We start from the raw sequence: 52,670 nt of genomic DNA on the forward strand, positions 1-52,670 counted from the left end.
CTGTTCCTGGGGCGCGGTGCGCATTACCCGATCGCGCTGGAAGGGGCGCTCAAGCTCAAGGAGATTTCCTACATCCATGCCGAGGCCTATCCCGCCGGGGAGCTCAAGCATGGGCCGCTGGCCCTGGTCGACAGCGAGATGCCGGTGATTTCCGTGGCGCCCAACGACGAACTGCTCGAAAAGCTCAAGTCCAATCTGCAGGAGGTGCGGGCCCGTGGCGGCGAGCTGTTCGTGTTCGCCGACGAGCGTGTCCACCTGACGGAGTCCGAGGGCATCCGCGTGCTGCGCCTGCCGCACGTCGACGAGGCGCTGGCACCGATTCTCTACACGTTGCCGCTGCAGTTGCTGTCCTATCACGTCGCCGTGCTCAAGGGCACCGACGTCGACCAGCCGCGCAACCTGGCCAAGTCGGTCACCGTCGAGTAGCCATTGCGCCCGCTCCATCTGGGATTGCCGATGTGGGCCAATGCCGAGTGGCGTGGCGGATTGTATGCCCGCCACGCCCCGGCAGAGGCTTTCCTCGAGGACTATGCCCAAGTCTTCTCCAGTGTCGAGGGCAATACCACGTTCTATAGCGGTGCCCCGCGACAGGCAACAGTCGATGCCTGGGCGCGCCAGGCACCTGCCGATTTTCGTTTCTGCTTCAAGCTGCCCTCCGAGTTGACGCATGAGAGACGTCTGGTCGGCATCAAGGATGATCTCGAGATATTTCTGGAGCGCCTGGCACCGCTGCAAGATCGGCTCGGCCCGGTGATGATCCAGTTGCCACGGGATTTCGGCGCTGAAGAATTGCCGCAGCTCGAGGCATTATTGTGCGACTGGCCCCAGTCCATTCCCTGTGCCGTCGAAGTGCGTGCCAGTGAATTTTTCCACAAGGGGATGGCCGAGCAGCAGCTCAACCGCCTGTTGATAACTCATGGTGTGGATCGTGTGATGCTCGACGTCAGGCCACTGTTTTCCACCACGGCAGAGAACGATACGCGTCTCTATCGAGCCCAGCAGGAAAAGCCGAAACGTCCATTACACGTACTTTCCACGGCATCGAGCCCCATCATCCGCTTTATTGGCCACTTCGATTGGTCGATCAATGAGCGCTATTTTGAACCTTGGATTAACTGCCTTTCCCTGTGGATAAATCAGGGGAAAACCCCTTTTCTTTTTGTGCATACTCCCGACAACCGCCAGGCGCCACAGTTGGCCAGGCATCTTTATTCACGCCTGGCAGCGGCTTCGAGTCTACCGGATTTGAACGAATTCCCCGGCGAACGGCAGAACACACTTTTCTAATCTATTGTCACTATCGGCGTCGAGGCTGGCCATTAACGCAACATTCCGATAGTTTTGTCGGCTTCTTGCGTTTACTTGGCAATTCTTGCTGGAAGGAAAGGGCATTCCTTGTATTTTCCAGTGGCCGGTAGACGTGGTGCATCGTCACAGGCTGTGGTCCCCACCCGGACCAGCGTGAGACGGTGCGACGCGGCGGTGATCCTGCCTGCGGCAGGCAGCCCGACGGGCAATTCGGGGCAAGCCAACCCGCTTTCGTTGACTGAATGCGACCTCTGCCTTGCCTTCGCCCGCGATTTACCGATGACCTCGGGCTGCAGGATCCTGTCATGCCTTGTCCGTATCGCGCGATCCGCGACACGGAAGACGTGACCCAACAAAGACAAGCCGTCATTGCATCCGATCGATCGATGACGTCACGTACTCTCAGGGTGAACTCATGTCGAAACAGCTTCACGCGCACTGGTCCTCACGGCTGGCCTTCATTCTTGCGGTAACGGGGTCGGCGGTTGGCCTGGGCAACATCTGGAAATTCCCATACATGGTGGGGGAGAGTGGCGGGGCCGCCTTCGTGCTCATCTACCTGATCTGTATCGCCTTCATCGGCCTGCCGATTCTGGTCGCCGAATGGCTGATCGGTCGGCGCGGCCAGAAGAACCCGATAAATACCATGGCCGAGCAGGCCCGGCTCAACGGCCGCAGCGGGCTGTGGACCGTCGTCGGTATCAGTGGCGTGCTGGGCGCGTTCCTGATCCTGTCGTTCTACAGCGTGATCGGTGGCTGGTCGCTGTCCTACACGCTGGGCTCGGTAACCGGCAACTTCAGCGGCCAGGACGCCGATGGCATCGGTGCACTGTTCGAAGGCATGCTGGGCAACCCGGGCATGATGCTGGGGTGGCATTCCGTGTTCATGCTACTGGTCATCGGTATCGTCGCCCGCGGTGTCACCAAGGGCCTGGAAGGTGCAGTACGCACCATGATGCCGGCTCTGGCGGTGTTACTGCTGATCCTGGTCGGTTACGGCATGACCACCGGACATTTCGGCGAGGCGCTGGCCTACCTGTTCAATCCCGACTGGAGCAAGCTGACCGGCAGTACCGTCCTGGCCGCCCTGGGGCATGCCTTCTTCACCCTGTCGCTGGGTATGGGCATCATGATGGCCTACGGTTCCTACCTCGGTGAGGATGTCAGCCTGCTCAGGACGGCACGGACCGTGGTGATCATGGATACCGTCATCGCCCTAGGGGCCGGGTTGGCGATCTTCCCCATCGTGTTCGCCAACGGCCTGGACCTGGCCTCCGGCCCGGGGCTGATCTTCGTCACGTTGCCCCTGGCGTTCGGCAGCATGGCCGGCGGCACCATTCTGGGACTGATGTTCTTCCTACTGCTGACCTTTGCAGCACTGACCTCGGCCATTTCGTTGCTCGAGCCAGTGGTCGAGTTCGTCGAGGAGCGGTCTCCGCTGGGCCGTGTCGGATCCGCGCTGGTTGCGGGAGCGGGCGCCTGGGCGCTGGGGATTGCCGCGCTGCTGTCGTTCAACGTATGGAGCGATCCGCTGCTCTTCGGCCTCAACACCTTCGACCTGCTCGATACGCTGACCAGCAAGTTCATGCTGCCGCTGACCGGTCTCGGGGCGATTGTCTTCGCCGCCTGGTGTCTTGATCGCGACAGTGTCCACCGCGAACTGGGCCTCTCCGGGGCCGGTTCGACGATGTGGTCTCTCGCTGCCCGTTACATTGCGCCGCTCGGCGTGATCGTGGTTTTCGTCGGCAGTCTCTAGGGCGATGGCTCAGTGACGCCCCTTGTCTCGGGGCGTCTCGCCCGGGACATCGTCGCTCAGGTCGGCGATGTCCTTTTCCAGCCGCTTGATCTCGTTGTGACGTTCGATGCCTCGTCGGGCCCGCAGGTGGCGCACGGCGGCGTTTTTCTTGCGCGCTTCGTGCTCGGCCACTTGCAGTGACATGAAGATGTCGAGGAGTTCGTGTTTCACGGAGGCCAGGGGTTCGGCGTTACGCATGATCAACTCTCCTGTTCGGCGAAGAGGTGTCGTTGACGACACGTCATTACTTACTATAAACCAGTTGACAAAATCATTACGTTGACGACAAGACGTGCAAAATCTCCCCCTGCCCCCTCATTTTGGGCATACTGCAGTTGCGCCATGCCATTCTAAAGCTTCGGGAGCGAACCGTGAGCCGTGCCCTGTTCGATGAAATGAGACGCCGCATGGAGCACTTTCGTCGCTCCGAGCAGAAAGTGGCGCGCTTCGTACTGCGAAACCCTGAAGAAGTTATCCACATGCGGATCGTCGACCTGGCCACCGAAGCCAAGGTCAGCGAACCTACCGTGGTGCGCTTCTGCCGCGCCCTGGGCTGTAGCGGATTTCAGGATTTCAAGCTGCGCCTGGCCCAGATGCTGGCCACCGGTAGCCAGTTCGCCCAGTTCTCGATGAACGACAGCGACAGCGTGGCCGAGTTTTCCCATAACATCTTCGATTCCACCGTCGGCACGCTGCTGTCGGTGCGTGACCGGCTGGACATCGAGTCGCTGAGCAAGGCGATCAATGCCTTGGCCATGGCCAACCGCGTCGAGTTCTACGGCTTTGGCGCGTCCGGGGCCGTGGCCTTCGATGCGCAGCACAAGTTCTTCCGCCTGCAGATCTCGACCTCGGCCTATGCCGACCCGCACATGCAGAACATGTCCGCGGCGACATTGAAGGAAGGCGACGTGGTGGTGGCTATCTCGCAGACCGGACGCACCCGGGCGCTGGTCGACAGCGTGCGCATGGCGCGCGATGCCGAGGCGACCGTGATCGGCCTGTGCCCGAGTGGTTCGCCACTGGCCGCCGAGGTGACGTTGCCGCTGTATATTGACGTGCACGAGGACACCGAAATCTACACGCCGATGAGTTCACGCATTGCCCATCTGGTCCTCATCGATGTGCTGGCGGTGGGTGTGGCCAAGACCCGCGGGCCGCGGCTGGCCGAACAACTGAAGGCGGTGAAGCGAAGCTTGAACCCGTTGCGTTTCCCTGAGCCCGAGTAAAGCGTGCTGCACTTGCGCTCGGCCCGTCGGGCAATGAAACGGCGTCAGCGTCGAAGAGATGGGTTATGGTAAGCTGAGCGTCCATTTCGACACGCCGACAGCCGTTGCATGAACGACGTATCTCCTGGCGACGTTTCGTCGCTGCTCGACGATCTCAATCCTGCCCAGCGCGAGGCCGTCAGTGCACCGCTGGGCAACATGCTGGTACTGGCCGGCGCCGGTTCGGGCAAGACCCGGGTGCTGGTGCATCGTATCGCCTGGTTGATGCAGGTCGAGCGTCTCTCGCCCTATGCCATCCTCGCCGTGACCTTCACCAACAAGGCGGCCCGCGAGATGCGCACGCGTCTCGAGGCGCTGCTTGGCCTGTCGCTGCGCAATATCTGGGTCGGCACCTTCCACTCCATTGCCCATCGCCTGCTGCGTACCCACTGGCAGGATGCACGGTTGCCCCAGCACTTCCAGATCATCGATGGCGATGACCAGTTGCGACTGATCAAGCGCCTGCTCAAGGACCACAACATCGATGACGAGCGCTACCCGCCGCGCCAGGTGATGTACTTCATCTCCAGTTGCAAGGAGGAAGGATTGCGTCCGCATCAGGTCCAGACTCACGGCGACGCCTACATGGGCCAGATGGTCGAACTCTACGAGCGCTACCAGTTGACCTGCGAACGCGGCGGGCTGGTCGACTTCGGCGAGCTGCTGTTGCGCAGCCTCGAACTGCTGCGCGACAACCCGCGCCTGCTGGCGCACTATCGCGAGCGCTTCGCCCACCTGCTGGTCGATGAGTTCCAGGACACCAACACGCTGCAGTACGCCTGGCTCAAGCTGTTGGCCGGCGACAGTGCCGGGCTAACCGTGGTCGGCGACGACGACCAGTCAATCTACGGCTGGCGCGGGGCGCGGGTCGAGAACATCCGCCGCTTCGAGCAGGAATTCCCCAACACGCGCACGGTACGCCTGGAGCAGAACTATCGCTCGACCAGCGCCATTCTCGACGCCGCCAATACGCTGATAAGCCACAACGCGGGGCGCATGGGCAAGGAACTGTGGACGGCCGGCGCCAAGGGCGAGCCGATCTCGGTGTATGCCGGCTTCAACGACCTGGATGAGGCACGCTTCATCGTCGACACCATCAAGGAAAAGGTCGACGAGGGCTTCAACCGTCGCGAGATCGCCATCCTCTACCGCTCCAACGCCCAGTCACGGGTCATCGAGGAAACCCTGATCCGCCAGGGCATGCCGTACCGTATCTACGGCGGGCAGCGCTTCTACGAGCGCCTCGAGATCAAGAACGCACTGGCCTACCTGCGGCTGTTGCTCAACCGCGAGGACGATGCCTCGCTGGAGCGCGTGATCAACGTGCCGGCCCGCGGCATCGGCACGCGTACCGTGGAGATCCTGCGCGAGCGCGCCCGCGACCGGGGCATCTCGCTGTGGCAGGCGTTGCACGACAGCGTCAGCGACGGCACCTGCAAGGGCCGCGCGGGCAATGCCCTGACCGCCTTCGCCAACCTCATCGAACGGCTCGACAACGACACGGCCGGCATGTCGCTTCACGAGATCATCGATCACATCAACGAGATGTCGGGGCTGGTCGAGCATCACCGCAGCGAGAAGGGCGAAAAGGGCCAGGCACGGGTCGAGAACCTCGAGGAACTGGTCACGGCCGCGCGCGCCTTCACTCAGGGCGATGTCTTCGAATTGCCGGAAGCCGGCGAGGGCATGGCGGCCCTGGAGGCCTTCCTGGCCGAGGCGGCACTCAACGCCGGCGACCACGAGGCCGACGAATTCGAGGATGGCGTGCAACTGATGACGCTGCACTCCGCCAAGGGCCTGGAGTTCCCCGTGGTGTTCATCGCCGGCGTCGAGGAAGGCCTGTTTCCGCACAAGATGTCGATGGAGGAGCCCGGCCGTCTCGAGGAAGAGCGTCGGCTATGCTATGTCGGTGTGACCCGTGCCATGCACAAGCTCTACCTGACCTACGCCGAACTGCGCCGCCTGCATGGCAAGGAAACCTTTCAACGTGCGTCGCGCTTTCTGCGCGAGCTGCCCGAGGAACTGCTGGAGGAAGTCCGCCTGCGTGGCCAGGTCTCGCGACCGGTCACCGCGACGCGTCCCGGGCATGGCCTGTCACAGCAGAGTTCGGTCTCGGCGGGCGACGACCTGCCATCATTGTCGCTGGGCCAGCGGGTCAGCCATCCGCTGTTCGGTGAGGGTGTCATCCTCAATGCCGAAGGGCAGGGGGAACGCGCCCGGGTCCAGGTCAGCTTCGAGGGCGAGGGCGACAAGTGGTTGGTGCTGGGCTTCGCCAAGCTAACTCCACTCTGAGGCGACTGCCATGAGAAAATGGTTTCCCGAACTGCTCGATAGCTGGTCGCAGCTTTCCGGTTATCAACGATTCGAGCGTCTGGTGTCGCTTGTCCTGACCGTGGCCATCAGCGGCGTGGTGCTGGTGGCAATTTATTATCTGGTCCTGCACGTCTTCGACCTGCTGTTCGTCCAGACTCGCGATCCCTTCGATTACCGCGTGTTCCAAGCGGTCTTCGACATGATACTGACCGTGCTGATCGCCATGGAATTCAACAATTCCATCGTGCGAACCATGAGCGAGCGTGGCGGCTTCATCCATGTCGAGATCGTGGTGCTGATCGCGATCATGGCCGTAGTGCGCAAGTTCATGGTCATGGACCTCGATGCCATCGAGCCCATGAAGATATTCGGCCTTGCTGCGGGCGTGCTCGGCCTGGGAGTCTGCTACTGGCTGGTACGCCATGGCAACCGCCTGCGCGACGGCGATAAAAAATCGTCTTGAGCCGATTGCGGCGCCTTGCCGGTCAATTCAGCCTTCACGCATACTGTTCGGCTTGATTGCAGGTTCGGCGAGGCTGTCGCCGGGCGCTTTGGACACATGCTTTCCGTTTCGGAACATAATAAACGCTTGTCAGGAGTCACGTTCGCATGCAACGCCGCAAGTTTCTTTCCGTTCTCGGTGCCGGCGCGGTCGGTGCCGTCGCCGCTCCCTTCGTTTCCACGGCCCGTGCCCAAGACACCATTCGCTGGAAGATGGTCACCTCCTGGCCAAAGAACTTCCCTGGCCTGGGAACCGGCGCCAACGATTTCGCCAAGCGTATCGGTGAGCTGTCCGGCGGACGCATGCAGGTCGACGTGTATGGCGCCGGGGAACTGGTACCGGCGCTCGAGGTCTTCGATGCCGTTTCCAGCGGCACGGCGCAGATGGGCCATTCCGCATCCTACTACTGGCGCGGCAAGGTCCCGGCGGCGCAGTTCTTCACCGCCGTGCCGTTCGGCATGAACACCACCGAGACCAACTCCTGGCTGTACCAGGGCGACGGCATGAAGCTGTGGGACGAACTCTACGCCGAACATAACCTCAAGCCGCTCGCGGTGGGCAACACCGGGACGCAGATGGCCGGCTGGTTCAAGAAGGAAATCAACTCGCTGGAGGACATGCAGGGGCTCAAGATTCGCTTGCCGGGTCTGGCGGGCGAGGTCATGAACCGCATCGGCGCCACGGCGGTGAACATGCCGGGCTCGGAGATCTTCACCTCGATGCAGACCGGTGTGCTCGATGCCGCGGACTGGGTCGGCCCCTACAATGATCTGGCCTTCGGCCTGCATCAGGTCGCCGATTATTACTACACCACGGCGTGGAACGAGCCCAGTGCGATTCTCGAAGGCACCGTCAATCTGGATGCCTGGAACTCGCTGCCCGACGACCTCAAGGCGGTGGTGGCCGAGGCGGCACGTTCGGCGAACCTGGCGATGATCGATGAATTTACCTACCGCAACGCCGAAGCGCTCAAGGCACTGGTCGATGAGCACGGCGTCCAGCTCAAGCAGTTGCCGGACGATGTCGTCAAGGCACTGGCGGAGGCCTCACAGGCGGTTCTCGAGGAGCAGACCGGCAACGACCCCGCCTCGAAGAAGATCTACGATTCCTATCGCCAGTTCCAGCAGTTCGTGAAGGCCTATACCGATGTCGGTGAGTTCGCGTATCTGAAGAACCGCGAAATGGTGAGGTAAGGCAAGCGACGAGCGCCATGCCGGATGGCGGGGCGCTTATCGTGCCGGGACGGCGCGGATGCGCCCGTTGTCGTCCAGCGCCACCATCACGAAGCGTGCCTCGGTGACCTTGTAGAGTTCGTCGGGGCTGCGCTCGTGGGGCGGACGTATCCACACCTCGACATCGATCTTGATCGAGCTGCGGCCGATGTCGCGCACCGCCGTGAAGACATTGACCACGGACCCAACCCGTACCGGGCACAGGAAATCCATGGCCTCGATGGCGACCGTGGCGGTGCGCCCGTGCGCCAGCCGCCCGGCACAGAGTTCGGCCGCCTGGTCCATCTGGTTGACCAGCCATCCACCGGCAATGTCGCCATAGACATTGGTGTCCTGGCCGGTGGCCAGCAGCTTGAGCGTCAGGTCGCCCTGCGGGGCGGGTACGTCATCGAGGTCGGTCATGATCGGCTCGCTTCCCAACGGTTGTTATTGTCACACTGAAATGCGGCCATCTTAACCCTCGCCATGGTCATCGGCCATAGGTCGTCGTGGCGAACCATCTACGGAGGCAATCATGGTCGATCGTCGCTTGCCGGGCTTGTGGGTGCTGCTGGCTTGGCTGGTCGTGTCACTCCCGGCCCAGGCACAGCCCGAGCGCCTGGCGATCGTTGCTGGCAACCTGGACATTACCGGTTCGGATACCCTGGCCGAGCTGATGATAGCCTGGGGGGAACGCTTCGAGCGGCAGCATCCCGGGGTGCGTGTGCAATTGCAGGCCACCGGGTCGGCGACGGCGCCGCCGGCGCTGGTGGAGGGCACCAGCCGGGTTGGCGCGATGTCACGTCCCATGACGTCGAGCGAACGGGATGCCTTCATCGAACGCTATGGCTACGCGCCGTTGGTGGTGCCCGTCGCCATCGATGCCCTGGCCGTCTTCGTGCACCGCACGAATCCACTGGAGGCCATCAGCCTGGCACAACTGGATGCGTTGTTCTCGGACACGCATCGTTGCGGTGCGTCCCGGGCGCTGACGCGCTGGGGAGACCTGGGGTTGACGGGGCGCTGGCGGGATCGACGCTTCGATCTGCATGGCCGAACTGCAGCCTCGGGTACCTACGCCATCTTCAAGCGCGACGTGCTGTGCCATGGTGACTTTCGACCCCAGGTCAACAAGTACACGGGTTCCTCGGCCGTCGTGGCGGCCGTGGCGGAAAGCCCGGCCGGCATCGGCTATGCGGGCATGGGCTACGTGACCGGCGCCGTGAAGCCGCTGGCGCTGATCGATGCCCGGGGCGAACGTGTCTCGCCGACCATGGCGGCGGCCATCAGTGGCCGCTATCCACTGGCGCGTCCCCTCTATCTGTATGTCAACCTGCCGCCCGGCGAACGGCTACCGCCCCTGGAGCGGGCCTTCTTCGACCTGGTGCTGTCGGGCGAAGGACAAGCGCTGGTGCGCGAGGCGGGCTTCGTGCCACTGGCCGAGGAGACACGTGTCCAGGCCCGACATGCGCTGGGCCTGGACACATCACCGGAACCCATGTCATCCGACTGACATGAAATTGTCGTAAAGTGCTGCTCCATGCTTGAGTGACGGACCGCTGAGCCATGATCGATCATTCCACGCCTGCCCTGGGCCTGCGCCGTCGGCTGCGCCAGTCGCGCGACCGCCTGGCGACGCTGTTGATCAGCGCCGGCGGCATCGGCGTCATTGCCGCCGTGCTGGCGATCGGTGTGTTTCTGGCGCTGGAAGTGGCGCCATTGTTCACGTCGGCAAGCGTCGATGCCGAGACGTCACCGCTTGCCTTGAACCGCGAACAGGATGAGGTGGCCTGGATGCAGGTTGATGGCCCGGCGCAGATCACCTTGCTGGATTCGCACGGGACAGTCTGGCAAGGCTCCCCGTCGCAGACACTCGCGCCCGTGGCGAGGCTGGGGCAGGAACAGGCCATTGTCAGTACGGCACACACATCGCGGTGGCTGGCCCTGGGCCTGAGCCAAGGCGAGGTCATCCTGGTGCCGCGTGGCGACGATGCGCGCCCGAGATGGTCGCAGGCGAGCCGCTACGCCCTGTTTGCCGGACAGCCGGTCGACGAGCTGGTCATGCAGGGCAACGACGACGAACGCTGGCTGTTGGCCGGCCGCAGCGACACAGACGACGTCGCCATCATCATGAAGCGCGGTGCGACCGATACGGCACGACGCCATGCGCTGGCGGAACGCGCCTCGCACCTGGCGCTGGGGGGGGATCGTCTGGTGCTCGCCGACGATTCACAATTGTCGGTCTGGTCGTTGGCCGCATCCGAGCCACGGTCGTTGGGGCAACTGACCGCGGTGAGCGCGGATCGACAAATCACTGCGATGACCTACCTGGTCGGTGGCGAGACCCTGCTGGTCGGCGACAGCGGCGGGGGGATACGTCGCTGGCTGAATACGCATGGCGAGGCGGCACCGCTGGTTGCTGCCGAACCTTACCGCGGCATGGACAATGCGCCGGTCATCGGGTTGCTGGCGTTTCCCGAGCGTCGCCTGGCCCTGGCCATCGGTGCCGATGGCGGACTGGCGCTCTATCAGGCCTTGGCCGGTCAGCGCTGGCGAGGCAAGACGCCGGACGGCCTTCCGCGAGCGGTGGATTTTACCGCCGATGGTCGCGCGCTGTGGTGGCTCGGCGACATGGGCCTGACCCGGTTAGCCATCACCGCCGAACATGCCGAGGTGAGCTGGGAAACGCTCTGGACGCCGGTGCTCTACGAAGGCCATGACGAAGCGCTGCATCGTTGGCAGGTCGCGACCGGCGGCGTCGAGAGCGAAACCCGCTTCGGACTGGCGCCATTGGCCTGGGGCACGCTCAAGGCAGCGGCCTGGGCGCTCGTCTTCGCGATTCCGCTGGCCCTGGGCGCCGCCGTGCACAGTGCCGTCTACATGTCGGCGCACTTGCGCACACGCATCAAGCCGACGCTCGAGTTGATGGAGGCGTTGCCCGGCGTGGTCATCGGGTTCGTGGCCGGGTTGGTGTTGGCCCCCTACGTCGAGCGGCACCTGGCCGGGGCCTTGGCTCTGGCCGTGATCCTGCCGCTGGGCATGCTGCTGGCGGGAGCGCTCTGGGCACGTCTGCCGCATGGCCTGCGTGCTCGATTGCCGCTGGGTTGGGCGGGGATCTGGCTGATGCCCTGGCTGGCGCTGCTGGTGTGGCTGGCCATGTACAGCGCACCGAGCCTGGAGGCGCTGGTGTTCGGTGGCGACCTGCGAGCCTGGCTGGAAACCCGGCTGGGGCTCGATTACGCCAGTCGCAACGCCATGATCGTGGGCCTGGCGATGGGCTTCGCGGTGGTGCCCACGATCTATGCCCTGGCCGAGGATGCCTTGGCCGGGGTGCCGCGCAGCCTGGGCGAAGGTGCCCAGGCATTGGGCGCGACCCGCTGGCAGGCGCTGTGGCGCGTGCTGCTGCCGGCGGCGAGCCCGGGCATCTTCTCGGCAGTGATGATCGGTGCCGGGCGTGCCGTCGGTGAAACCATGATCGTGCTGATGGCGACGGGCAACACGGCACTGATGTCATGGAATCCCTTCGAGGGCCTGCGTTCGGCGGCAGCCAACCTGGCCATCGAACTGCCCGAGGCAGCGGTGGGCAGTACCCATTATCGGCTGTTGTTCCTGAGTGCCCTGCTGCTGTTCGTGTTCACTTTCTGCGTCAATACGCTGGCCGAGGTGGTGCGCCTGCGTCTCAAGCGTCGTTACCGTCATCTGGGGAGTGGGACATGACGTCATGGCGCCGGCAGGGTGAAGGAGGCTGGCCATGGCTGGCGGCGGGCAGCGTGGCGTTGTCGCTGCTGGCGCTGCTGGCACTGCTGGTGTTGCTTGGCAGTCGGGGGCTGGCGCATTTCTGGCCGGCGCCGGTCGAGGTCGTCACGCTGGAATCCGGGGAGCGCTTTGCCGGGCAACGGGTGCGCCAGGAACGTATCGCCGGCGATCCCCAGGTTGACGTGCTCTACCGCACCGGCAACCGCGACCTCGACGGCAGCTACTGGCGCTGGGTGGGTGCCGGTGCCATCGACACTCGCCGGTATCCCGACGACCTGCTGGTACTGGAGCGCGAGCACTGGGGAGAATTTCTGGGACGGCTGGTGGCGCTCCGTGCGGCAGGCGACGCGGTGCCGTTGCCTGCGGCAAGCGATGAGGCCTGGCATGTCCTGCGCGAAAGACTGACGCGGGTGGAGGCGCTACGCGAACAACGCCGACAGTTGAGCGAAGACGTGATCGCCCCCTTGGCGAGGCGTCTGGCGGCGCTGCGTAGTTCAGAAGCGCTGGACCCGGCACGGCAGCAGACACTGACCGAGCAGTGGGAGGCGGCCCGCCAACGGCTGGATGCGCTCGATACCGCCCTGGCACGGGATGCGTTGATTCTCGAGAGCGTCGATGGCCAGCGGCTGGAACAGCCATTGGCCGGGGTGCTGGCGGCCTGGCGGCCCAATGCCATGTCCTGGGTCGACAGACTGCTGCACTGGGGGCGCGGCGTGGGTCGGTTTCTCAGCGAGGGACCGCGCGCCGGCAGTCTCGAAGGCGGCGTATGGCCGGCCATCTTCGGCACGGTGATGATGGTGCTGCTGATGTCGCTGATCGTCACGCCCTTTGGGGTGCTGGCCGCCGTCTACCTCAACGAGGTGGCCCGCCAGGGGCCGCTGATCCGCCTGGTGCGCATCGCCGTGCGCAATCTGGCCGGCGTGCCGTCGATCGTCTACGGCGTGTTCGGCCTCGGGGTGTTCGTCTATGGCATCGGTGGCCAGCTCGACAGCTGGTTCTTCAGCGAGCGGCTGCCGTCGCCGACCTTCGGCACCGGCGGCCTGCTGTGGGCATCGCTGACCCTGGCCCTGCTGACCCTGCCGGTGGTCATCGTCGCCACCGAGGAGGGCCTGGCACGGATTCCCGACCAGCAGCGTGAAGGCGCGCTGGCGCTGGGTGCCACCCGCTACGAGATGCTGCGCCGGGTCGTGCTGCCCATGGCCGTACCGGCCATGCTCACCGGTGTGATCCTGGCGGTGGCGCGTGCCGCCGGCGAGGTGGCGCCGCTGATGCTGGTAGGCGTGGCACGGCTGGCGCCCCAGCTACCGCTGGACGGTGAGTTCCCCTTCCTGCATCTTGATAGCAAGTTCATGCACCTTGGCTACCATATCTACAACATCGGCTTTCAGGGCGGCGATGTCGAGCGGGCCCTGCCGCTGGTGTATGCCAGTGCGCTGCTGCTGGTCGTGGTCATCGTGGTGCTTAACCTAACTGCAATATTTCTGCGTCATCATCTGCGGGCACGTCATCGTGCTCCGGAGCGTTAAGAGGTTATTCGACGTTGTCAGCCACCTTGCCATCCCGAGTGACATCGGCATCAGCGGCAGTGACGGACTTTGCCAGCACGGCCAGCTGCTTCGAGATCGAGGGGCTGTGCCTGGCCTACGATGGCAAACAGGCATTGCGCAATCTGACGCTGCGCATCCCGCGCCAGCGGGTAACGGCGTTCATCGGCCCCTCAGGCTGCGGCAAGTCGACCCTGCTGCGTGTGCTCAACCGTCTGCACGATCTCAACGAGGACGTCAGTCGGCAGGGGCGGGTGAGCCTGGAAGGCCAGGATATCCATGCCCCGCAGGTCGACGTGGCGGAATTGCGTCGGCGGGTGGGCATGGTGTTCCAGACGCCCAACCCCTTTCCGATGTCGATCTACGACAACGTGGCCTTCGGTGTCCGTCTGCAGGGCATCAAGCGCAAGCGCGTGCTCGACGAAATCGTCGAGTGGGCACTCGACTCGGCGGCATTGTGGGACGAGGTCAAGGATCGCCTGCACGGGTCGGCCTGGGCCTTGTCCGGCGGCCAGCAGCAGCGTCTGGTGATCGCCCGGACCCTGGCGGTACAGCCCGACGTGCTGCTGCTCGACGAGCCGGCATCGGCGCTCGATCCGATATCGACCCTCAAGATCGAGGAATTGATTCGTTCGCTCAAGTCGCGGCTGACCCTGGTCCTGGTCACGCACAACATGCAGCAGGCGGCGCGGGTCTCGGACTACACGGCCTTCCTGCAGGATGGCGAACTCGTCGAATATGCCGCCACCGACAACCTGTTCACCAACCCCCGGCTACGGCGTACCGAAAACTACATCACGGGCCGCATGAGCTAATCCTGCGGTCGAGGAGTCAGACATGGACATCACCAGCGATACTCACAGCCAGCACATTTCCAAGCAGTTCAACCATGAACTCGAGGAACTCAAGACCCACCTGATGGCCATGGGCGGCCTGGTCGAGAAGCAGGTCCAGGATGCCATCGAGGCCCTGCTCGAAGGCGACAGCCGGCTGGCCGAGCGCGTGCGCGACAACGACCAGGCCGTCAACGACATGCAGCTCAAGATCGACGAGGAAGCGACTCGCGTGCTGGCCCGTCGCCAGCCGGCGGCGTCCGACCTGCGTCTGGTGCTGGCGGTAATCCGCGCCACCTCGGATCTCGAGCGCATCGGTGACGAGGCCAGCAAGATCGCCCGCAACGCCCTGGCCCTGGTGGAAGCCGGACGCAATGCGCGCGGCTTCGTCGAGGTTCGCCACATCAGCGAGCACGTCCGGCGCATGGTGCGCGACGCACTGACTGCCTTCGCGCGTTTCGATATCGAGCTGGCCGTCAAGGTGGCGCAAGAGGACGACACCGTCGACAGCGAATACACTACCGCCATGCGCTCGCTGATGACCTTCATGATGGAAGACCCGCGCTCGATCAGTTCGATCCTCAGCGTGATGTGGATCCTGCGGGCGCTGGAACGCATCGGTGACCACGCCGACAACCTGGCCGAATATGTCATTTACCTGGTCAAGGGGCTCGATGTGCGCCATACGGCGAGCGACAAGCTTGACGATCAGGTCGGCAAGCATAAGAGTTAGGCCTTTTCGCAACGGAAAAGGCTCATATGCTCAACGCGTTTGGCGCCCTGGCGCAGGGAACCCGGCTGGTATTGTCGAAGGGCCTGCGCCGCTACGTCTTCATGCCGGTGCTCGTCAACCTGATCCTGTACGCAGGTACCATCGTCTATCTGCTCAACAATTTCGGTGGCTGGATCGACTACTGGATGCTCAAGGTGCCGGGCTGGCTGGAATGGCTGGAATGGTTGATCTGGCCATTGCTTGTACTGAGCCTGGTCGTGGTGGTGTTCTTCACCTTCACCCTGGTCTCCAACCTGATCGCGGCGCCGTTCTACGGTTTCCTTGCCGAGAAGGTCGAGTTGCGTGTCACCGGGCAGCCGCCCAGCGATGACCGCGGCTTCACGCGCACGGCCATCGACTCGCTGGGCCGAGAGCTGGTCAAGCTGGGGTACATCCTGCCGCGCATGGCGCTGCTGTTCGCGCTCGGTTTCGTGCCCGGCCTCAACCTGATCATGCCGTTTCTGTGGGCGGCGTTCTCCGCCTGGATGATGGCGATCACCTATCTCGATTATCCGATGGACAACAACCGGGTCAGTTTCAAGGACATGCGCCGGCGTCTTCGCGCCCGCTGGTGGCCGACACTGACCTTTGGCGGCTGGGTGCTGGCGGCAACCTGGATACCGCTGGCCAACCTCATCTTCCTGCCCGGGGCGGTCGCCGGCTCGGTGCTGATGTGGCAGCAACATTACCGGCAACTGCCGGTCGTCCGGTAACGTGCGGGCGTTTGTATCGAGAATGGTTTTCATCTAGCATGCATGGGCATTCGCCGATCGGGCCGTGCCCATGCTGCCTTCACTCTCGGCCCTGTTTCAGGGGCCCCTTGCCGTCTTCCATGACCGGGTCCTGCTGACACCACAGGCCCAGGGCGATGTCGTGCCGGTGCAGCAGCTGTTTACCCCCCGCGGACTCGATGGCGTGCTGGACCGCTACGCCGGGGCGTTCACGACGCCGGTCTATCGCCGTCCCGATCGTCGGGCACTGGTGTCACAATGGTCCAAGTATTTCCTGGCTCAGGTGGTCTATGTGCCGGTAGCGGCCAATCTGTTGCTCGACCGGCGCCTGCCGGTGGCATTCGACACGCTGGGTGTCCAACTCGATGAACTGGGGCTGGTGGAACGTCTGGTGATCCCTCACGAGGGCGAGCACGTCTCGGTGCCCAAGGGGGATGTCGAGGCGCGCCTGCGCCCGCTGATGGAGGGACTGCTGTGGCCGGTCATTGCCAGCATGACGGCGCATACCGGGATCGGCAGCAAGGCGCTGTGGAGCAATGTGGGCCATTACTACGCCTACCTGATCGGCCTGCTCCAGGACCTTCCCGCCCCGCCACCCTCGGTCGATGACGGAGCGCGCCTGATGGGCCTGTCCTGTTTCGCCGATGGCGAGCGCAACCCTCTCTATCGCCCGGTGCGTCACGTCGAGAACACCGAGGGTCAAGTCGAGTCGTTGCGGCGTGTCTGCTGCATACGTTACAAGCTGCCCGGTCTCGACTACTGCGGTAACTGCCCGCTGCCGGCGGCCTGTGCCATGCGCCGTGAGCCGGCCTGAGTCGCTTCGTCATCCTGCACGACCAGCCGTTCGGCCGGAAACACGCAGCGGAACAGCGCGCCTTCGCCGGGGCGGGAGTCGATCTCCAGTTGGGCGTCGTGACGCAGCAGCACGTGCTTGACGATGGCCAGGCCCAGCCCGGTGCCGCCGGTTTCCGCGCTACGCCCCTTGTCGACGCGGTAGAAGCGCTCGGTGAGGCGTGGGATGTGTATCGGATCGATGCCTTCACCGTCGTCCTCGACTTCCAGCGCCGCGCCATTGCGGTAGGGGCGCCAGCGTAGCGTGATCGTGCTGTCCGGCGGCGTGTAGCGCACCGCATTGAATACGAGGTTGGAAATAGCGCTGCGAATTTCCTGGGCGACACCGGACAGGCGGGCGCTTTCCTGAATTTCGACACGCAGCACATGCCGGTCGCCGGACAACGATTCGGCATCCTGGCGTACGCTGTCGAGCAGCCCGGGAATGTCGATGGGCTCGGCCTGCTCGACCTGATGATCGGTTTCCAGACGCGATAGCAGCAGCAGGTCGGTGACCAGGTTCTGCATACGTGTGGTCTGCTGCTGCATCTGTCCAATGCCGCGTTGCCAGCGAGGCGGCAACTGGTCCGCGTACTCGCCGTAGGTTTCCAGATAGCCGGCCAGTACGGTCAGCGGGGTGCGCAACTCATGGGATACGTTGGCGACGAAGTCGCGACGCATCTGCTCCAGGCGGTGCAGGCGTGTGATGTCGCGGGCCATCACCAGCCGTTCGTTGTCACCGAACAGCGTGATCTGAAACTGCAGGACCAGGTCGTCGCGAATCGGGGAAGGCAGTGTCAGTGGCTCACGGTAATCGCGGGCGTTGAAGTACGCGATGAAACGCGGGTCGCGCAGCAGGTTGGTAACGTGCTGGCCACGGTCGTGGCGGGTCTGAAGGCCGAGCATGCGCTCGGCGGCGGAATTCCACCATTCCATGTCGCCGCGACTGTCGAGCATGACCACGCTGTCGCGCATGGCTTCCGAGGAGTCCTGCACGCGGCGGATGATGTCGCGCAGGCGTTCCTGGGTCTGGCGCTGGCCCTTCTGGTAGCGATACAGGCGGTCGAACAGATCGCCCCACACCCCCGTTCCTGCCGGCGGTTCCTGCCCCGGGTGCAGGGCCAGCCACACGTAGAGCTGGCGCAAATGGCGCAGGTGAATGAAGACGAACAGGCCCAGGCCGGCAGCCAGCCCCCAGCCCGGTTCGCCCAGCACCCAGCCCAACAGACCCAGGCCGCCGACCAGGTAGGCCAGCCGCCAGAGTTCATTGGTCCAGTAGTACATCGCGAGCCTCAGAGGGTGTTTACAAGATGGGCGAACGAAGGCACGGCAAGGCGAAATTGAGCGAAAAAGCGCAGTTTACGAGAGGTAAATGAGCATTTTGAGAACAATTTCAACGCAGTATTGCCGAGTGCAGCCATTTTGTAGATACCCTCTCAGACCCTGGCCGAGAAGCGATAGCCAGTACCGCGTACGGTCTGGATCATCTGCTGGTGAGGGTCGCCCAGCGCCTTGCGCAGGCGGCGGATATGCACGTCGACGGTGCGTTCCTCGACATAGACGTTGCCGCCCCATACCTGGTCGAGCAACTGCCCCCGGGTATAGGCGCGCTCCTGGTGTGTCATGAAGAACTGCAGCAGGCGATATTCGGTAGGCCCGATTTCCAGTGCCTGGCCATGGGAGGAAACGCGATGGCTGGCAGGGTCGAGCAGCAGGCCCTCGACTTCCACCGCCTCTTCCACGCCGCGTGGCGTGGTGCGACGCAGTACCGCCTTGAGTCGTGCCACCAGCTCGCGTGGCGAGAATGGCTTGGTGATGTAATCGTCGGCGCCGGCCTCGAGCCCCTGAATCTTGTTGTCTTCCTCACCCTTGGCGGTAAGCATGATGATCGGCAACTCGGCGGTGGTTTCCTCGCGCTTGAGGCGCCGGGCGAGTTCGATGCCGCTGGTACCGGGCATCATCCAGTCCAGCAACAGCAGATCGGGTTTCTCGTCGACCACCATGGCATGCGCGGTCTGGGCATTGTCCGCCTCGAGCACGCGATAGTCGGCCATCTCCAGGGCCACGGCGATCATTTCCCGGATGGAGGCTTCGTCATCGACGATCAGAACGGTCTTCGAAGTCATTCACCTGGCCTCGAGCAGTAAACGGATGCTTTCCTTGAGTATCCGCAATGACAGGACAGTGACGATTACACCGCGACGATATGACAACAATATGACACAGCTAGAAGACCGTCGGCCACAGATCCAGCACCAGACCGGCGCATAGCGTCAGCCCGGCCCAGTGATTGTTGAGGAAGGCGCGGAAACAGCGCTCCCGCGAGCGGTCGCGGATCAGCCAGTGCTGATAGGCGAAAATCGCCGCCATGCCGGCCAGCCCCACCCAGTAGAAGCCGCCCAGGCGCAGTTCGCCGCCGACGATCATCAGTAGCAGCACGGTCACGCCCTGCAGCAGGGCTATCATCAGCCAGTCGAGACGGCCAAACAGCACGGCGGTGGACTTGATGCCGATCTTCAGGTCATCGTCGCGATCGACCATGGCGTATTCGGTATCGTAGGCCACCGTCCAGGCCACGTTGGCGAAAAACAACAGCCAGGCCTCCATGGGCACCGACTCGGTCACCGCCCCGAACGCCATGGGAATCGCCCAGGAAAACGCCGCGCCCAGGAACAGCTGGGGCAGGTGGGTGTAACGCTTCATGAATGGGTAGATGGCGGCCAGCACCACGCCGCCGAAGGAGAGCATCACGGTGAACAGGTTGGTGAAGCAGACCAGCACGAAGGCGGCCGCGACCAGCCCGACGAACAGGCCCTTGGCCTCGCGTTCACTGATGCGCCCGGTGGCCAGCGGACGGTCCTTGGTGCGCTTGACGTGGCCGTCGAAATGGCGGTCGGCGTAATCGTTGATCACGCAGCCCGCAGCACGCATCAGGTAGACGCCGACAACGAAGATCAACAGGGTATCGCGTGCCGGCACTCCCCCGGAGGCGATCCACAGCGCCCACAGGGTGGGCCACATCAGCAGCCATGTCCCGATCGGCCGGTCGAGGCGGGTCAGGTGCAGGAAGTCGGGCAGCCGCGCGAGTCCGCGGGGTTGCGTGGCTTGGGCTTGGGTCATGAAGGCCTCCGGAAACGGTCGCGGCCAGTCTAGCGTGAAGGCAGGCCCAATTCATCCGCCATGCGTGCAGTGAAGAACTCCTGGACCAGCACCCGGAAGCGCCCATGGCGAAACTCCGAGCGTCGTCCCCACAGGCTGGGCAGGGTGCAGGGACTCGCCGCGGTCACGCTGATCGGGCCGCGCTCCAGGTCCGGCTGACGGAACAGCCAGGACCCCAGTGACCGATCGCCAAGCTGGCCCAGACGCTGGCCGTGGAGAGCATCGAGGGGAGCCACCGAGCGCGCCATGACCCAGGGGCGCTCACCGGCACACAGGGCCACTTCACGGCACCAGACGTAGTGCGATGGAGAGACGGCCAGGGCCAGCGCCTCGTCGCGGCGTGGCCGAGTCAGGCACTGTGCCAGCAGGCGAACCCGAAAGTCACCGTCGGCGGCCTCGATCAGGCGCGCCGTCAAGGAGTCGGTCGAGGCGACCCAGTGCCACCAGTCGGGACTCATGGCAGGCCGCCAGGCGGCGGCAGGACGCCAGGCAAGCGAAGGCGATGACGTGAAGGCGTGATGCTGCACCATGGGCTCCCGGGCCAAACGACGGGCGGTAGTGTAACATGCCGTTCCAGCACCCCATGAGCCACTTCCAGGAGCGTCATGAGCGCACCCTTGACCATCCTCGGTACCGGCATGGCCGGCCTGGGCCTGGCCCGTCAGTTGCGCAGCCGCGATCCCGAGCGTCCGATCACCCTGATCACCGCCGACAGCGGTGACGAATATTCCAAGCCACTGCTGTCCACTGGCTTCGCCAAGCGCATGCCGCCCGAGCGGCTGGCGACCCGCTCGGCCCTGGCGGTCGCCGCCCAGCTCAATGCCGTGGTACGCACCCACACCCGGGTGGATGCGATAGACACTGCGGCACGCGAGCTGGTGATCGGTGCCGAGCGCCTCGCCTATGGCGAGCTGGTGCTGGCCACCGGCGCCGCTCCCCGGCCGCCGTTCACGATTCCCAAGACACTCGCCTCGCGGGTGTTCACCATCAATGATCTCGACGATTACCGGCGTTTCCATGCCGCGCTCGCTGCCCTGGAGCGTCCCGCCCGGGTCGCCATCGTCGGCGCTGGCCTGGTGGGCTGCGAATTCGCCAACGACCTGCGTGCCGGCGGGCATGCAGTGGCGGTGATCGCGCCCGAGAGCACGCCCCTGCAGCGCTTGTTGCCCGAGCCGCTGGGCAAGGTACTGGGCGACAGCCTGGCCGAGATCGGCATCGAGTGGCAACTCGGGCGCAGCCTGCAGACGCTGGCGGAGGACGGCGGCGACGTTCGGCTGGTACTGGACGATGGCCATGGCCTGGATGCCGATCTGGTACTGGTGGCCACCGGCCTGACCCCCCGCACCGCGCTGGCGGCCGCGGCGGGACTCGAGACCAGCACCGCAGGCGTCCATGTCGACCGCTACCTGCAGACCTCCGTGGCAGGCGTTCGTGCGTTGGGCGACGTGGCCTGCGTCGATGGCGTCAACGCCATGTATGTCCAGCCATTGCAGGCCAGTGCCAAGGCACTGGCGGCGACCCTGAGCGGCACGCCGACCCCGGTCAGCTACGGTGCGTGGCCGATCCTGGTCAAGACACCGGCCTGTCCGGTGGTGTCCCTGCCACCCGGCAAGACACCGGCTCGTTGGCGAATCGAGGGCGAGGGGCAGGCCATGAGTGCCCTTGCCGAGGATGAAGACGGACGTTTGATTGGTTTTGCGTTGACAGGCGACAGCGTGCGGAGGAAAGTCGAACTGGCGCGAGCCGCGCCGGCATTGCTAGTCTAGTGTCGTCTCAACCTTCGTGAGCGTCCTCATGCTGCGAAGGCTTAGCTTTATCCCTTTTGTCGAAGAACAAGAATGGGCGGGCTATTTCCGCCATTGCTACAGCCAAATCAGGAGGCTCCTTTTATGCGTAAGCCAGAACTCGCCGCGGCGATTGCCGAGCGTGCCGATCTTTCCAAGGACAAGGCCAGCCAGGTGCTCAACGTCATTCTCGACGAGATCACCGGTTCCGTGGCCAAGGGCCAGGATGTGTCGTTGATCGGTTTCGGTTCGTTCACCGTACGTGAGCGTGCGGCACGTACCGGCAAGAACCCCCAGACCGGCGAGTCGCTGACCATTCCCGCCAGCAAGACCGTGGCCTTCAAGGCCGGCAAGGCGCTCAAGGATGCGGTAGCCAAGTAAGGTCGATCGATGGCGCCGGAGAGTCAGTCGGATGGCCTCGACTCCCGGCGCATGCCGGCACCCCATCGCCGGCTTTCCTGCCCCTGCCATCCTGCTTACCGATCACGAATCGACCGCGTGGCATGCCAACTGGCAACGGGGCGATTCCGTCAAGCTTGGAGGCTGCATGAAACTTCGCCTGATGCTGTGGATGCTTGGCCTGATGCTGAAGCGTGCCCGGCGCGGCAACCGGCGCTTTCGTGACGCGTTGAACGACCTCCAGCGAATGGATTGGGGGATCGCCACCGAGGATCTGAGCATTGCCCGCCACTACCGCATGACGCCAGCCGCGATCCGCACGGCCCCCGGCCTGCCGGTGGACCTCGATCTGGAACTGCGCTTTCGCGACAGTGAATCGGCCCTGGAAATCCTGCGGCGCCCGACCCAGCGTGCCTTTCTCGAAGGCCTGATGGATGGCCGGGTACGCCTGGTCGGCGACTCCCGCGACCTGACGCGCCTGCAACGGCTGCTCTCGGCCATGCGTTGACGAGTTGCAGCGACGCGGCATTCCAGTCACGCCAAGTGCTGGTTATTATACGAAAGTCGTAGTCGCTCTGACCGGATGTTTGCCTTCGCTTGCCACAAGGGTCGTATTCTCTACGCATGTTGCCTCGCCTGCTTGACCAGCCGCTGAGACGTCTCTGGACACTCGATACCTTCGCCTACAGCCTGCGGGTATTCCTTGCCCTGTCAGGTGCCATGCTGGCCAACTGGCATCTGGGTGATGTCACTCTGCTGATCCCGCTGTTTCTGGGCATCATTGCCAGTGCCCTGGCCGAGACCGACGACAATTGGCAGGGGCGCCTCAAGGCGCTGGTCGTGACCCTGGCCTGCTTCAGCATCGCTTCGCTGTCGGTGGAACTGCTGTTTGGCAATCCTTGGGCCTTTGCCGTGGGGCTGGCGGTTTCCGCCTTCGGCATGACCATGCTCGGTGCGGTGGGCCAGCGCTACGGCACCATTGCCTACGCCACGCTGATCCTGGCGATCTACACCATGATTGCCATTGAGCGTCACGGTGGCGTGGCCTTCGATGACCTATGGCGCGAACCGCTGCTGCTGGTCACCGGCGCCGCCTGGTACGGGACGATCTCGGTCATTTGGAGCGCCCTGTTCTCGCGCCAGCCGCTCAAGCTGAGCATGGCGCTGCTGTTTCGCGAGCTGGGCAAGTACCTGCAACTCAAGGCGACACTGTTCGAGCCGGTGCGCGGCGTCGATGTCGAGGCCCGTCGGCTGGCGCTGGCCGAACAGAACGGCAAGGTGGTCAATGCCCTCAACCAAGCCAAGGAAATGATCTTTCGGCGCCTGGAGGGGCAGCGCAGCGCGCACAAGCTCAACCGCTACCTGCGGCTGTACTTCATTGCCCAGGACATTCACGAGCGGGCCAGTTCCTCGCATTACCCCTATGGCAAGCTGGCCGAAACGTTCTTCCATCACGATGTGCTGTTCCGCTGCCAGCGCCTGCTCGAGCAGCAGGGCCATGCCTGCCGATCCCTGGCACGGGCGCTGCTGATGCGCCAGGCATTCGATCATGGCCAGAGCGAGCAGGCACTCAACGACCTGCATGCCTCGCTCGAGTACCTGCGTGATCAGCGTCGCCCGGAGTGGCAAGGGCTGCTGCACTCCCTTGACGCCTTGGCCGACAACCTGGCGACCCTGGAGCAGCAGCTCTCCCGGGCCCAGAACCCCGACGTGCGCCCCGAACAGGAAGACAACAGCCTGTATGACCGTTCGCCGCAGGGGCTGCGTGACATTCGCGACCGCCTGCAGTCCCACCTGACTCCGTCATCGCCGATCTTCCGTCATGCCGTGCGCCTGGCGGTGACCCTGGTGATCGGTTATGGCGTGCTGCTGCTCGTGCACCCCAAGCAGGGCTACTGGATCCTGCTGACCAGCCTGTTCGTGTGCCGCCCCAATTTCGGCGCCACACGGCGCTTCCTGTGGCAGCGTGTGCTGGGCACGGTGATCGGCTTGATCGCCGGCTGGGCGTTGATCACGCTGTTCCCGAGCCAGTTGGTGCAATTGCTGATCGCCGTGGCGGCGGGGGTGGTGTTCTTTGCCAACCGGGCCCGGCACTACGTGATCGCCACGGCCGCCATCACACTGCTGGTGCTGTGCTGTTTCAACCAGGTGGGCAACGGCTTCGGCCTGATCTGGCCACGCCTGTTCGATACGCTGGTGGGCGGGCTGATCGCCGGCCTGACGGTGATGCTGGTCCTGCCCGACTGGCAGGGGCGGCGCCTGCATCGCCAGGGGGCGGCGACACTCGAGGCCAGCGGTCGCTATCTGCGCGAGATCCTCAGCCAGTATACCGATGGCAAACAGGACGATCTCGACTATCGCCTGGCACGGCGCAATGCCCATAATGCCGATGCCGCCCTGTCGACCTTGCTGGCCAACGTGCGTCTCGAGCCGGGACATTTCCGCAAGGATGCCGAGGTGGGCTTTCGCTTCCTGGGCAACGCCCATACCCTGCTCAGCTACCTGTCGGCACTCGGCGCCCATCGCGGCGAAACCCGGGCGCTGGCCGACGATGCCGAGCTGCGGGCCATGGCGGAAGCCATTGTCGTCGACATCGAGACGATAGCCGAGCGGCTGAGAGCGCGCAGCGTGATGCCGCCACTCGAGGCGGCCGAGGGGCGTGCCACGGCGCTGGAGGCCATGGCAGCCGACGAATCCAGCGACGAGCGCCGCCTGTTGCAGGCGCAGCTGGCCCTGATCAGCCGGCAGTTGTTGCCGTTGCGCGATACTGCCGCGCGTCTGGCGGCCCAGGAGGTCAACATCAGCCCGGTCGCTCTGCTACCGCAAGCGCAATCCAGTCATGCCAAGCCTCAAACCTGACCGTAACGGCCCGCTTCTTCACCCAGCCAGCGGCGGATCAAGCCCTCGCTGGCATCCGGTGCTTCCTCCAGCAACGCCCGTGCCAGCGGACTGACGCGATCGAGCAGGTCACGGTCACGCTCCAGGTCGGCGATCTTCATCTGTGCCAGGCCGGTCTGGCGGGTACCCAGCACCTCGCCGGGGCCGCGCAACTCGAGATCCTTCTCGGCGATGCGGAAACCGTCGGTGGTCTCGCGCATCACACCCAGGCGCTCGCGGGAATGCGCCGAGAGCGGCGGATGATAGAGCAGCACGCAGAAACTTTCGGTACCGCCGCGTCCGACCCGGCCACGCAACTGGTGGAGCTGCGACAGGCCCAGGCGCTCGGGATTCTCGATGATCATCAGGCTGGCGTTGGGCACGTCGACACCGACCTCGATCACCGTGGTGGCGACCAGCAGGTCGAGTTCGCCGCGCTTGAAGGCGTCCATGACCTCGGCCTTCTCGGCCGCCTTCATGCGGCCGTGGACCAGGCCGATGGCGAGTTCCGGCAAGGCCTCGGTCAGGGCGTCGCGGGTCGCCTCGGCGGCCTGGCACTGCAGCGCCTCGGATTCTTCGATCAACGTGCATACCCAGTAGGCCTGGCGCCCGTCGGCGCAGGCGTTGCGGATGCGCGAGACCACCTCGGGGCGGCGCTCGTCGGGCACCGCGACGGTTTGCACCGGCGTACGTCCCGGTGGCAACTCGTCGATCACCGACAGGTCGAGATCGGCATAGGCGCTCATCGCCAGGGTGCGCGGTATCGGCGTGGCGGTCATGATCAACTGGTGCGGGGTGAGCCCGCCGGCCTCGCCCTTCTGGCGCAGCGCCAGGCGCTGGTGCACGCCAAAGCGGTGCTGCTCGTCGACGATGGCCAAGCCCAGGCGCTTGAAGTGCACATCGCCCTGGAACAGGGCATGGGTGCCGACCACCACCTGGGCGCGCCCGTCGGCGATGGCTGCCTTGGTGTCCAGGCGTGCCTTGCCCTTGAGCTTGCCGGCCAGCCAGGCCACGTCGATGCCCAGGGGGGTAAACCAGTCACGAAAGTTGCGGAAGTGCTGCTCGGCGAGGATCTCGGTGGGTGCCATTATCGCTGCCTGGCAATCGCCGGCGATGGCCTGCAGTGCCGCCATCGCCGCGACCACGGTCTTGCCCGAGCCGACATCGCCCTGCACCAGGCGCAGCATGGGAACCGGCGTTTCCAGGTCGCGGGCAATCTCGTCGAGCACACGGCGTTGGGCGCCGGTCAGCGAGAACGGCAACTGGGTGACAAAGCGTGCCTGTAGCCCACGCCCCGAGGGCAGCGCCGGCGCGCCGTCGGTCTGGATGCGCAGGCGCACCTGGCGCAGGCTCAGCTGATGGGCCAGCAGCTCCTCGAGGGCCAGACGGCGTTGGGCAGGGTGTGATCCGGCCACTAACCTGTCTATATCGGCGTCCGGCGGCGGCTCGTGCAGGTAGCGCAGGCATTCGTGCAGGCCGGGCAGGCGGAAGCGTTCACGCAGTGGCTCGGGAATACCGTCCGGCAGCGTTTCCGGGGCGTCGACGAGCGCTTTCAGTGCCTGACGGATCAAGCCGCGCAGGCGTGGCTGGGTCAAGCCTTCGGTGGTTGGATAGATCGGCGTGAGGTGCTCGTCGACGGGTGCCTCGCCCTGGCCGAGCAGGCGATATTCGGGATGGTAGAGCTCGAGCCCGGTGGCACCTGCGCGGGCCTCGCCGAAGCAGCGTACATGGACGCCACGCACGAATTGCTTGTGCTGCGCCGGCGAGAAGTGGAAGAAGCGCAGGCTGAGGATGCCCGAGCCATCCTTGAGGCGCACCAGCAGGCTGCGCCGGCGTCCCTTGACGATGTCGGCGGCGGACACTTCGCCGTCGACCACGGCTTCCTGACCGGCGCGCAGTGTGGCGATCGGCGTGATGCGGGTACGATCCTGATAGCGTAGAGGCAGATGGAACAGCAGGTCGGCGACCCGCTCGATACGCAAACGGGCCAGCTTGGCGGCCAGCGCCTCGCCGACGCCGGCAAGGCCGGTGACCGGCTGTGAGAGCAGCGCGTCGGTCATGCCGGGAGGGGAGATGACTGTTCCTGGCGGCATTGTTCGATGGCGTTGATCAGGGCGTCGATGGCCTTGGGGCGCGGGAAGCTGGCCCGCCAGGCGATCGCCACGGCCCGGCTCGGCGCCTGGGGCGTGAACGGGCGGCTCTCGAGCAGGCCGGATTCGTAGTGGCCGGTACCGATCGCCGAGTGCGGCAGCACGGTGATGCCGAGCTTGGAAGCGACCATGTGGCGGATGGTTTCCAGCGAGCCGCCCTCGGCGGTCAGCGTATTGGTCGGGCTGTTGAGATGCGCGCTAATGGCCGGACAGGCTTCGAGGATCTGGTCCCGAAAGCAATGACCCTCACCGAGCAGCAGCAGGCGCTCATGCAGCAGATCCTCCTTGTCGATGGTGGCCTTGGCCGTCCACGGATGGCCGCTGGGCAGCAGCACCTCGAAAGGTTCCTCGTAGAGCGCTCGAGTGACCACATCGGCCTCGGTGAAGGGCAGCGCCACGATGATCGCATCGAGTTCACCACTGCGCAGCTTGCGGCGCAGCTCGGCGGTGAAGTTCTCCTCGATGTATAGCGGCATGCGCGGTGCCGACTGGGCCAGTTCGGGAATCAGGTGCGGGAACAGGTACGGGCCAATGGTATAGATGGCACCGATACGCAGCGGGCTGGACAACTGATCCTTGCCCTCGTTGGCCAGTTCACGGATCACGCTGGCCTGCTCGAGCACGCGCTGGGCCTGTTCGACCACCTTCTCTCCCAGCGGGGTCACCTGGACGGTCGACTTGGAACGCTCGAACAACGCGACACCGAGCTCCTCCTCGAGTTTCTTGACCGCCACGGACAGAGTCGGCTGCGAAACGAAGCAACGCTCGGCGGCTCGTCCGAAATGACGTTCCTGTGCCAAGGTTACGATGTACCTGAGTTCTGTTAGAGTCATGATTGGGCCCGCAAGGGCTTCCTGTCACAAGTATGGATATATGATCGTTTTACCAAGGAGCCAGGTAAAGGTGAAGAATACGACATTGATCCTCGGCTGCGGCGACATCGGAACGTCGCTCGGTCGACAGCTCGTCGACGCCGGCCATCGCGTAGTGGGCGTACGTCGCAATCCGCAATCCCTCGCCGGTACCGGCATCGAGCCGTTGGCGCTGGATTTTACCGATCCCGCCGGGCTGGCTGCCTTGCCCGACGCGGATATCGTCGTTTACGTGGCCAGTGCCGATCGCTTCGACGAGCAGGCCTACCAGTCCGCCTATGTCGATGGCCTGAAGGCGGTGCTCGACGAGTTGAGCGGGCGCAAGCGCAAGCCCACCCGGGTGTTCTTCGTGTCGTCGACCAGTGTCTATGCCCAGAAGGATGGCGAGATCGTCGACGAGAACGCCGAAACCAAGCCGCGCGGCTTTTCGGGCCTGCTGATGCGCAAGGCCGAGCAGGCGCTGATCAAGCATGCGCTGCCGGGCACCGCCGTGCGCTTTTCGGGCATCTACGGCCCGGGGCGCGACCGGCTGATTCGCCAGGTCCGCGAGGGTCGCATGGCAGCGTCCACCCCGCCAATGTACTCCAACCGCATCCATCGCGACGACTGTGTCGGTATCCTGGCGCACTTCATCGACATGGCGCTGAACGACAAGCCGCTGGACGATCTGTACCTGGCCAGCGACTGCGAACCGGTCCCGCTGCATGACGTGATGGGCTGGCTGGCCAAGCGTCTCGAGGTCGAGACCATCGAGACCATCCAGTCGCCGCTACGGCGGCGTTCCAGCAAGCGTTGCGACAACACCCGCCTGTGCAAGACCGGCTATCGTTTCCGCTACCCCACCTACCGTGAAGGCTACGCCCATGTGCTGGCCTGCGAAACACCGCCGGAGCCGGAAAAGGCCTGATGGCAACGGCAGGTGGATGACACCTGCCGGCTTTACCCGAGGCCAGGCTTACAGCGGGTGACGATAGCCCAATGTGACCATGTCCAGGCCATTGTTGGGTTTCTTGATGTCGGCGTTGGAATAGTGAGTAAAGGCCAGCGCCACTTCGCCCCGGCCTACGTGGAGTCCGGCCGCGATGCGATCCTCGAACTGGAACGCAGTGGAAAGGTTGCGCCCCTCGTAGCGGGTATCCAGGAACAGGGCGCCCCCCACCCCTGCCTCGACGAAGGGCTGCGTGGCCGTGTCGGCGAAGGTATAGCGAAAGGCTGGCGTGACGATCAGTGCAGCGTTGTCGTCACTCTCGTCGCCGGGCAGCAACAGCACGCCACCCGCCAGGCGCAGGGATAGCCCCGGCTGCCATTGGGCGAGACTGTATTCGCGGTCGAGTTCGAGTTTCAGGGAGGTCTGGGACTCGTTGTTCTTGCCTACCGCCACGTAGAGATCCGCTTCGGCGAGAGCCGGCATGGCCAGCGAGGCACCCAGCAGAAGACTGCCCAGCAGGGCACGAGAACTGACGGGGTTGTGCATGATTCCGTTCCTTTCTTCTTGGTATTCCTGACGCTACGTTGCCACGATGGCAGGCAGACAGCAGGGCGACAAGCGCTCATTGGTCGGGTGCGTGCGTCTGTGCCAGGGTGACGTAGCGCCGCCCCGTTCCCTCGATGACCGAATGGACCAGGGCGGCACGGCGGTACGGCCAGGCAAGTGGCAGGCTCCCGGTGGCAATGGCCTCGGGGGCACGCCGACGAGCCTGACGGAGTAGCGTCACGTGGGGGCGAAATTCACGGCGTGGTGGTGTGTAGCCCAGCGTGGCCAGGGACACCCAGAGTTCGGCCTGGAAACGCAGCAGCCCGTCGGGCATCGCTTCGCTGCCCGCCCACACGATGCCGCCACGCGGAAAGTGACCGAGTCGATCGAGCGTCCAGGTGCCTTCGGGACCGCTCAGCCGCTGCGTCAGCGCAACAAGCTCGTCGACCCGTGGGGTCGGGACATCACCCAGAAAGGCCAGGGTAAGGTGCAACTTGTCGTCTGTCGTGCGGCGGCCACCACAGCACTGCCGTGCCCGCTCGCCCAGTTCGGCGAGACGGGCACGTACCCCGGGATCGGGCCACAGGGCGAAGAACAGGCGCTGGTTCATGGCCTCGGCGAGGTCAGTCGCCCAGCACCATTACTCCCTCGGCCTCGAACTGGCTGCCCTTGGGCAGGGCCTTGACGCCGACCGCAGCACGCGCCGGATACGGCGCCTGGAAGAACTCTTCCATGACCTGGTTGACGATGGCGAAGTCGCCGAGGTCGGTCAGGTAGAGGTTGAGCTTGACGATGTCCTGCAGCGAGCCGGAGGCCTCCTCGCAGACTGCGCTCAGGTTGGTGAAGACCTGGCGGGCCTGGGCGGCGATATCGCCCTCGACGAGTTCCATGGTCTGCGGGTTGAGAGGAATCTGGCCCGACAGGTAAATGGTATTGCCGGCCTTGATGGCCTGGGAGTAGGGACCGATGGCGGCGGGGGCCTTCTCGGTGTGGATAACGGCCTTGTTGCTCATGGATGGCTCCTTGCGTTGTCGTTGTCCCGGCCGGGCCGGGTTGGTGTATCAATGAAAAACACTCGCCCTGCCGTGAGACTCACGGCAGGGCGAGACAAGGCTTCAGTTGCGGACGCGGTGGATCTTGCCGACGTGGGGCAGGTTGCGAATCCGCTTGATGATCCGGGCCAGGTGCACGCGATCGCGCACCGCCAGGGTCAGGTTGACGATCGACAGGCGAACGTCGCGTTCCTCGATGCCGATACGCTCGATGTTGGCATCGGCATCGGTCACCAGGCTCGCCAGTTCGGCGACCAGGCCACGGCGTGTTTCCATCTCGATGCGTAACCCCACCGGGAAGTCGCCGCTGATCTCGGGCGACCACTCCAAGGAGAAAAGCTTGTCGGGGTCGTCGCGCTTCAGCTCGTCCAGATTGCGGCAGTCGAGTCGGTGCACGACGATGCCCTTGCCCACCGACAGATGGCCGATCACCGGATCGCCCGGCAGCGGATGGCAGCAACGGGCGAAACTGATCACCATGCCCTCGGTACCGCTGATCACCACCGGGCCTTCCATCGGCCCGCCAATGTCGCTGGACAGCGTATCATCGGCCGGGCTCTCGGTCAGGCGCCGGGCCACGGCATAGGCCATGCGCGTACCCAGGCCGATGGACTCCAGTAGATCGTCGGCATGCTTGAGTTCGAATTCCTCGAGCACGCGCGGCAGTCGTCCGTCGGGCAGCTCCTCGAGACTGGTCTCGTAGTCCGCCAGCGCCTTGTTGAGCAGTCGCCGGCCAAGCTGGATCGACTCGGTGCGCTGCTGGTTCTTGAGCGCGTGCCGGATCGCCGAGCGCGCCTTGGCGGTGACCACGAAGCTCAGCCAGGCCAGGTTGGGGCGTGCCCCGGGTGCGGTGATGATTTCCAGGGTCTGGCCGCTTTCCAGGCGCGTCGACAGCGGCGCCAGGTGGCGGTCGATACGGCAGGCAATGCAGCCGTTGCCGATGTCGGTATGCACCGTGTAGGCAAAGTCCACCGCCGTGGCCCCCTGCGGCAGTTCCATGATGTCGCCCTTGGGCGTGAACACATAGATGTCGTCGGGGAACAGGTCGTTCTTGACGTGCTCGATGAACTCCAGCGGATTGCCGGCATGGCGCTGCATCTCGAGCAGGCCGCGCACCCATTCGCGGGCGCGGGCGTGGCTGCCGGCAGCAATGGGGCGCTCGGTCTGGCCGGCCTTGTACAGCCAATGGGCGGCAATCCCGTTGTTGGCCATCGCTTCCATCTCGCGGGTGCGGATCTGCACCTCGATGGGCATGCCGTTGGCACCGAACAGCGTGGTGTGCAGGCTCTGGTAGCCATTGGCCTTGGGGATGGCGATGTAATCCTTGAAGCGCCCCGGTACCGGCTTGTAGAGATTGTGCACCGCGCCGAGGATACGGTAGCAGGTATCGACATCGTCGGTGATGATGCGGAAGCCGAACACGTCCATGATCTCGGCGAACGGCTTGCGCTGGTCGCGCATCTTGCGATAGATCGACAGCAGGTGCTTCTGGCGGCCGATCACCGTGCCGGGCAGCCCATCGTCGTCGAGGCAATTCTGCAGGCTGGTCTGCACCTGGCGAATCATCGTGCGGCGGTTGCCGCGCGCCTTGGAAACGGCACGCTTGATGCGCTCGGCGCGCATCGGGTGGATGGCCTGGAACGACAGGTCCTCTAGCTCGACGCGAATGGTGTTGATACCCAGGCGACCGGCGATGCGCGCGTAGATCTCCAGTGTCTCGCGGGCGATGCGGCGCTTCTTGTCGGGCCTCAGCGCGCCAAGCGTACGCATGTTGTGCAGCCGGTCGGCGAGCTTGACGATGATCACGCGGATGTCCTGCGACATCGCCATGACCATCTTCTGAAAGTTCTCGGCCTGGGCGACCGCCTTGTCCTCGAAGGTGATCTGGGTCAGCTTCGAGACGCCATCGACCAGCTCTGCTACCGGCTCGCCGAACTGCTTGGTCAGGGCGGCCTTGGAGACGCCGGTGTCCTCGATCACGTCGTGCAGCATGGCGGCCATCAGGCTCTGATGGTCCATGTGCATGTTGGCGAGGATGTTGGAGACGGCGAGCGGGTGGGTGACGTAGGGTTCGCCGGAGCGACGGCGCTGGCCGTCGTGGGCTTGCTCGGCGTAATAGAAGGCGCGCTTGACCTGCTGGATCTCGTCTTGGGGAAGGTAGCCGGCCAAGCGGTCGGCAAGGTCATCAATGGTGAACATTCGGCGCGCCTATCCAGAAACCTCGGACCGTATCATCACGTATCCTGCAACCGACCGGCGCGCGCCGCAACCCCGACACGCAGCCGGGGACGGCAGGCAACCGTTGTCATGTCGGCTACGCACGCGTGCGGCTTACGCCTCGTTGTCCGCCGCGGGAGAGGGTTCCGGGCGTGAACGCACCGGCGCTTCGATAGGCTCGTCGAGTACGTTCTCGTCGATCTTGCCGGCAGCGATCTCGCGCAGGGCCATGACCGTGGGCTTGTCGTTTTCCCACGCCAGCAGCGCATCGCGTGAGCCGCGCGCCAGCTGACGTGCACGCTGGGTCGAAATCATCACCAGCTTGAAGCGGTTTTCGACGTGATCAAGGCAATCTTCAACGGTAACTCGCGCCATGGGAATATCCTGATTTGCTGTACAAGCGTAAAACGGCAACGTGATCGGCACCCGTCCGAGAGGACCGGTGTGCATGATCGCGGGGGTAGGACACGGCAGTCTACTCGACGCCTTCGATGCGTGACAAGAGTGCTTGAATGAGCGGACCCTGGCGTTCGCGCACACGCTCGAGCCGCGAACGCTCTGCGATCACCAGCCCGGTCAACTGGGCCAGTGCCTCCTCGAAGTCGTCGTTGACGACCACGTAGTCGTACTCGTCGAAGTGCGACATCTCACTGATCGCGTCACGCATGCGCCGGTCGATCACCGAGGCGTCATCGGTGCCACGCGACGACAGGCGCTCGCGCAGGGCCTCGCGCGACGGTGGCAGGATGAACACCGAGACCACGCCGCTCATCTGTTCGCGCACCTGGCGTGCACCCTGCCAGTCGATTTCGAGGATCACGTCGGTACCCGCAGCGAGCAGGGCCTGGACCGCCGGGCGCGAGGTGCCGTAGTGATTGTCGAAGACCTGGGCATGCTCGAAGAAATCGCCACGTTCGATCATGCGCTTGAAAGTGGCCTCGTCGACGAAGTGGTAGTTGATACCATCGGCCTCGCCGGAGCGCATGGCACGGGTGGTGTGGGATACCGAGACCTGAATGTCGTCGAGGCGCTCGAGCAGGGCGCGCACCAGGCTGGTCTTGCCGGCGCCGGAGGGCGCGGAAACGATGTAGAGAGTACCGTGGGACATGAGCGGGTGTCCGATTGAGACGCTGCGAAGTAAACGCGCATTATCGCATATTGTCGCGCTCGCCCTACACTGTCGCGACCGACTCTTGTCTACTCATGCACAAGGACGCGCCATGCCATCGTTTACGACGCCACCCAGGGCCCCTGCGTCAGGGTGGCTCTTCCTGGGGGTCGCCTTCGCTTTCCTGCTCACCATGCTGGGCACCACGTTGCCGACGCCGTTGTACCCGGTCTATCAGCAGCGCTTCGGCTTTTCCCAGCTGATGATCACGGTGATCTTCGCTGCCTACGCTGTCGGCGTAATAGCAGCGCTGATTACCACCGGGCGCTGGTCGGACCAGGTCGGACGCCGACCCCTGCTGCTCGGCGGGCTGCTCGCCTCGGCGATCAGCGACGTGATCTTTCTCAACAGCGATGGCCTGGCCATGCTGCTGGCCGGGCGCGTGATCTCGGGCGTCTCGGCGGGCATCTTCACCGGCACCGCCACGGTAGCGGTCATCGAGCTCGCCCCCGATGCCTGGAAGCGCACGGCGACCTTCGTGGCGACGGCGGCCAACATGGGTGGCCTGGGGCTGGGCCCGGTAGTGGCCGGCCTGCTTGGCGAGTACGCGCCCTGGCCGCTGCACCTGGCCTTCGCCGTGCACCTGGGCCTGCTGGCGCTCGCCCTGGTCGCAGTGTGGCTGGCCCGCGAGACGGTCGAGCGTCCCGCCCATCCGCGGCTGCGGCTCCAGCGCCTGACCATTCCCCCGGAGGTGCGTGGCGCTTTCCTGCCGGCGGCCATTGCCGGGTTTGCCGGCTTCGCGGTGCTCGGCTTCTTCACCGCCACGGCGCCGGCGTTCATGAACGAGGTGCTGGGCCACGATAACCGCGCGCTGGTGGGCTTCGTCGCCGGGGTGGTGTTCTTCGCCTCGACCTTGGGTCAGCTGATGGTGAATCGCTTTCCCCAGCCGTGGCGACTGCCGATCGGCTGCGCGGTGGTCATCCTCGGCGTTGGCCTGGTCGGGGCCGGTATCGGCCTGGCCTCGTTGGGCGTATTCCTGGGCGGGGCGGTGATCGTCGGCCTGGGCCAGGGCATCGGCTTTCGTGCCGGGTTGGGCATGGTCACCGCGGCGAGCCCGCCGGACCAGCGCGGCACGGTGACCTCGACGTTCTTCTTCGTCGCCTACGTGGCGCTCTCGATTCCGGTGGTGGGTATCGGTCTGACCGCCCGTGCCATCGGCCTGGCGGCGACCGGCATGGGATTTGCCGTGCTGGTGGGGCTACTCTCGGCCCTGGCGCTGGTATTATTGGTGAGACGCCAGGCGCTGGCGCCTTCCGCTTAACCCCAGCCTACGGAGCCCACTATGACAGCCCCCGCCACCACGCTACGCATCCGCCGCCCCGACGACTGGCACCTGCACCTGCGCGACGGCGACCTGATGGCGACGGTGCTGCCCTACACCAGTGGGCTCTACGCCCGGGCCATCGTCATGCCCAACCTGGTGCCACCGGTCACCACGGTGGACGCGGCCCGCGACTACCGGGCACGCATCCTGGCGGCGTTGCCGGCAGGGCACGACTTCACGCCGCTGATGACCTGCTATCTCAACGAGAGCGTGACCGCCGAAACGCTCGAGACCGGCCATGCCGAGGGCGTGTTCACCGCCGCCAAGCTCTACCCGGCGAATGCCACCACCAACTCGGCGCATGGCGTACGCGACGTCAAGGCGGTCTATCCACTGTTCGAGACCATGCAGCGCCTGGGGATGCCGCTGCTGATTCATGGCGAGGTGACCCACGCCGAAGTGGATATCTTCGACCGCGAGAAGGCCTTTATCGACGAGGTCATGGAGCCGATCCGTCGCCAGTTCCCCGAGCTCAAGGTCGTCTTCGAGCACATCACCACGGCCGAGGCCGCCCAGTACGTGTGCGAGGGCAACGAGACCCTCGCCGCGACCATCACCCCCCAGCATCTGGCGCACAACCGCAACGACATGCTGGTCGGCGGCATTCGTCCGCACTTCTACTGCCTGCCGATCCTCAAGCGCGGTACCCACCAGCAGGCGCTGCGCAATGCCATTGCCAGCGGCCACCCACGGCTGTTCCTGGGCACCGACTCGGCGCCCCATGTAATTGCCGCAAAGGAAACGAGCTGTGGCTGTGCGGGGGTGTTCAACGCACCGTCCGCGCTCGAGGTGTATGCCAGTGTGTTCGAGGAGGAAAACGCCCTCGAGCACTTCGAGGCGTTCTGTTCGCTCAACGGCCCGCGCTTCTATGGCCTCGAGCCCAACGAGGACACCGTCGAACTGGTTCGCGAACCGCGTCAGGTGCCGGACATCATCGGCGACGAGCATCGCCTGGTCCCGTTCCGTGCCGGCGAAACGCTGCCCTGGTCGGTCAGGACCGCGTAAGACGCGGCAGGTGAGCGATATCGGCCAGGCCGAGCGGGCGCATTTCCCATTGTGCCCGCGTGTCGGGAGCGACCCATAACGGCTGGGCATTGGCCGTACGCGGGCCCTCCGGCGAGCCACAGGCCATGAAGCGGACTACCCGGATCAGCCCCGAGTGCCCCACCACCAGGGGGGGCGCCGCTTCGTGTGCCAGGATGGTGTTGAGGGTATCGACGACGCGTGCCGCAAACGTTTCCCAGGACTCGCCCCCGTCGGGCTCGAGCAGGTAGGGCATCGGGCGGGGAATGGGCTGGTTTTCGAGGTGGCCCCAATGTCGCTCCTTCAAGCCATCGATCAGCTGATGGGGCATTCGCCCGGTCGCCAGTTCAGCCGTACGCCGGGCCCGCTCCAGCGGGCTGCTGACGATCAGCGGCCAGTCGATGTCGCCGAGCAGGGCAAAGGCCAGGCGTGCCTCGTCCTCGCCCTGAGGCGTCAGTGGCACGTCCTGGCTGCCGGCGATGCGCCCTTCGCGGTTCCAGACGCTCTGGCCGTGGCGCAGGAAGACGAAGGGGCGGCGGATGAGTTCGGGCATGGGCGCCTCGCGCTTGCAGATGAGTCCTGCCTGTCTTGGCATGAAGTTTTTCAATCACGCGATAGGCAAAAGTTCTTTTATACTTTCGTCTTATTCTGAGAATATCCTCGCTTTTTCCGGTGCGCAACGGAATTTCTGCCTGACGGGCCGACCGGATCATCGTTTCGTGTCGTCGGCTCATGGGTCGAGCGCGCCTAAGCATTTCTTTACCTAAAGGGACGTTACATGAACGCTGTCACTCGTGTCATGCGTGCCGCAGCCGCCCATCCCCGCCTGGCTGAACTGGCGCTGGCGCTGGGCGCCTTCGGGATCGGCACCGGCGAGTTCGTGATCATGGGACTCATGAACCGGGTGGCCACCGACCTGCAGGTGGCGGTGCCTGACGTCGGCTATGCGATCAGCAGCTATGCGCTGGGCGTGGTCGTAGGGGCACCGATCATTTCCGCGTTGGCCGCACGCGTGCCCAAGCGGGCGCTGCTGATCGGCCTGATGCTGATGTTCGCGCTGGGCAACATTGCCAGTGCCTTCGCCCCGGGGTTCTGGTCTTTCGTGGCGCTGCGCTTCATCGCCGGACTACCGCACGGCGCTTACCTGGGCGTGGCCGCGCTGGTCGCCGCGGCGGCGGTGCCCATCGAGCAGCGTGCCCGGGCCGTCAGTCGGGTCATCCTCGGGCTCACCGTGGCGATCCTGGCCGGCGCCCCGTTGGCCACCTGGGCCGGCAATCTACTGGGTTGGGAAATCGCCTTTGCCGGCGTGGGTATCATTGCCCTGCTGACGGCGCTGTTGATCGTGCTGTGGGTGCCCTCGCAGCCCGCCGACACCCAGGCCAGTCCCAAGCGCGAGCTGACCGCAATGATCAAGCAGCGCGTGCTGTTCACCCTGGGCGTGGCCTGTATCGGCTTCGGCGGTATGTTCGCGGTGTTCAGCTACGTGGTACCCACACTCACCGAGCAGGCCGGTATGCGCGAATCGCTGGGACCGCTGGTGCTGGCGATCTTCGGTATCGGCACCATCATCGGCAACCTGGTCGGGGCGCGGGCTGCCGACAGGAACCTGCTGCGTGCCATCCCGGTCATCCTCGTGTGGTGCGTCATCGTCCAGGGCGGGTTCTATTTCGCCGCCAACTCGGTGTGGCTGGGCACCCTGTTTGTGGGCCTGGTGGGGACCGGCATGGCCCTGGGACCAGCGCTGCAGACCCGGCTGATGGACGTGGCGGAAGACGCCCAGACCATGGCCGCCTCGCTCAACCACGCAGCGTTCAACTGCGCCAACGCGCTCGGCGCCTGGCTGGCCGGCGTCACGATCAAGCTCGGCTTCGCCTGGTCGACCACCGGCCTGGTCGGGGCGGTCCTCGCTGTGGGTGGCCTGGTGATCTTCCTGGTAGGGCTGCGCATCGAGCGTGCCAAGGCGACAGTGGCTGCCTAAGCTACTCTGCCATGAACGCGAAGCGCTCGCGCAATCTCTCCCAAGTCTCGCGGCTGTTGGCCAGCAGCAGCCGGCCCTGATGGATCGTCGGCTGGTAAGCCCGCCCATCGAGCAGCGCCGAATAGCCGCCGGCCTCCTGATGCACGAGCACCCCCGCCGCATGATCCCACGGCATCAGCGCACCGATCAGGCTGAACTCGCCGAAACCGCTGGCCAGGGTGCGATACTCGTGGCAGGCACAGCCGATGCTCATCATGCGGCTGAAGTCGGGAAAGGTCGTAGCCAGCCGATACTGCAGCTCCTTGGGAAACAGGCGCAGTGACGTGAAGCCGGTCATATCCGCAAGATGCTCACGCGCCGACACCTGTAGCTGCCGCTGGGTACCGTCCGGGCGCACGTAGAATGCCCCCTGGCCGCGATGGGCCATGATCCAGTCGTCCATCACCGGATCGTAGAGCAGACCGAACACCGTCTCGCCCCGGCTGGCCACGGCCAGGATCACACCGAACTGCGTCAGGTTCCTGGCAAAGTTCCAGGTGCCATCGATAGGGTCGATGATCACCGCCATCTCGGCCTCGGCAATACCTTCGAGCAGCGACGCATCCTCAGACGTCGCCTCCTCGCCGACGATCGTCGCCTCGGGAAAGCGCTCGGCGATTTCGCGCTGGATGAAGGCCTCGGCGCGCTGATCGGCGACGGTCACCAGATCTTCCTGCGAGGTCTTGGTCTGGATCGTCTCGGGATCGAGATTACGAAAGCGTGGCAGGATCTCCGCCCTGGCGGCGCGGCGCACGATGTCGATGAGTTCGCTGGCGGTGGCTGAGTCAATGGTCATGATGTCCCTCCCTGGCGATGGCAAGCCTCAACCAGCATAACGGCAATGGGAGCGCTCGGGTAATTTGCGCGAGCTCAGGCCGCTTGGTGCAGAGGTGGCGTCACCCGATGCAGCGCCAGCAACAGACCCATGCCGGCAATCATTACCACGGTCGTCACCAGCAAGGCACCATGATAGCTGCCGGTAAAGGCGACGCTGTAACCGGTCATGGCCGGCGCCACCACCTGCGCCGCGCCATAGCTCAGGGTAAGGCGCGACATGGCGCGTGCCGGGTTGGCCGGGTAGCGGCTGCCGATCAACGTCAGCGTCAGGCTGACGATGCCGACGAAGGTGCCGCCGAAAAGTACGGCGCTGAGCAGGTTGATAAGGGTATCTGCGGTCACCACCGGCAGCACGAACGAGACCGTCTGCAGCCCGTAGGCCACCATCAATGCCATGACCGACCCCAGGTTTCTAGCCACTCGGTCCCAGAGGAAGCTCGACGGCACGGCGGCCAGCCCGGTGATCACCCACACCCAACTGCCTTCGCCCGCCAGCAAGGGCAGTTTTTCCAGGATGGCGACAATGAAGGTGGCACCGACGACGTAGCCGAACCCGCCGCAGAAATAGATCGCAATCATCAAGGCCAGCCAGCGTCTTGATCGCCCTTGGGGCGCTGCGGGACCATGCTTGGCGGACACGGGCGGCGGCGCAGGCATCCAGCGCCACGCCGGTATGAAGAACACGAGACCCAGCAGGCCCAGGCCGATCCACTGTTCGGCCCAGTTCGTCCACTCGACCATGCTCGCCAGCGCCAGGCCGGACACCACGATGCCCAACCCCAGGCCGGTGAAATGCAGCCCCAGTTCCTGCCTATGGTTGTGACGAGTCAGCCAGTTGAGCACCAGGCCCGAAGCTAGCAGCAGCCCGGCGATACTCGAGACACCCGCAACGAAACGCAGAGCGGCCCAGAGCACGACGTTGTCGGTCAGCCCCATACCCAGCGTGGTGGCCACGCCCAGCACCAGGCACACGCGATACAGCGTGAACTTGACCGACAGCCGGCCGATGCAAGAGGCCAGCAGCGCACCGCTCATGTAGCCCAGGTAATTGATCGTCGCCAGCCAACCCCCGGCCACATCAGTCAGCCCGGCGCCATCGCGCATGATGGGCAGCAGGGGCGTATAGGCAAAACGGGCCAGCCCGACCGTCAGGATCAGTGCACTGATCCCGGCAATGATGACCTTGTAACGTGCCAGGTTGGATGTGGTAGGGAGGGGCGACTCCGTGACTGCCATGCGGGCCTCGGTGAGCTGGACTGGCTCAAGGGATAGCCTTATTCGATATTCTGGATCTGCTCGCGCATCTGCTCGATCAGCACTTTCAGCTCTACCGCACAGCGGGTGCTTTCGGCGACGACAGACTTGGACGACAGCGTGTTGGCCTCGCGGTTGAGTTCCTGCATCAGGAAATCGAGGCGGCGGCCGACCGGGCCTTTCTGCTTGAGCTGGCGCTCGACTTCGGTGACATGGGTCTCGAGGCGGTCGAGTTCTTCGTCGACGTCGGCCTTCTGGGCGAGCAGGGCGATCTCGGCTTCCAGGCGCTGGGGTTCGAGTTCAGCTTTGAGCGCTTCCAGGCGCTCGAGCAGTTGGCTGCGCTGACGGGTGAGGATATCCGGCAGCAGGGCGCGGACCTCGGCGACCTGGATGCGTACGCCGTCGAGGCGCTGGCGGATCAGCTCGGCCAGGCGTTCACCCTCGCGGGCACGGCCGGCGATCAGGTCGTCCAGCGCCACGTCGAACAGCGCCATGGCCTCGCGCTGGATGAGTTCCAGGTCGGTACCGTGGCTTTCCACCACGCCGGGGTGATCGAGCAGCTCCAGGGCGTTGGGCATGGCCGCATCGGGCAGTTCGGCGCGTACCTCGTGCAGGGCGCGGGCCAGCTCGGCCAGGCGCGTGCGGTTGACGCTCAGCGATTCGCCGCTGGCTGCCGGCTCGAAGCGCAGGTGGCATTCCACCTTGCCGCGTGCCAGGCGGTTGCGCAGTGCCTCGCGAAAGGCCGGTTCCAGATCGCGCAGGCTGTCGGGCAGGCGAAAGTGCGGTTCCAGGTAGCGCTGGTTCACCGAGCGCAGTTCCAGTTGCAGGCTGCCCCAGTCGGCGTCGCGGGTTTGCCGGGTAAAGGCGGTCATGCTGTGGGTCATGCAGTGTTCCTCGAACCGGGGCGCTGTCGCTCGCCGATCGTTCAGCCAACGCTTACGCTGAGAGAGCGCCCAATGATAAAAACTCCAGTGTAACGGATTTGTCGCCTGACGAGCGCCAGTGGTCGGCATGCCATGTTCGCCCGCGTGAGGGCGCCGGAGTGTGTAGAATGGCGCTCTTTCAATGAAGCGATTGCGAGAGGTGATATGCCCACGGACTTCAAGCGCCCCAGTGGCCGGCAGCCCGAACAACTGCGCGAGATTACGCTGACCCGCGAGTATACCCGCCATGCGGAAGGCTCTGTGCTGGTGGCGTTCGGCGACACCAAGGTGTTGTGCAATGCCAGTGTCGAGCCCGGTGTGCCGCGCTGGCTGCGTGGCAAGGGGCAGGGCTGGATCACCGCCGAGTACGGCATGTTGCCGCGTGCGACGCACACCCGTGGCGGTCGCGAGGCGACCCGCGGCAAGCAGGGCGGCCGTACCCTGGAAATCCAGCGTCTGATCGGCCGTTCGCTGCGCGCGGCGGTGGATCTCAAGAAGCTGGGCGAATTCACCATCACCGTCGATTGCGACGTGATCCAGGCCGATGGCGGCACGCGGACCGCGTCGATCACCGGCGGCTGCGTGGCGCTGGTCGACGCCATCCGCTACCTGCAGCGCAAGAAGCTGATCAAGACCGATCCTTTTCGGGAACTGGTCAGTTCGGTGTCGGTAGGTGTGTTCAAGCAGACGCCGGTGGTCGACCTGGATTATCCAGAGGACAGCGGCGCGGACACTGACATGAACGTGGTGATGACCGAGAGCGGCGGGCTGATCGAAGTGCAGGGCACCGCCGAGGCGCTGGCGTTCTCCCGATCCGAACTCGACGCGATGCTCGACCTGGCCGAGAAGGCCGGCGCGGAACTGTTCGCCCATCAGCGTGAGGCTCTGGGCCTGCGCGATTAAGGGCCTTGGCCTTCAGACACAGAAACGACAACGCCGGCTCGGGCCGGCGTTGTGCGTTGTGCGACGATGAACCTGATTCTTGTCGATCGAGGTTTGTCGTTATAGGTCGAGATCGTATTCGACGATCAGCGGTGCGTACTCGGAGAAGGTCGCTTCACGATCGATCCAGGCGTCGACCACATGGCGACGGAAATTGGGGCCGACGATCTGGTAGTCGATGCGCCAGCCTTCCTGGCGGCTGCGCGGCACGTCCTGGTCGAGCTTCGGCCACCAGGTGTACTCCCCGGCGTCGCGATTGATCTCGCGGAAGGTATCGATGAAGCCGGTCGGGCCGAACATCTGGTCCATCCAGGCACGCTCTTCCGGCTTGAAGCCGGGCGTGGTCTGGTTGTCGGCCCAGTTGGCCAGGTCCACCGTCTTGTGAGCGATGTGCCAGGTGCCGCAGATGATGTACTCGCGGCGCTTGCGAGCCATCTTGCTCAGGTATTCCTGATACTGCGCCATGAAGCTCTGCTTGGCGGCGTAGTCGCTGCCGTCGGGCATCAGGAAGCTGGCGATGCTGAAACGGTCATAGTCGGCCTGCAGGAAGCGCGCTTCGTTGTCGCACTCCGGGAAGCCCAGGCCGTACATGATGGCCTTGGGAATCTTGCGGCAATACAGGCCGACGCCCGAGAAGTTGTCCTGCTCGGCATCGAGGAAGTAGCCCTCGTAGCCTTCGGGGTAGAGGATGCTATCGTCGAGGTCGAAGCTCTTGGCCTTCAGGTTCTGCACGCAGACGACGTCGGCATCCTGGTCGGCCAGCCAGTCGAGAAAGCCCCGCTCGACGGCTTCGCGAATCCCGTTAACATTGATGCTGGCGATTTTCATACATGGTCCCTTTTTCGTCGCGCGTGTATCATACCCGAGCTTTCGACGTTTGGGTAAATGGCCCTGACTAATAAATATGATAGGGAGGCTCTGTGGCCGGTCACATGCAAGCATATCAGCGTGAGTTCATCGAATTTGCCATCGAGCAGGGCGTGCTCAAGTTCGGCGAATTCACCCTGAAATCCGGTCGCGTGAGTCCCTATTTCTTCAATGCCGGCCTGTTCCGCAGTGGTGCTGCCCTGGCGCGCCTGGGACGCTTCTACGCCCGGGCGATCATCGACAGCGGCATCCAGGCCGACGTGCTGTTCGGTCCAGCCTATAAGGGAATCTCGCTGGCCGCGAGTACCGCCGTGGCGCTGGCCGATCAGCATGGCCGCGACATGCCCTTTGCCTTCAACCGCAAGGAGGCCAAGACGCACGGTGAAGGCGGCAATATCGTCGGTGCCGAACTCAAAGGCAAGGTGCTGATCATCGACGACGTGATCACCGCTGGGACCGCCATCGGCGAGGTCATGCAACTGATCGACGCTGCCGGGGCCCAGGCCGCCGGGGTAGTGATCGCGCTCGACCGCCAGGAGCGCGGCCAGGCTGGCGATGAGATCAAGCCCCAGAGCGCCATTCAGGAAGTCGAGGCCCGCTACGGCATGCCGGTGGTCAGTATCGTCACACTCGATCAGGTACTTGAGTACCTCGAGACCCAGGCTGGCGACGAACTCAAGCCCTACGCGCCGGCCATCCGCGATTATCGCGAACGTTATGGCGTTGCCAAGGCGTAGACGTACCCCAAGAGAATGTCCGTAATGAATGCAATCACCTTTCTGGCCGGTGTGGCCACCCTGGCCCTGACGACCTCAATGGCGCAGGCGTCTGGCCTGGACGTGAACATCAACAACGAGGCAGCCCGGTTTGCGGCCAGCGGCGAAGTTTCGCCGGGGATCGAACTGGGCGGCAGCCTGCTCAGCAGCGACGACAACGGTGGTCTCACGGCTGCCGGTATCCAACTGATGGGTACCGAATCCACCCGTACCTACGAAGTGGGTGCAGGGCCGCGCCTGAGCCACTATGACAGCGACCATGGCCAGGGCGGTGGCCTGGGGTTGGGCGGCTTCGGTTACGTTTATCTGCCCGCCGTGCCCAAGCTGTCGGTAGGTGGCTACGGTGTCTATACGCCGGGGGCACTGACCTACCAGGATTTCGATCATGGCTCGGAACTGGGTGCCCGGGCACGCTATCGCGTGGCGCATAACGTACAGGCCTATGTCGGCTATCGCCGGGTCGGGGCCGAGTTCGATGATGGTGATAACGAGACATTGGATAGCGGGCCGCTGGTCGGGGTGAACCTGCTGTTCTGATGCTTGTCCATTAGCCACTTCGATCGGGCCCCTGCCGGGGCCCGATTGCGTTTGACGGAGTCCGCCATGCTTGATGTCGTGCTGTACCAACCCGAAATCCCGCCCAATACCGGCAACCTGATTCGCCTGTGCGCCAACACCGGGTTTCGCCTGCACCTGATCGAGCCACTGGGCTTTACCCTCGACGACAAGCGCCTGCGGCGCGCCGGGCTCGACTATCACGAATGGGCACGGGTCACGGTGCATGCCGACTGGGCGAGCTTCGTACGCGATGTCGCGCCCGAGCGGGTCTTCGCCGTTTCCACCCGCGGACGGACCGGGTACCATGAGCCGGCGTATCGGCCTGGCGATGCGCTGGTGTTCGGTCCGGAAACCCGCGGCCTGCCACAGGCCATGCTCGATGCGCTGCCGCCCGAACAACGCCTGCGCATCCCCATGCTACCCGACAGCCGCAGCCTCAATCTTTCCAACGCCTGTGCCATCCTCGTTTTCGAAGCGTGGCGCCAATTGGGATTTGTTGGGGCCGGCCATCCGGGGGCAAGCCAGCCAGATGCTCAAGACGTGTCCACTCCCCTCGCCCCCAAGCCGGGCACTGAGTAACGCTTATGTCGATCCAGCAACGCCTCGCCAAGCTCAATCCGCGCCAGCAGGAAGCGGTGCGCTACATCGATGGCCCATGCCTGGTACTGGCCGGCGCCGGCTCGGGCAAGACCAGCGTGATCACCACCAAGATCGCCTACCTGGTTCAGGAATGCGGCATGAGCGCACGCAGGATTGCCGCGGTGACCTTCACCAACAAGGCGGCCCGCGAGATGAAGGAGCGCGTGGGCAGCATGCTCAAGGGCAAGGAAGGCCATGGCCTGACGGTATCGACCTTCCACACGTTGGGCCTGACCATCATTCGCGGCGAACTCAAGACGTTGGGCTACAAGGCGGGCTTCTCGCTGTTCGACCCCGAGGACGCCAAGGCGCTGCTGCGTGACCTGATGCAGAAAGATGCCCAGGTCGATGCCGACCAGATCAACCGCGTGCAGGGGCAGATCTCGACCTGGAAGAACGACTTGGTGCTGCCCGGCCAGGCGCTGTCGCATGCCGCCGATGAAGACGAGCAGTACGCGGCGCGTCTATATGAAGCCTACAACCGCCATCTCAAGGCCTACAATGCCGTCGACTTCGACGACCTGATCCTGCTGCCGGTGGTGCTCCTGCAGCGTGACCCCGAGGCGCTGGCGCGCTGGCGGCGCAAGTTCCATTACATGCTGGTCGACGAGTATCAGGACACCAACGTCAGCCAGTACCTGCTGGTACGCCTGCTGATGGCCGAGCGCGAGACTTTCACCGTGGTCGGCGACGACGACCAGTCGATCTACGCCTGGCGCGGCGCGCGGCCGGAAAACCTGGTTACCCTGGGCGAGGACTTTCCGCGCCTGCGGGTCATCAAGCTGGAGCAGAATTATCGTTCCACCGGGGTGATCCTGCGTGCCGCCAACACCCTGATCGCCAACAACCCGCACGTCTACGAGAAGACCCTATGGTCCGACATGGGGCCGGGCGATCCGATTCGCATCGTCGTCAATCGTCACGAGGAAGCGGAGGCCGAGCGCGTGGCCAGCGAGATCCTTACCCGGCGTATCAAGGAGCGTGCCGAATGGCGTGACTTCGCGGTCCTCTACCGCGGCAACTTCCAGGCTCGGCTGCTCGAACTCAAGCTGCAGCACTATCAGATTCCCTACAAGCTGTCCGGTGGCACCTCGTTCTTCTCACGTAACGAGATCAAGGACGCGATGGCCTACCTGCGCCTGTTGATCAACCCGGGCGACGACAATGCCTTTCTGCGCATCGTCAACGTGCCGCGCCGCGAGATCGGTCCGGGCACGCTGGAAAAGCTCGCCAACTACGCCACCGAGCGCAGCATCTCGATGTTCGCGGCCTGTCATGAGCTGGGCCTGGAACAAGTATTGCCGACCCGCGCCGTGGAACGCCTCTCGCGCTTCACTCACTTCGTCGACGGAGTGCGCAAGCGCATGGATCAGGGCGATGCCATCGCCGCCATCCGCGAGATGATGCGCGACATGGACTACGAAGCCTGGCTGCACCAGAACGCCAGTGCCCCGACCGTAGCCGAGCGGCGCATGGCCAATGTCTGGACGCTGATCGATCAACTCGAGAAATCGATGGAGCGGGAGGAGGGCGAGGAGACCGATGATGTGCAATCGGCCATTTCACGGCTGGTGCTGCGCGATATCCTTGAGCAGCAGGCCGAGGAGGACGATTCCGACCGTGTGCAATTGCTGACCATGCATGCCTCCAAGGGCTTGGAGTTCCCGCATGTGTACCTGATGGGGCTGGAAGAGGAGTTGTTGCCGCACCGCAACTCCATCGAAGCTGGCACGGTGGAGGAGGAGCGCCGCCTGGCTTACGTGGGAATCACCCGCGCCCGCCAGACGCTGACGCTGACCCTGGCGCGCCAGCGCAAGGCTTATGGCGAGCTGATGGACTGCGTGCCCAGCCGTTTCCTCGACGAACTTCCAGCGGAAGATCTCGAATGGGAAGGGCGTGCCGACAAGGAAGATCCCGACAAGAAACAGGCGCGCGGCAAGGATGCCATCGCCGGGCTACGTTCGCTGCTCGGTTGAGCCGAGCGAGAGCCCGGCCATGCAATGCAAACGGGGCGCCAGAGGCGCCCCGTTGTGCTGAAAGGCTGAACGCGCCGGACGTTACTGCACGCTAGAGACCAGGTGATCGACCGCTGCCTGAACTTCAGCGTCGGACAGGCCGGGGTTGCCTCCCTTGGGCGGCATGGCATTGAAGCCATTGATAGCATGGTCGTAGAGCGTTTCCATGCCCTTCTCCAGGCGCGGCGCCCAGGCTGTATCGTCGCCCAGCTTGGGTGCGCCGGCAGCGCCTGTGTCGTGGCAGGCCATGCAGATCTGGCCATAGATGGCTGCTCCGTCGATGTCGCTGGCGCCACCGGATGCGGCGGCGACCTGCTGTTCGCCTTCGGCCGGGGCCGCGCCTGCCTGCGCAGCGGGTGCAGCTTCGCCTTCACTGTCACCCGTATCGATAGCGACATCCTCACCACGAACCGGCTCGGTCAGGTAATTGACGGCATCCTTCACTTCACGATCGGTCAGGTTGGGGTTGCCGCCCTTGGCCGGCATGGCATTGAAGCCGTTGATGGCATGGTCATAGAGGGTATCCATGCCTTTCTCGAGGCGCGAGGTCCAGTCGGCGGCTTCGCCGCGCACCGGTGCACCGGCGGCGCCAGTGGCATGACAGGCGGCACATACGCTGGTATAGACATCCTCGCCGGACTGACCACCGCCAGAGGGGCTGGCCTGGGCAACCGCCGCCGCGCCACACTCGTCGCCCTGCAAGCAGAGCTGGCCGACCGGCTTGAGTCGTTCGGCGATGGCTTCACGGGACATGTCGCCTTCTTGTGCCGAGGCCGTCATACCGGCAACCAGACCCAGGGCGGCCAGAGCCCCCATGAACAGTTTCTTGTATGTCACTCTTACCACCTCGCACGGTCCTGTCATCGATATTCTTCTCTTGGCCCGAAGGCGCCGACAGTATAACGACAACCCACAAAGCAAGAAAATGCGACAAACCGCGCCATTCAAGGGCTTGGCCTTGGCGCCAAGACCCTGACTCCGCATGGCGACTGGACAGCGGGAGTGGTTAGCGAGTACGATAATGCGCGTTGCCTGCGCGGTCATGTCGCAGGCGGGCCGGTTTGCCGGCAGTGTCCGCCCTTAGCTCAGCTGGATAGAGCGTTGCCCTCCGGAGGCAAAGGTCATAGGTTCGAATCCTATAGGGCGGGCCAGTCATATCAAGGGCTTGCGAGCAATCGCTGGCCCTTTTTAATGCGCGCTCATCTGACTGTAACCACATACGCTGTAGATTCAAGCCCGTCGGCAGCCTGGAAAAACAATGGCGCCTAGCCAAACGCTACGGCGTGAAGAAGCAGGTAATAGTTGACCTGCTAAGCCCGCATCTTGCTGCCTGCCTCGAGCGTCGTTGTTAACGGCGCCATCACGAAGTGGCGATCCCACTGGCGCTAATTATCGACGAGTCTTGCCGTGAACGACACTGGCCTAGGAGGGGAAAGCATAAATTACGGCTGAGTTCCGCTTTGCTGCCGACTGCCTGGTTGGTGAAGTATGGCTATACAACATGATTATGATTTAACTATTTATCGGCGTATGTCTGACTTACTCAGGTTGAATAAACTTTCAATTAAAACGCCTGTTCGTAATGTCAAAAATAAATACTCCCACAAACGTGTTTTTAACGAACTTGAAATGAACCTTCTGTTATTTTGCGGCTTGATGAATAGAAGGCAGGAGGCCTTTGCATGTTCAACCGTTCACGGAAAGTCACTTGTCCCCATTGCCAAGGCGATAACTTTTGGAAAGGGGATCCTGCTCCAACCGATCAGCTGGTATGCCGGTACTGCCAGTCCGTCGTGACTACCTATGATGATTACATTCATGCTTTTATCCGCTTAGAAGCGGCACGCATGCTGGCCCAATTCATGGAAACGGATTCCGAATGTGACTTGGCCATGCTCAAGTACGCGCTTTCCCAACAGGATTCTATCGGGCCTCGGCATGTGTCGAGGTCTTGCGAGAAAATGCAAGCTAATTAAATAGTTCACTTCACATGTATGACAACCTTGTTTGATCGAGTAGTCATTGGCATGAAATGGTTTAATTTAATTAACGCCTATTTTTTGTGAAATCATTTTTCAGTTAAGAATAACTGCTTACGCTACGCTTTCTTGCAGGAATGTTTGAGAATGAGATTGATACATGCAGGGGCTGCCCCGCAAGCCAATCAGTACTCGATGCCGGAGGAAATCGATTTTCCGGCATCTGATGCACTCCGTAAGTCTTTTCGGAGGCTCCCCGCCTTCCGAAGAAAGCAGGAGCTTGTCAAACAGGGTGAAGCCTTTCATGGCTTGTATATCGTACGCTGTGGCATGTTGAAGCAGAGCTTTCGGGACAAGGGTGGTGGGTACCAGATCACCCATGTCTTTCTTCCCGGAGATGTCATTGGGCTAGATGCCATCGAGGACAGGCGGTACGTGGGCAAGGTCACGGTGTTGGAGACTGCTGGCCTATTGCATATTCCGTTTGATCGGCTCGAGAAGTTTCCAGGCGTTCAGACAGACCATCTACAGCTAGTTTGCTACTTGAGCCGAACCATGCAGCGAGAGCTGACTCGCATGTGGAACATGATGAGCCAACCGTCGGATGTGCGTCTGGCACGCTTCTTTCTGGCCATGTCTTCCAGTTTTCAAGCGCAGGGGTTTTCTCCTTCTTGCTTCAGGCTGCCGATGACGAGATGTGAGATAGCCAACTATTTGTACATGGCGGATGAAACGTTAAGCCGGCTGGTAGGGCGTTTTCAGAGAACCAACATCCTGGCGGCTCAAGGGCGGGAATTCTGTATCAAGGATATGGAGCGTTTGAAATCCATTGCCGAGGCAGCGGAGTAGCCCCAGGCAGCGTGGAAATCGTGTTTTGCAGGAGCCGCTCAAAACCTTGGTTGCTTGCGCCGATAGGCCGGCATTACAACAGTCATGCTCAAGTTACCGTAGTGGCTGTCATCTCGATGCCATTACGTTTCGATCGGCGCCTCGCTGCCAAGCGAGGCCATTCATCGCTGCTCATGCAATTGTTGGTGCAGCGCTTTTACCGTTTCGTCCAGTCCTGCTACCGGCCCTTCGACAGTCACGTTGGGAGCAATAGCCTGAATAGGCAGGGGATGTACCGGGGGTGGAGCGACTCCCCATCCTTGGAGCCAGGACACCAACTGTTCGGCGGAACTGACGTAGACAATGCGACCGAGCCCCACCCAGCCATGAGCAGCAGCGCACATGGGGCAGTGTTCACCGGAGGTATAAACGGTTGCCGCAGCACGCGCTTCTGGCGTCATGTTACTGGCTGCCCAGCGAGCCAGGGCCAGTTCGGGGTGCCGGGTCGGGTCGCCGCCAGCAATACGATTGCGATCTTCGGCCAGTATCGTGCCCTTTTCATCGACGAGGACGCTGCCGAACGGTTCGTCACCGGCCTCCAGCGCTTCCGTTGCCAACGCGATACAGCGTTTCAGATAGTGCATTTCGTCCTTAGTAATCATTTCGACGCCTTCCCTTCATTTGCTGCCAAGCGTGTTTCAGGCCGGCAATGTGTTCCGATACCAGTCATGTACCAAGTCAATCTTAGCGCCTCATACCGACCCTGCATGACTGAGTAAGTACTGGCATTAGTCACGTCGCCATGGGCAGGGTAGGGTTGCCGCGTTTTTGCTTATCTCTGTTTTTCTCTTTTGCCGTGTTGAGGCTGGATACCCGTATGACTGCATCTCGGACATTCAACGTGGGTGAGGATGAGTACCGCACCCGTGAAGAAAAGGACTTGTTAGGTACGCTTCATGTTCCTGCCCATGCCTATTACGGCATCCAGACCTTACGTGCCGTGAATAATTTCCATCTCAGTGGTGTGCCGCTTTCTCACTATCCTCGACTGGTGGTGGCACTGGCCATGGTCAAGCAGGCCGCTGCGGAAGCCAATCATCGCCTTGGGCATCTGGGCGAGGAGCGATTCGGCGCCATCCGTGAAGCCAGCCAGCGCATCATCGATGGCCAGTATCACGAGCAGTTCGTGGTCGACATGATCCAGGGCGGGGCCGGGACCTCCACCAACATGAACGCCAATGAGGTAATCGCCAACATCGGCCTGGAAATCCTCGGCCAGTCCAAGGGCGACTATTGGCATCTGCATCCCAATAACGATGTGAACATGTCGCAGTCGACCAATGATGCCTATCCGACGGCGATTCGTCTGGGACTGCTGTTGGGTCACGACGTCCTGCTCGACAGCCTCGATCAGTTGTGTGGTGCCTTTGCAGACAAGGGCCAGGCTTTTGCGGATGTACTCAAGATGGGGCGCACCCAACTGCAGGATGCCGTCCCGATGATTCTGGGGCAGGAGTTCCATGCCTTCGCGACCACACTCGGCGAGGACCTGGGGCATCTACGCAAGCAGGTTCCGCCTTTGCTTTGCGAGGTCAACCTGGGGGGGACGGCAATCGGCACCGGCATCAATGCGGACCCGAGCTACCAGCGCTTGGCCGTGGATGAACTGGCCAGGATCAGCGGGCAACCCCTGGTACCAGCCACGGACCTGATAGAAGCAACCTCCGATATGGGTGCGTTCGTACTCTTTTCGGGCATGCTCAAGCGCCTGGCGGTCAAGCTCTCGAAGATCTGCAACGACCTGCGGCTGCTTTCCAGTGGCCCCCGCACCGGGCTCAACGAGATCAACCTGCCGGCACGCCAGCCCGGCAGCTCGATCATGCCCGGCAAGGTGAACCCAGTGATTCCCGAAGCGGTCAACCAGGTGGCGTTCGAGGTCATCGGCAACGACCTGGCGCTGACCATGGCTGCCGAAGGCGGACAATTGCAGTTGAACGTCATGGAGCCGCTCATCGCCTACAAGATCTTCGATTCCATTCGGCTGCTCACGCGTGCCATGGACATGCTGCGTGAGCAGTGCATCGTCGGCATTACCGCCAACAAGGATCACTGCCTGGCCTTGGTGGAGGGGTCTATCGGGCTGGTCACTGCACTGAATCCCTATATCGGCTACGAGAATGCCACGCGAATTGCAAAGCAGGCTCTGCATAGCGGTAGGGGGGTGCTCGAACTCGTGCGCGAGGAAAGGCTACTGGACGAGGCGACACTGAACGATATTCTGCGTCCTGAAAACATGATTGCTCCGCGACAGACGCCACGCATCACGCCGGCTAAATGACAAGATAGGTATAACGGCGTTTAGCGAAGTGTGACCGCACCTCGCGGTGCGCTCCCTTGTGGTAGTAGTGGTAGCGAGAGGTACATATGTGAAGCAGCCCAACAACTCGACGGGCTGCTTTTGTTCTACAGTGGCCAAGCTGCCCTGTGGCTTAGTCGCAGGTTTCACCCCAAGCCTAAAGAAGCGCAATGAACCCGTTGCTTGATACTTTTCCAAAAAACTTCAAAGAAGGCTTGTCAGGCCCGATCGGGACGCGTAGAGTACGCATCCGCTGCTGACGACGGGCACACGTCGCTGGCGGTAAAGGTAGCGCAAGGCGCTGTTTTCGTTGGGGTTT

At 63.6% G+C, this 52,670-nt stretch carries 50 protein-coding genes and 1 tRNA gene; 30 read left to right on the forward strand and 21 right to left on the reverse strand.

Features of this window, described 5'->3' with window-relative positions; all coding sequences use genetic code 11:
• The 3 genes from BM194_RS17990 to BM194_RS18000 all read left to right on the forward strand — a co-directional run.
• Positions 1-426: SIS domain-containing protein (locus BM194_RS17990; protein ID WP_143097623.1), on the forward strand; the 426-nt coding region annotated here is incomplete at its 5' end.
• Positions 427-456: 30 nt separating this feature from the next.
• Positions 457-1,287, forward strand: a complete 831-nt coding sequence (locus BM194_RS17995; protein WP_092849727.1) for a DUF72 domain-containing protein — start codon at positions 457-459, stop codon at positions 1,285-1,287.
• A gap of 436 nt (positions 1,288-1,723) precedes the next feature.
• The gene (locus tag BM194_RS18000; protein ID WP_092849729.1) at positions 1,724-3,064 is read left to right on the forward strand and encodes a sodium-dependent transporter; all 1,341 of its coding nucleotides are present in this window, start codon (positions 1,724-1,726) and stop codon (positions 3,062-3,064) included.
• A gap of 9 nt (positions 3,065-3,073) precedes the next feature.
• Here the strand turns inward: BM194_RS18000 and BM194_RS18005 are convergent, their stop codons facing one another.
• Positions 3,074-3,301 (reverse strand): PA3496 family putative envelope integrity protein, encoded by a 228-nt coding sequence (locus BM194_RS18005; RefSeq protein ID WP_092849732.1) that lies wholly within the window; start codon positions 3,299-3,301, stop codon positions 3,074-3,076.
• Between the two features lie 173 nt (positions 3,302-3,474).
• Between BM194_RS18005 and hexR the strand changes: the two genes are divergently transcribed.
• The 4 genes from hexR to BM194_RS18025 all read left to right on the forward strand — a co-directional run bounded on the left by hexR (position 3,475) and on the right by BM194_RS18025 (position 8,376).
• Entirely contained in the window at positions 3,475-4,329 is an 855-nt protein-coding gene (gene hexR / locus BM194_RS18010) for a transcriptional regulator HexR (protein WP_092849734.1), read from the forward strand.
• A 108-nt stretch (positions 4,330-4,437) separates the two neighbouring features.
• Positions 4,438-6,660 carry a DNA helicase II gene (gene uvrD / locus BM194_RS18015; RefSeq protein WP_092849738.1) on the forward strand — a complete coding sequence of 741 codons (2,223 nt, stop codon included), beginning with the start codon at positions 4,438-4,440 and terminating at the stop codon, positions 6,658-6,660.
• Positions 6,661-6,670: 10 nt separating this feature from the next.
• Entirely contained in the window at positions 6,671-7,144 is a 474-nt protein-coding gene (locus BM194_RS18020) for a phosphate-starvation-inducible PsiE family protein (protein ID WP_092849741.1), read from the forward strand.
• A gap of 146 nt (positions 7,145-7,290) precedes the next feature.
• Positions 7,291-8,376: a TRAP transporter substrate-binding protein gene (locus BM194_RS18025; RefSeq protein ID WP_092849746.1), complete on the forward strand. Its 1,086-nt coding sequence runs from the start codon at positions 7,291-7,293 to the stop codon at positions 8,374-8,376.
• 36 nt (positions 8,377-8,412) lie between these two features.
• Here the strand turns inward: BM194_RS18025 and BM194_RS18030 are convergent, their stop codons facing one another.
• A complete protein-coding gene (locus BM194_RS18030) occupies positions 8,413-8,817 on the reverse strand; it encodes an acyl-CoA thioesterase (protein ID WP_092849749.1) in 405 nt (134 codons plus the stop codon).
• Positions 8,818-8,929: 112 nt separating this feature from the next.
• Here BM194_RS18030 and BM194_RS18035 point away from each other — a divergent pair, with 112 nt between their 5' ends.
• The 7 genes from BM194_RS18035 (at position 8,930) to fhuF (ending at position 16,844) form a co-directional block, all read left to right on the forward strand.
• Positions 8,930-9,907: a PstS family phosphate ABC transporter substrate-binding protein gene (locus BM194_RS18035; protein ID WP_092849752.1), complete on the forward strand. Its 978-nt coding sequence runs from the start codon at positions 8,930-8,932 to the stop codon at positions 9,905-9,907.
• A 53-nt stretch (positions 9,908-9,960) separates the two neighbouring features.
• Positions 9,961-12,111: an ABC transporter permease subunit gene (locus BM194_RS18040; protein WP_092849754.1), complete on the forward strand. Its 2,151-nt coding sequence runs from the start codon at positions 9,961-9,963 to the stop codon at positions 12,109-12,111.
• Positions 12,108-13,676, forward strand: a complete 1,569-nt coding sequence (gene pstA / locus BM194_RS18045; RefSeq protein WP_092849757.1) for a phosphate ABC transporter permease PstA — start codon at positions 12,108-12,110, stop codon at positions 13,674-13,676. The genes BM194_RS18040 and pstA overlap by 4 nt, the downstream gene beginning before the upstream one ends.
• A gap of 59 nt (positions 13,677-13,735) precedes the next feature.
• Positions 13,736-14,509 carry a phosphate ABC transporter ATP-binding protein PstB gene (pstB, locus tag BM194_RS18050; protein ID WP_177223465.1) on the forward strand — a complete coding sequence of 258 codons (774 nt, stop codon included), beginning with the start codon at positions 13,736-13,738 and terminating at the stop codon, positions 14,507-14,509.
• A gap of 22 nt (positions 14,510-14,531) precedes the next feature.
• A complete protein-coding gene (gene phoU / locus BM194_RS18055) occupies positions 14,532-15,260 on the forward strand; it encodes a phosphate signaling complex protein PhoU (protein ID WP_092849762.1) in 729 nt (242 codons plus the stop codon).
• Positions 15,261-15,286: 26 nt separating this feature from the next.
• Positions 15,287-16,012, forward strand: a complete 726-nt coding sequence (cysZ, locus tag BM194_RS18060) for a sulfate transporter CysZ (protein WP_092849763.1) — start codon at positions 15,287-15,289, stop codon at positions 16,010-16,012.
• 70 nt (positions 16,013-16,082) lie between these two features.
• Positions 16,083-16,844, forward strand: a complete 762-nt coding sequence (gene fhuF, locus BM194_RS18065; RefSeq protein WP_092849766.1) for a siderophore-iron reductase FhuF — start codon at positions 16,083-16,085, stop codon at positions 16,842-16,844.
• On the opposite strand, the gene phoR is transcribed toward fhuF, so the two are convergent.
• The 4 genes from phoR to BM194_RS18085 form a co-directional block, all read right to left on the reverse strand.
• Positions 16,787-18,145: a phosphate regulon sensor histidine kinase PhoR gene (phoR, locus tag BM194_RS18070; RefSeq protein ID WP_092849768.1), complete on the reverse strand. Its 1,359-nt coding sequence runs from the start codon at positions 18,143-18,145 to the stop codon at positions 16,787-16,789. The two genes, fhuF and phoR, sit on opposite strands and share 58 nt — an antisense overlap.
• A gap of 152 nt (positions 18,146-18,297) precedes the next feature.
• Entirely contained in the window at positions 18,298-18,987 is a 690-nt protein-coding gene (gene phoB / locus BM194_RS18075; protein WP_092849770.1) for a phosphate regulon transcriptional regulator PhoB, read from the reverse strand.
• A 100-nt stretch (positions 18,988-19,087) separates the two neighbouring features.
• Positions 19,088-19,981 (reverse strand): 4-hydroxybenzoate octaprenyltransferase, encoded by an 894-nt coding sequence (ubiA, locus tag BM194_RS18080; RefSeq protein WP_092849773.1) that lies wholly within the window; start codon positions 19,979-19,981, stop codon positions 19,088-19,090.
• A 29-nt stretch (positions 19,982-20,010) separates the two neighbouring features.
• Entirely contained in the window at positions 20,011-20,550 is a 540-nt protein-coding gene (locus BM194_RS18085) for a chorismate--pyruvate lyase family protein (RefSeq protein WP_092849775.1), read from the reverse strand.
• 75 nt (positions 20,551-20,625) lie between these two features.
• Between BM194_RS18085 and BM194_RS18090 the strand changes: the two genes are divergently transcribed.
• The 4 genes from BM194_RS18090 (at position 20,626) to yccS (ending at position 25,062) form a co-directional block, all read left to right on the forward strand.
• Positions 20,626-21,786: an NAD(P)/FAD-dependent oxidoreductase gene (locus BM194_RS18090; protein WP_092849777.1), complete on the forward strand. Its 1,161-nt coding sequence runs from the start codon at positions 20,626-20,628 to the stop codon at positions 21,784-21,786.
• 123 nt (positions 21,787-21,909) lie between these two features.
• On the forward strand, positions 21,910-22,185 hold the full coding sequence (locus tag BM194_RS18095; protein ID WP_092849781.1) for an HU family DNA-binding protein: 276 nt from the start codon (positions 21,910-21,912) through the stop codon (positions 22,183-22,185).
• Between the two features lie 166 nt (positions 22,186-22,351).
• Positions 22,352-22,711, forward strand: coding sequence for an NUDIX hydrolase (locus BM194_RS18100; protein WP_092849841.1), 360 nt, complete (start codon positions 22,352-22,354; stop codon positions 22,709-22,711).
• A 116-nt stretch (positions 22,712-22,827) separates the two neighbouring features.
• Complete coding sequence (yccS, locus tag BM194_RS18105) at positions 22,828-25,062, forward strand: YccS family putative transporter (RefSeq protein ID WP_092849782.1); 2,235 nt, start codon at positions 22,828-22,830, stop codon at positions 25,060-25,062.
• Here yccS and recG read toward each other — a convergent pair.
• The gene (gene recG / locus BM194_RS18110) at positions 25,053-27,140 is read right to left on the reverse strand and encodes an ATP-dependent DNA helicase RecG (RefSeq protein ID WP_092849783.1); all 2,088 of its coding nucleotides are present in this window, start codon (positions 27,138-27,140) and stop codon (positions 25,053-25,055) included. The genes yccS and recG overlap by 10 nt on opposite strands.
• On the reverse strand, positions 27,137-28,063 hold the full coding sequence (locus BM194_RS18115) for a hydrogen peroxide-inducible genes activator (RefSeq protein WP_092849786.1): 927 nt from the start codon (positions 28,061-28,063) through the stop codon (positions 27,137-27,139). The genes recG and BM194_RS18115 overlap by 4 nt, the downstream gene beginning before the upstream one ends.
• 70 nt (positions 28,064-28,133) lie before the next feature.
• Between BM194_RS18115 and BM194_RS18120 the strand changes: the two genes are divergently transcribed.
• Entirely contained in the window at positions 28,134-29,009 is an 876-nt protein-coding gene (locus BM194_RS18120; protein ID WP_092849789.1) for an SDR family oxidoreductase, read from the forward strand.
• A gap of 48 nt (positions 29,010-29,057) precedes the next feature.
• Here BM194_RS18120 and BM194_RS18125 read toward each other — a convergent pair whose 3' ends face one another.
• The 6 genes from BM194_RS18125 to gmk form a co-directional block, all read right to left on the reverse strand.
• Complete coding sequence (locus BM194_RS18125; protein WP_092849792.1) at positions 29,058-29,576, reverse strand: acyloxyacyl hydrolase; 519 nt, start codon at positions 29,574-29,576, stop codon at positions 29,058-29,060.
• Between the two features lie 76 nt (positions 29,577-29,652).
• The gene (gene thpR / locus BM194_RS18130) at positions 29,653-30,186 is read right to left on the reverse strand and encodes an RNA 2',3'-cyclic phosphodiesterase (protein ID WP_092849794.1); all 534 of its coding nucleotides are present in this window, start codon (positions 30,184-30,186) and stop codon (positions 29,653-29,655) included.
• Between the two features lie 13 nt (positions 30,187-30,199).
• Entirely contained in the window at positions 30,200-30,589 is a 390-nt protein-coding gene (locus BM194_RS18135) for a RidA family protein (protein ID WP_092849797.1), read from the reverse strand.
• A 102-nt stretch (positions 30,590-30,691) separates the two neighbouring features.
• Positions 30,692-32,827 carry a bifunctional GTP diphosphokinase/guanosine-3',5'-bis pyrophosphate 3'-pyrophosphohydrolase gene (spoT, locus tag BM194_RS18140; RefSeq protein WP_092849799.1) on the reverse strand — a complete coding sequence of 712 codons (2,136 nt, stop codon included), beginning with the start codon at positions 32,825-32,827 and terminating at the stop codon, positions 30,692-30,694.
• Positions 32,828-32,959: 132 nt separating this feature from the next.
• Entirely contained in the window at positions 32,960-33,220 is a 261-nt protein-coding gene (gene rpoZ / locus BM194_RS18145) for a DNA-directed RNA polymerase subunit omega (RefSeq protein WP_092849801.1), read from the reverse strand.
• A gap of 100 nt (positions 33,221-33,320) precedes the next feature.
• The gene (gene gmk / locus BM194_RS18150; protein WP_092849803.1) at positions 33,321-33,953 is read right to left on the reverse strand and encodes a guanylate kinase; all 633 of its coding nucleotides are present in this window, start codon (positions 33,951-33,953) and stop codon (positions 33,321-33,323) included.
• A gap of 112 nt (positions 33,954-34,065) precedes the next feature.
• Between gmk and BM194_RS18155 the strand changes: the two genes are divergently transcribed.
• Together BM194_RS18155 and pyrC are read left to right on the forward strand one after the other, a co-directional pair.
• Positions 34,066-35,274 (forward strand): MFS transporter, encoded by a 1,209-nt coding sequence (locus tag BM194_RS18155; protein ID WP_092849806.1) that lies wholly within the window; start codon positions 34,066-34,068, stop codon positions 35,272-35,274.
• 21 nt (positions 35,275-35,295) lie between these two features.
• The gene (gene pyrC, locus BM194_RS18160; RefSeq protein WP_092849808.1) at positions 35,296-36,342 is read left to right on the forward strand and encodes a dihydroorotase; all 1,047 of its coding nucleotides are present in this window, start codon (positions 35,296-35,298) and stop codon (positions 36,340-36,342) included.
• On the opposite strand, the gene BM194_RS18165 is transcribed toward pyrC, so the two are convergent.
• Positions 36,329-36,913, reverse strand: a complete 585-nt coding sequence (locus BM194_RS18165) for a histidine phosphatase family protein (RefSeq protein ID WP_092849843.1) — start codon at positions 36,911-36,913, stop codon at positions 36,329-36,331. The genes pyrC and BM194_RS18165 overlap by 14 nt on opposite strands.
• 225 nt (positions 36,914-37,138) lie before the next feature.
• On the opposite strand from BM194_RS18165, the gene BM194_RS18170 reads away from it, so the two are divergent.
• A complete protein-coding gene (locus tag BM194_RS18170) occupies positions 37,139-38,338 on the forward strand; it encodes an MFS transporter (protein ID WP_422730677.1) in 1,200 nt (399 codons plus the stop codon).
• Between the two features lies 1 nt (position 38,339).
• Here BM194_RS18170 and BM194_RS18175 read toward each other — a convergent pair whose 3' ends face one another.
• The 3 genes from BM194_RS18175 to BM194_RS18185 all read right to left on the reverse strand — a co-directional run bounded on the left by BM194_RS18175 (position 38,340) and on the right by BM194_RS18185 (position 41,352).
• On the reverse strand, positions 38,340-39,173 hold the full coding sequence (locus tag BM194_RS18175; protein WP_092849810.1) for an inositol monophosphatase family protein: 834 nt from the start codon (positions 39,171-39,173) through the stop codon (positions 38,340-38,342).
• A gap of 74 nt (positions 39,174-39,247) precedes the next feature.
• The gene (locus tag BM194_RS18180) at positions 39,248-40,450 is read right to left on the reverse strand and encodes a YbfB/YjiJ family MFS transporter (RefSeq protein WP_092849813.1); all 1,203 of its coding nucleotides are present in this window, start codon (positions 40,448-40,450) and stop codon (positions 39,248-39,250) included.
• 38 nt (positions 40,451-40,488) lie between these two features.
• Positions 40,489-41,352: a YicC/YloC family endoribonuclease gene (locus BM194_RS18185; protein ID WP_092849815.1), complete on the reverse strand. Its 864-nt coding sequence runs from the start codon at positions 41,350-41,352 to the stop codon at positions 40,489-40,491.
• A 204-nt stretch (positions 41,353-41,556) separates the two neighbouring features.
• Here BM194_RS18185 and rph point away from each other — a divergent pair, with 204 nt between their 5' ends.
• A complete protein-coding gene (gene rph / locus BM194_RS18190; RefSeq protein WP_092849816.1) occupies positions 41,557-42,294 on the forward strand; it encodes a ribonuclease PH in 738 nt (245 codons plus the stop codon).
• A 99-nt stretch (positions 42,295-42,393) separates the two neighbouring features.
• Here the strand turns inward: rph and BM194_RS18195 are convergent, their stop codons facing one another.
• A complete protein-coding gene (locus BM194_RS18195) occupies positions 42,394-43,161 on the reverse strand; it encodes an exodeoxyribonuclease III (RefSeq protein WP_092849818.1) in 768 nt (255 codons plus the stop codon).
• 104 nt (positions 43,162-43,265) lie between these two features.
• On the opposite strand from BM194_RS18195, the gene pyrE reads away from it, so the two are divergent.
• From pyrE to rep, 4 genes are all read left to right on the forward strand, one after another.
• Entirely contained in the window at positions 43,266-43,937 is a 672-nt protein-coding gene (gene pyrE / locus BM194_RS18200; RefSeq protein WP_092849820.1) for an orotate phosphoribosyltransferase, read from the forward strand.
• Positions 43,938-43,961: 24 nt separating this feature from the next.
• Positions 43,962-44,513: a YfaZ family outer membrane protein gene (locus tag BM194_RS18205; RefSeq protein WP_092849823.1), complete on the forward strand. Its 552-nt coding sequence runs from the start codon at positions 43,962-43,964 to the stop codon at positions 44,511-44,513.
• A gap of 66 nt (positions 44,514-44,579) precedes the next feature.
• Complete coding sequence (gene trmL, locus BM194_RS18210) at positions 44,580-45,113, forward strand: tRNA (uridine(34)/cytosine(34)/5-carboxymethylaminomethyluridine(34)-2'-O)-methyltransferase TrmL (RefSeq protein ID WP_092849825.1); 534 nt, start codon at positions 44,580-44,582, stop codon at positions 45,111-45,113.
• A 5-nt stretch (positions 45,114-45,118) separates the two neighbouring features.
• The gene (gene rep, locus BM194_RS18215) at positions 45,119-47,149 is read left to right on the forward strand and encodes a DNA helicase Rep (protein ID WP_092849827.1); all 2,031 of its coding nucleotides are present in this window, start codon (positions 45,119-45,121) and stop codon (positions 47,147-47,149) included.
• A gap of 81 nt (positions 47,150-47,230) precedes the next feature.
• Here the strand turns inward: rep and BM194_RS18220 are convergent, their stop codons facing one another.
• Positions 47,231-48,025, reverse strand: coding sequence for a c-type cytochrome (locus BM194_RS18220; protein WP_340148088.1), 795 nt, complete (start codon positions 48,023-48,025; stop codon positions 47,231-47,233).
• 237 nt (positions 48,026-48,262) lie between these two features.
• Between BM194_RS18220 and BM194_RS18225 the strand changes: the two genes are divergently transcribed.
• Both BM194_RS18225 and BM194_RS18235 read left to right on the forward strand, forming a co-directional pair.
• Positions 48,263-48,339: transfer RNA gene (locus BM194_RS18225), tRNA-Arg, on the forward strand.
• A gap of 975 nt (positions 48,340-49,314) precedes the next feature.
• The gene (locus tag BM194_RS18235) at positions 49,315-50,016 is read left to right on the forward strand and encodes a helix-turn-helix domain-containing protein (RefSeq protein ID WP_092849834.1); all 702 of its coding nucleotides are present in this window, start codon (positions 49,315-49,317) and stop codon (positions 50,014-50,016) included.
• Between the two features lie 161 nt (positions 50,017-50,177).
• On the opposite strand, the gene BM194_RS18240 is transcribed toward BM194_RS18235, so the two are convergent.
• On the reverse strand, positions 50,178-50,657 hold the full coding sequence (locus BM194_RS18240; protein WP_092849837.1) for a nucleoside deaminase: 480 nt from the start codon (positions 50,655-50,657) through the stop codon (positions 50,178-50,180).
• Positions 50,658-50,872: 215 nt separating this feature from the next.
• Here BM194_RS18240 and BM194_RS18245 point away from each other — a divergent pair, with 215 nt between their 5' ends.
• Positions 50,873-52,333 carry an aspartate ammonia-lyase gene (locus BM194_RS18245; protein WP_092849839.1) on the forward strand — a complete coding sequence of 487 codons (1,461 nt, stop codon included), beginning with the start codon at positions 50,873-50,875 and terminating at the stop codon, positions 52,331-52,333.
• Positions 52,334-52,670: the final 337 nt, after the last annotated feature.

Source organism: Modicisalibacter xianhensis, from assembly GCF_900113605.1.
GTDB lineage: Bacteria > Pseudomonadota > Gammaproteobacteria > Pseudomonadales > Halomonadaceae > Modicisalibacter > Modicisalibacter xianhensis.

Coding starts and splice junctions, on each gene's coding strand:
- BM194_RS17995 (WP_092849727.1), top strand. CDS start 457: ATGTGGGCCAATGCCGAGTGGCGTGGCGGATTGTATGCCCGCCACGCC.
- BM194_RS18000 (WP_092849729.1), top strand. CDS start 1,724: ATGTCGAAACAGCTTCACGCGCACTGGTCCTCACGGCTGGCCTTCATT.
- BM194_RS18005 (WP_092849732.1), bottom strand. CDS start 3,301: ATGCGTAACGCCGAACCCCTGGCCTCCGTGAAACACGAACTCCTCGAC.
- uvrD (WP_092849738.1), top strand. CDS start 4,438: ATGAACGACGTATCTCCTGGCGACGTTTCGTCGCTGCTCGACGATCTC.
- BM194_RS18020 (WP_092849741.1), top strand. CDS start 6,671: ATGAGAAAATGGTTTCCCGAACTGCTCGATAGCTGGTCGCAGCTTTCC.
- BM194_RS18025 (WP_092849746.1), top strand. CDS start 7,291: ATGCAACGCCGCAAGTTTCTTTCCGTTCTCGGTGCCGGCGCGGTCGGT.
- BM194_RS18030 (WP_092849749.1), bottom strand. CDS start 8,817: ATGACCGACCTCGATGACGTACCCGCCCCGCAGGGCGACCTGACGCTC.
- BM194_RS18035 (WP_092849752.1), top strand. CDS start 8,930: ATGGTCGATCGTCGCTTGCCGGGCTTGTGGGTGCTGCTGGCTTGGCTG.
- BM194_RS18040 (WP_092849754.1), top strand. CDS start 9,961: ATGATCGATCATTCCACGCCTGCCCTGGGCCTGCGCCGTCGGCTGCGC.
- pstA (WP_092849757.1), top strand. CDS start 12,108: ATGACGTCATGGCGCCGGCAGGGTGAAGGAGGCTGGCCATGGCTGGCG.
- phoU (WP_092849762.1), top strand. CDS start 14,532: ATGGACATCACCAGCGATACTCACAGCCAGCACATTTCCAAGCAGTTC.
- cysZ (WP_092849763.1), top strand. CDS start 15,287: ATGCTCAACGCGTTTGGCGCCCTGGCGCAGGGAACCCGGCTGGTATTG.
- fhuF (WP_092849766.1), top strand. CDS start 16,083: ATGCTGCCTTCACTCTCGGCCCTGTTTCAGGGGCCCCTTGCCGTCTTC.
- phoR (WP_092849768.1), bottom strand. CDS start 18,145: ATGTACTACTGGACCAATGAACTCTGGCGGCTGGCCTACCTGGTCGGC.
- phoB (WP_092849770.1), bottom strand. CDS start 18,987: ATGACTTCGAAGACCGTTCTGATCGTCGATGACGAAGCCTCCATCCGG.
- ubiA (WP_092849773.1), bottom strand. CDS start 19,981: ATGACCCAAGCCCAAGCCACGCAACCCCGCGGACTCGCGCGGCTGCCC.
- BM194_RS18085 (WP_092849775.1), bottom strand. CDS start 20,550: ATGGTGCAGCATCACGCCTTCACGTCATCGCCTTCGCTTGCCTGGCGT.
- BM194_RS18090 (WP_092849777.1), top strand. CDS start 20,626: ATGAGCGCACCCTTGACCATCCTCGGTACCGGCATGGCCGGCCTGGGC.
- BM194_RS18095 (WP_092849781.1), top strand. CDS start 21,910: ATGCGTAAGCCAGAACTCGCCGCGGCGATTGCCGAGCGTGCCGATCTT.
- BM194_RS18100 (WP_092849841.1), top strand. CDS start 22,352: ATGAAACTTCGCCTGATGCTGTGGATGCTTGGCCTGATGCTGAAGCGT.
- yccS (WP_092849782.1), top strand. CDS start 22,828: ATGTTGCCTCGCCTGCTTGACCAGCCGCTGAGACGTCTCTGGACACTC.
- recG (WP_092849783.1), bottom strand. CDS start 27,140: ATGACCGACGCGCTGCTCTCACAGCCGGTCACCGGCCTTGCCGGCGTC.
- BM194_RS18115 (WP_092849786.1), bottom strand. CDS start 28,063: ATGACTCTAACAGAACTCAGGTACATCGTAACCTTGGCACAGGAACGT.
- BM194_RS18125 (WP_092849792.1), bottom strand. CDS start 29,576: ATGCACAACCCCGTCAGTTCTCGTGCCCTGCTGGGCAGTCTTCTGCTG.
- thpR (WP_092849794.1), bottom strand. CDS start 30,186: ATGAACCAGCGCCTGTTCTTCGCCCTGTGGCCCGATCCCGGGGTACGT.
- BM194_RS18135 (WP_092849797.1), bottom strand. CDS start 30,589: ATGAGCAACAAGGCCGTTATCCACACCGAGAAGGCCCCCGCCGCCATC.
- spoT (WP_092849799.1), bottom strand. CDS start 32,827: ATGTTCACCATTGATGACCTTGCCGACCGCTTGGCCGGCTACCTTCCC.
- rpoZ (WP_092849801.1), bottom strand. CDS start 33,220: ATGGCGCGAGTTACCGTTGAAGATTGCCTTGATCACGTCGAAAACCGC.
- gmk (WP_092849803.1), bottom strand. CDS start 33,953: ATGTCCCACGGTACTCTCTACATCGTTTCCGCGCCCTCCGGCGCCGGC.
- BM194_RS18155 (WP_092849806.1), top strand. CDS start 34,066: ATGCCATCGTTTACGACGCCACCCAGGGCCCCTGCGTCAGGGTGGCTC.
- pyrC (WP_092849808.1), top strand. CDS start 35,296: ATGACAGCCCCCGCCACCACGCTACGCATCCGCCGCCCCGACGACTGG.
- BM194_RS18165 (WP_092849843.1), bottom strand. CDS start 36,913: ATGCCCGAACTCATCCGCCGCCCCTTCGTCTTCCTGCGCCACGGCCAG.
- BM194_RS18170 (WP_422730677.1), top strand. CDS start 37,139: ATGAACGCTGTCACTCGTGTCATGCGTGCCGCAGCCGCCCATCCCCGC.
- BM194_RS18175 (WP_092849810.1), bottom strand. CDS start 39,173: ATGACCATTGACTCAGCCACCGCCAGCGAACTCATCGACATCGTGCGC.
- BM194_RS18180 (WP_092849813.1), bottom strand. CDS start 40,450: ATGGCAGTCACGGAGTCGCCCCTCCCTACCACATCCAACCTGGCACGT.
- BM194_RS18185 (WP_092849815.1), bottom strand. CDS start 41,352: ATGACCCACAGCATGACCGCCTTTACCCGGCAAACCCGCGACGCCGAC.
- rph (WP_092849816.1), top strand. CDS start 41,557: ATGCCCACGGACTTCAAGCGCCCCAGTGGCCGGCAGCCCGAACAACTG.
- BM194_RS18195 (WP_092849818.1), bottom strand. CDS start 43,161: ATGAAAATCGCCAGCATCAATGTTAACGGGATTCGCGAAGCCGTCGAG.
- pyrE (WP_092849820.1), top strand. CDS start 43,266: ATGCAAGCATATCAGCGTGAGTTCATCGAATTTGCCATCGAGCAGGGC.
- BM194_RS18205 (WP_092849823.1), top strand. CDS start 43,962: ATGAATGCAATCACCTTTCTGGCCGGTGTGGCCACCCTGGCCCTGACG.
- trmL (WP_092849825.1), top strand. CDS start 44,580: ATGCTTGATGTCGTGCTGTACCAACCCGAAATCCCGCCCAATACCGGC.
- rep (WP_092849827.1), top strand. CDS start 45,119: ATGTCGATCCAGCAACGCCTCGCCAAGCTCAATCCGCGCCAGCAGGAA.
- BM194_RS18235 (WP_092849834.1), top strand. CDS start 49,315: ATGAGATTGATACATGCAGGGGCTGCCCCGCAAGCCAATCAGTACTCG.
- BM194_RS18240 (WP_092849837.1), bottom strand. CDS start 50,657: ATGATTACTAAGGACGAAATGCACTATCTGAAACGCTGTATCGCGTTG.
- BM194_RS18245 (WP_092849839.1), top strand. CDS start 50,873: ATGACTGCATCTCGGACATTCAACGTGGGTGAGGATGAGTACCGCACC.